General features: G+C 47.3%; 51 protein-coding genes and 1 other annotated feature (2 of these 52 cut by a window edge). Of the genes, 17 read left to right on the forward strand and 34 right to left on the reverse strand.

Annotation, left to right across the window (positions count from 1 at the left end; translation table 11 throughout):
• From nlpI to rpsO, 3 genes are all read right to left on the reverse strand, one after another.
• Positions 1–171, reverse strand: the 5' end (the start) of a protein-coding gene (gene nlpI, locus F0265_RS19830) for a lipoprotein NlpI (protein WP_171750107.1). The gene continues 747 nt to the left of window position 1, outside the view; only the first 171 of its 918 coding nucleotides appear in the window; its start codon is at positions 169–171; the stop codon falls past the left edge of the window.
• 134 nt (positions 172–305) lie between these two features.
• Positions 306–2,438, reverse strand: coding sequence for a polyribonucleotide nucleotidyltransferase (pnp, locus tag F0265_RS19835; protein ID WP_038163683.1), 2,133 nt, complete (start codon positions 2,436–2,438; stop codon positions 306–308).
• 316 nt (positions 2,439–2,754) lie between these two features.
• Positions 2,755–3,024, reverse strand: a complete 270-nt coding sequence (rpsO, locus tag F0265_RS19840) for a 30S ribosomal protein S15 (protein WP_006957756.1) — start codon at positions 3,022–3,024, stop codon at positions 2,755–2,757.
• A 215-nt stretch (positions 3,025–3,239) separates the two neighbouring features.
• Here rpsO and mtnN point away from each other — a divergent pair, with 215 nt between their 5' ends.
• The 4 genes from mtnN to F0265_RS19860 all read left to right on the forward strand — a co-directional run bounded on the left by mtnN (position 3,240) and on the right by F0265_RS19860 (position 6,444).
• Positions 3,240–3,938 (forward strand): 5'-methylthioadenosine/S-adenosylhomocysteine nucleosidase, encoded by a 699-nt coding sequence (mtnN, locus tag F0265_RS19845; RefSeq protein ID WP_171750108.1) that lies wholly within the window; start codon positions 3,240–3,242, stop codon positions 3,936–3,938.
• A gap of 23 nt (positions 3,939–3,961) precedes the next feature.
• Positions 3,962–4,915 carry a cobalamin biosynthesis family protein gene (locus F0265_RS19850; RefSeq protein ID WP_171750109.1) on the forward strand — a complete coding sequence of 318 codons (954 nt, stop codon included), beginning with the start codon at positions 3,962–3,964 and terminating at the stop codon, positions 4,913–4,915.
• Positions 4,916–5,740 carry a vitamin B12 ABC transporter substrate-binding protein BtuF gene (gene btuF / locus F0265_RS19855; RefSeq protein ID WP_171750110.1) on the forward strand — a complete coding sequence of 275 codons (825 nt, stop codon included), beginning with the start codon at positions 4,916–4,918 and terminating at the stop codon, positions 5,738–5,740.
• 83 nt (positions 5,741–5,823) lie between these two features.
• Positions 5,824–6,444 (forward strand): TRIC cation channel family protein, encoded by a 621-nt coding sequence (locus F0265_RS19860; RefSeq protein WP_171750111.1) that lies wholly within the window; start codon positions 5,824–5,826, stop codon positions 6,442–6,444.
• Between the two features lie 63 nt (positions 6,445–6,507).
• On the opposite strand, the gene thrC is transcribed toward F0265_RS19860, so the two are convergent.
• The 3 genes from thrC to thrA are packed head-to-tail and all read right to left on the reverse strand — an operon-like array spanning position 6,508 to position 11,221.
• Entirely contained in the window at positions 6,508–7,791 is a 1,284-nt protein-coding gene (thrC, locus tag F0265_RS19865) for a threonine synthase (RefSeq protein ID WP_171750112.1), read from the reverse strand.
• Entirely contained in the window at positions 7,788–8,744 is a 957-nt protein-coding gene (gene thrB / locus F0265_RS19870) for a homoserine kinase (protein ID WP_171750151.1), read from the reverse strand. The genes thrC and thrB overlap by 4 nt, the downstream gene beginning before the upstream one ends.
• A 17-nt stretch (positions 8,745–8,761) precedes the next feature.
• Positions 8,762–11,221, reverse strand: coding sequence for a bifunctional aspartate kinase/homoserine dehydrogenase I (gene thrA / locus F0265_RS19875; protein WP_171750113.1), 2,460 nt, complete (start codon positions 11,219–11,221; stop codon positions 8,762–8,764).
• Positions 11,222–11,252: 31 nt separating this feature from the next.
• Positions 11,253–11,372: a sequence feature (Thr leader region), on the reverse strand.
• A gap of 283 nt (positions 11,373–11,655) precedes the next feature.
• Between thrA and F0265_RS19885 the strand changes: the two genes are divergently transcribed.
• Positions 11,656–12,117 (forward strand): hypothetical protein, encoded by a 462-nt coding sequence (locus F0265_RS19885; protein ID WP_006957766.1) that lies wholly within the window; start codon positions 11,656–11,658, stop codon positions 12,115–12,117.
• On the opposite strand, the gene F0265_RS19890 is transcribed toward F0265_RS19885, so the two are convergent.
• Together F0265_RS19890 and F0265_RS19895 are read right to left on the reverse strand one after the other, a co-directional pair.
• The gene (locus tag F0265_RS19890) at positions 12,114–12,599 is read right to left on the reverse strand and encodes a putative 4-hydroxy-4-methyl-2-oxoglutarate aldolase (protein ID WP_019278037.1); all 486 of its coding nucleotides are present in this window, start codon (positions 12,597–12,599) and stop codon (positions 12,114–12,116) included. The two genes, F0265_RS19885 and F0265_RS19890, sit on opposite strands and share 4 nt — an antisense overlap.
• A 29-nt stretch (positions 12,600–12,628) precedes the next feature.
• Entirely contained in the window at positions 12,629–13,018 is a 390-nt protein-coding gene (locus F0265_RS19895) for a DUF3293 domain-containing protein (RefSeq protein WP_171750114.1), read from the reverse strand.
• Between the two features lie 325 nt (positions 13,019–13,343).
• Between F0265_RS19895 and arcA the strand changes: the two genes are divergently transcribed.
• A complete protein-coding gene (gene arcA, locus F0265_RS19900) occupies positions 13,344–14,060 on the forward strand; it encodes a two-component system response regulator ArcA (protein WP_006957769.1) in 717 nt (238 codons plus the stop codon).
• A gap of 140 nt (positions 14,061–14,200) precedes the next feature.
• Here arcA and hldE read toward each other — a convergent pair whose 3' ends face one another.
• The 3 genes from hldE to F0265_RS19915 form a co-directional block, all read right to left on the reverse strand.
• Complete coding sequence (hldE, locus tag F0265_RS19905) at positions 14,201–15,631, reverse strand: bifunctional D-glycero-beta-D-manno-heptose-7-phosphate kinase/D-glycero-beta-D-manno-heptose 1-phosphate adenylyltransferase HldE (protein WP_095562005.1); 1,431 nt, start codon at positions 15,629–15,631, stop codon at positions 14,201–14,203.
• Between the two features lie 60 nt (positions 15,632–15,691).
• Complete coding sequence (glnE, locus tag F0265_RS19910) at positions 15,692–18,532, reverse strand: bifunctional [glutamate--ammonia ligase]-adenylyl-L-tyrosine phosphorylase/[glutamate--ammonia-ligase] adenylyltransferase (RefSeq protein WP_171750115.1); 2,841 nt, start codon at positions 18,530–18,532, stop codon at positions 15,692–15,694.
• Between the two features lie 99 nt (positions 18,533–18,631).
• Entirely contained in the window at positions 18,632–19,888 is a 1,257-nt protein-coding gene (locus tag F0265_RS19915) for a methyl-accepting chemotaxis protein (RefSeq protein ID WP_171750116.1), read from the reverse strand.
• 119 nt (positions 19,889–20,007) lie between these two features.
• Between F0265_RS19915 and F0265_RS19920 the strand changes: the two genes are divergently transcribed.
• Positions 20,008–20,772, forward strand: coding sequence for a potassium channel family protein (locus tag F0265_RS19920; protein ID WP_171750117.1), 765 nt, complete (start codon positions 20,008–20,010; stop codon positions 20,770–20,772).
• 31 nt (positions 20,773–20,803) lie between these two features.
• Here the strand turns inward: F0265_RS19920 and F0265_RS19925 are convergent, their stop codons facing one another.
• A complete protein-coding gene (locus F0265_RS19925; protein WP_171750118.1) occupies positions 20,804–22,321 on the reverse strand; it encodes an inorganic triphosphatase in 1,518 nt (505 codons plus the stop codon).
• Between the two features lie 204 nt (positions 22,322–22,525).
• On the opposite strand from F0265_RS19925, the gene F0265_RS19930 reads away from it, so the two are divergent.
• From F0265_RS19930 to F0265_RS19940, 3 genes are all read left to right on the forward strand, one after another.
• Positions 22,526–23,206, forward strand: coding sequence for a TIGR00153 family protein (locus tag F0265_RS19930; RefSeq protein ID WP_038163663.1), 681 nt, complete (start codon positions 22,526–22,528; stop codon positions 23,204–23,206).
• Between the two features lie 130 nt (positions 23,207–23,336).
• Complete coding sequence (locus F0265_RS19935; protein WP_171750119.1) at positions 23,337–24,596, forward strand: inorganic phosphate transporter; 1,260 nt, start codon at positions 23,337–23,339, stop codon at positions 24,594–24,596.
• Between the two features lie 154 nt (positions 24,597–24,750).
• Positions 24,751–25,362: a TIGR04211 family SH3 domain-containing protein gene (locus tag F0265_RS19940; protein WP_171750120.1), complete on the forward strand. Its 612-nt coding sequence runs from the start codon at positions 24,751–24,753 to the stop codon at positions 25,360–25,362.
• A 41-nt stretch (positions 25,363–25,403) separates the two neighbouring features.
• On the opposite strand, the gene F0265_RS19945 is transcribed toward F0265_RS19940, so the two are convergent.
• Together F0265_RS19945 and F0265_RS19950 are read right to left on the reverse strand one after the other, a co-directional pair.
• Positions 25,404–26,165 (reverse strand): general secretion pathway protein GspB, encoded by a 762-nt coding sequence (locus F0265_RS19945; protein WP_171750121.1) that lies wholly within the window; start codon positions 26,163–26,165, stop codon positions 25,404–25,406.
• Positions 26,165–27,775, reverse strand: coding sequence for an ExeA family protein (locus tag F0265_RS19950; protein ID WP_171750122.1), 1,611 nt, complete (start codon positions 27,773–27,775; stop codon positions 26,165–26,167). The genes F0265_RS19945 and F0265_RS19950 overlap by 1 nt, the downstream gene beginning before the upstream one ends.
• A gap of 90 nt (positions 27,776–27,865) precedes the next feature.
• On the opposite strand from F0265_RS19950, the gene F0265_RS19955 reads away from it, so the two are divergent.
• Positions 27,866–29,083, forward strand: coding sequence for a multifunctional CCA addition/repair protein (locus tag F0265_RS19955; protein WP_171750123.1), 1,218 nt, complete (start codon positions 27,866–27,868; stop codon positions 29,081–29,083).
• 145 nt (positions 29,084–29,228) lie between these two features.
• Here the strand turns inward: F0265_RS19955 and eno are convergent, their stop codons facing one another.
• From eno to rlmD, 5 genes are all read right to left on the reverse strand, one after another.
• Positions 29,229–30,527, reverse strand: a complete 1,299-nt coding sequence (gene eno, locus F0265_RS19960; RefSeq protein ID WP_038513517.1) for a phosphopyruvate hydratase — start codon at positions 30,525–30,527, stop codon at positions 29,229–29,231.
• A 78-nt stretch (positions 30,528–30,605) separates the two neighbouring features.
• Positions 30,606–32,246, reverse strand: a complete 1,641-nt coding sequence (locus F0265_RS19965) for a CTP synthase (RefSeq protein WP_038163652.1) — start codon at positions 32,244–32,246, stop codon at positions 30,606–30,608.
• A gap of 156 nt (positions 32,247–32,402) precedes the next feature.
• Positions 32,403–33,203, reverse strand: a complete 801-nt coding sequence (mazG, locus tag F0265_RS19970; RefSeq protein ID WP_171750124.1) for a nucleoside triphosphate pyrophosphohydrolase — start codon at positions 33,201–33,203, stop codon at positions 32,403–32,405.
• Between the two features lie 243 nt (positions 33,204–33,446).
• Positions 33,447–35,666: a GTP diphosphokinase gene (gene relA, locus F0265_RS19975; protein WP_038163647.1), complete on the reverse strand. Its 2,220-nt coding sequence runs from the start codon at positions 35,664–35,666 to the stop codon at positions 33,447–33,449.
• A gap of 74 nt (positions 35,667–35,740) precedes the next feature.
• Positions 35,741–37,060 carry a 23S rRNA (uracil(1939)-C(5))-methyltransferase RlmD gene (gene rlmD / locus F0265_RS19980; RefSeq protein WP_171750125.1) on the reverse strand — a complete coding sequence of 440 codons (1,320 nt, stop codon included), beginning with the start codon at positions 37,058–37,060 and terminating at the stop codon, positions 35,741–35,743.
• 170 nt (positions 37,061–37,230) lie between these two features.
• Here rlmD and barA point away from each other — a divergent pair, with 170 nt between their 5' ends.
• On the forward strand, positions 37,231–40,014 hold the full coding sequence (gene barA, locus F0265_RS19985) for a two-component sensor histidine kinase BarA (RefSeq protein ID WP_171750126.1): 2,784 nt from the start codon (positions 37,231–37,233) through the stop codon (positions 40,012–40,014).
• Here barA and acpS read toward each other — a convergent pair.
• The 11 genes from acpS to rpoE all read right to left on the reverse strand — a co-directional run bounded on the left by acpS (position 39,999) and on the right by rpoE (position 49,212).
• Positions 39,999–40,382: a holo-ACP synthase gene (acpS, locus tag F0265_RS19990; RefSeq protein WP_171750127.1), complete on the reverse strand. Its 384-nt coding sequence runs from the start codon at positions 40,380–40,382 to the stop codon at positions 39,999–40,001. The two genes, barA and acpS, sit on opposite strands and share 16 nt — an antisense overlap.
• A gap of 5 nt (positions 40,383–40,387) precedes the next feature.
• Positions 40,388–41,119: a pyridoxine 5'-phosphate synthase gene (gene pdxJ, locus F0265_RS19995; protein WP_171750128.1), complete on the reverse strand. Its 732-nt coding sequence runs from the start codon at positions 41,117–41,119 to the stop codon at positions 40,388–40,390.
• A complete protein-coding gene (gene recO / locus F0265_RS20000; protein ID WP_006957790.1) occupies positions 41,116–41,844 on the reverse strand; it encodes a DNA repair protein RecO in 729 nt (242 codons plus the stop codon). The genes pdxJ and recO overlap by 4 nt, the downstream gene beginning before the upstream one ends.
• A 93-nt stretch (positions 41,845–41,937) precedes the next feature.
• Positions 41,938–42,912, reverse strand: coding sequence for a GTPase Era (gene era / locus F0265_RS20005; RefSeq protein WP_171750129.1), 975 nt, complete (start codon positions 42,910–42,912; stop codon positions 41,938–41,940).
• A complete protein-coding gene (gene rnc / locus F0265_RS20010; RefSeq protein WP_006957792.1) occupies positions 42,905–43,582 on the reverse strand; it encodes a ribonuclease III in 678 nt (225 codons plus the stop codon). Before rnc ends, era begins: the two co-directional genes overlap by 8 nt.
• 82 nt (positions 43,583–43,664) lie before the next feature.
• Entirely contained in the window at positions 43,665–44,561 is an 897-nt protein-coding gene (gene lepB / locus F0265_RS20015; RefSeq protein ID WP_171750130.1) for a signal peptidase I, read from the reverse strand.
• An 88-nt stretch (positions 44,562–44,649) separates the two neighbouring features.
• Entirely contained in the window at positions 44,650–46,443 is a 1,794-nt protein-coding gene (gene lepA, locus F0265_RS20020; protein WP_171750131.1) for a translation elongation factor 4, read from the reverse strand.
• 105 nt (positions 46,444–46,548) lie between these two features.
• Positions 46,549–47,019: a SoxR reducing system RseC family protein gene (locus tag F0265_RS20025; protein ID WP_171750132.1), complete on the reverse strand. Its 471-nt coding sequence runs from the start codon at positions 47,017–47,019 to the stop codon at positions 46,549–46,551.
• A complete protein-coding gene (gene rseB, locus F0265_RS20030) occupies positions 47,016–47,981 on the reverse strand; it encodes a sigma-E factor regulatory protein RseB (protein WP_019274409.1) in 966 nt (321 codons plus the stop codon). The genes F0265_RS20025 and rseB overlap by 4 nt, the downstream gene beginning before the upstream one ends.
• Complete coding sequence (locus F0265_RS20035) at positions 47,978–48,607, reverse strand: RseA family anti-sigma factor (protein ID WP_171750133.1); 630 nt, start codon at positions 48,605–48,607, stop codon at positions 47,978–47,980. The genes rseB and F0265_RS20035 overlap by 4 nt, the downstream gene beginning before the upstream one ends.
• 26 nt (positions 48,608–48,633) lie before the next feature.
• Entirely contained in the window at positions 48,634–49,212 is a 579-nt protein-coding gene (rpoE, locus tag F0265_RS20040; RefSeq protein ID WP_006957798.1) for an RNA polymerase sigma factor RpoE, read from the reverse strand.
• Positions 49,213–49,595: 383 nt separating this feature from the next.
• Between rpoE and nadB the strand changes: the two genes are divergently transcribed.
• On the forward strand, positions 49,596–51,212 hold the full coding sequence (gene nadB / locus F0265_RS20045) for an L-aspartate oxidase (RefSeq protein ID WP_006957799.1): 1,617 nt from the start codon (positions 49,596–49,598) through the stop codon (positions 51,210–51,212).
• Positions 51,213–51,593: 381 nt separating this feature from the next.
• On the opposite strand, the gene F0265_RS20050 is transcribed toward nadB, so the two are convergent.
• Positions 51,594–51,854 (reverse strand): succinate dehydrogenase assembly factor 2, encoded by a 261-nt coding sequence (locus F0265_RS20050; protein ID WP_006957800.1) that lies wholly within the window; start codon positions 51,852–51,854, stop codon positions 51,594–51,596.
• Between the two features lie 187 nt (positions 51,855–52,041).
• On the opposite strand from F0265_RS20050, the gene ygfZ reads away from it, so the two are divergent.
• The 3 genes from ygfZ (at position 52,042) to F0265_RS20065 (ending at position 54,307) form a co-directional block, all read left to right on the forward strand.
• Positions 52,042–53,010: a tRNA-modifying protein YgfZ gene (gene ygfZ / locus F0265_RS20055; protein ID WP_171750134.1), complete on the forward strand. Its 969-nt coding sequence runs from the start codon at positions 52,042–52,044 to the stop codon at positions 53,008–53,010.
• Positions 53,000–53,473: a YbaK/EbsC family protein gene (locus F0265_RS20060; RefSeq protein ID WP_171750135.1), complete on the forward strand. Its 474-nt coding sequence runs from the start codon at positions 53,000–53,002 to the stop codon at positions 53,471–53,473. The genes ygfZ and F0265_RS20060 overlap by 11 nt, the downstream gene beginning before the upstream one ends.
• A 627-nt stretch (positions 53,474–54,100) precedes the next feature.
• A complete protein-coding gene (locus tag F0265_RS20065) occupies positions 54,101–54,307 on the forward strand; it encodes a DUF1107 domain-containing protein (protein WP_006957803.1) in 207 nt (68 codons plus the stop codon).
• A gap of 53 nt (positions 54,308–54,360) precedes the next feature.
• Here F0265_RS20065 and F0265_RS20070 read toward each other — a convergent pair whose 3' ends face one another.
• Genes F0265_RS20070 through F0265_RS20080 form a run of 3 tightly spaced genes read right to left on the reverse strand, consistent with a single transcriptional unit; the run spans position 54,361 to position 57,379 of the window.
• The gene (locus tag F0265_RS20070) at positions 54,361–55,587 is read right to left on the reverse strand and encodes an FAD-dependent 2-octaprenylphenol hydroxylase (RefSeq protein WP_171750136.1); all 1,227 of its coding nucleotides are present in this window, start codon (positions 55,585–55,587) and stop codon (positions 54,361–54,363) included.
• A 25-nt stretch (positions 55,588–55,612) separates the two neighbouring features.
• Positions 55,613–56,791, reverse strand: a complete 1,179-nt coding sequence (ubiH, locus tag F0265_RS20075; protein WP_171750137.1) for a 2-octaprenyl-6-methoxyphenyl hydroxylase — start codon at positions 56,789–56,791, stop codon at positions 55,613–55,615.
• Between the two features lie 12 nt (positions 56,792–56,803).
• On the reverse strand, positions 56,804–57,379 hold the full coding sequence (locus tag F0265_RS20080) for a YecA family protein (RefSeq protein ID WP_171750138.1): 576 nt from the start codon (positions 57,377–57,379) through the stop codon (positions 56,804–56,806).
• A gap of 235 nt (positions 57,380–57,614) precedes the next feature.
• Between F0265_RS20080 and zapA the strand changes: the two genes are divergently transcribed.
• A protein-coding gene (gene zapA / locus F0265_RS20085; protein WP_006957807.1) for a cell division protein ZapA crosses the window boundary here: on the forward strand, positions 57,615–57,671 show its 5' portion. It continues 252 nt past the right edge of the window; the window shows 57 of its 309 coding nt (coding positions 1–57); its start codon is at positions 57,615–57,617; the stop codon falls past the right edge of the window.

The raw sequence follows: 57,671 nt of genomic DNA on the forward strand, positions 1-57,671 counted from the left end.
ACGTTGAAGTAACTGACTCAAACGAGCGATCTGCACTTCTTGCTGAACGCTTGCTTGCAACGGCACAGCCATTGGTGGGTAAAGCCACTCAGCGCTGTTATTTGATGTAGTGGCACAACCTGCCGTCACCAATAACGCTAAACTAAGTGTTGCGGTTTGAAACCATTTCACAAATAAGTACTCCTGTTGCTGAGCACGCTGCTCAGTATCGGCCGCATTAAAAAAGGGAGCGTAATGCTCCCTTTATAACATGCTTTTAGCAAAATAGGCTAATTCACCGAACCAGCCCATTTACCAGTATCGCATTATGCGTCTGTTGCTGGTTTCTCTTCAGCAGATGCTTCTTCAGTCTTTTCAACTGCTTCTTTCATGCTTAGACGTACACGGCCCTGACGGTCGATTTCAAGTACTTTAACTTGAACTTCTTGACCTTCAGCTAGGTAGTCAGACACTTTCTCAACACGCTTGTCAGCGATTTGAGAGATGTGTACTAGACCGTCTTTACCTGGCAGGATAGTTACGAATGCACCGAAGTCTGCTAGACGCGCTACTTTACCTGTGTAGATGCGGCCAACTTCAACTTCTGCCGTGATCTCTTCGATACGACGGATTGCTTCTTTCGCAGCTGTACCTTCAGTTGCAGCAATCTTGATTGTACCGTCGTCTTCGATTTCGATAGTTGTGCCAGTCTCTTCAGTTAGAGCACGGATAACTGCACCACCTTTACCGATAACGTCTTTGATCTTCTCAGCGCTGATCTTCATTGTGTGAATACGCGGAGCGAACTCAGAGATATCGTCACGAGCACCAGAGATAGCTTCATCCATTACAGATAGGATGTGCTTACGTGCACCTTGCGCTTGGTTAAGAGCAATTTGCATAATCTCTTTAGTGATACCTTCGATCTTGATGTCCATCTGAAGTGCAGTGATACCAGTGTTAGTACCTGCTACTTTAAAGTCCATGTCACCTAGGTGGTCTTCGTCACCAAGGATGTCAGAAAGGACAACGAAATCGTCGCCTTCTTTAACAAGACCCATTGCGATACCCGCAACAGAAGACTTGATTGGAACACCAGCATCCATAAGCGCTAGAGACGTACCACATACAGAAGCCATTGAAGAAGAACCGTTAGATTCTGTGATTTCTGATACTACACGTACTGTGTATGGGAACTCGTCTACAGATGGCATTACTGCAGCAATACCACGCTTAGCTAGTTTACCGTGGCCGATTTCACGACGCTTAGGAGAACCTACAAAACCAGTCTCACCTACACAGTATGGAGGGAAGTTGTAGTGTAGTAGGAAGTGATCTTTACGCTCACCCGTTAGCTCGTCGATGATTTGAGCATCGCGCTGCGTACCTAGAGTCGCAGTTACTAGCGCCTGAGTTTCACCACGAGTGAATAGTGATGAACCGTGAGTACGTGGAAGAACACCAGTACGTACGTCTAGCGCACGAACCATGTCTTTTTCACGACCGTCGATACGTGGGTTACCAGCGATGATGCTGCGACGTACCACTGTCTTCTCTAGATCGTGGAAGATAGTGTGGATTTCTTTTGTGTTTGCTTCTGGATCTTCAGCAAGAAGAACTTCGTTTACTTCACCAGCAATCTCGTGGATGCGGTCGTAACGAGCCATCTTCTCAGTGATTTGGTAAGCTTCAACTAGCTTAGCTTCAGCAAGTTCAGCGATCTTGTTTACAAGCGTTGTGTTCTCTTCTGGAGCAACCCAATCCCAAGCAGGAGTAGCAACTTCAGCTTTGAATTCGTTGATCGCATTGATTACAACTTGCTGTTGATCGTGACCGTAAACCACTGCTGATAGCATCTCTTCTTCAGTTAGGTTGTCAGCTTCTGACTCAACCATAAGAACAGCGCCTTCAGTACCCGCAACAACTAGGTCTAGCTTAGACGTTTCTAGTTCAGTGTTGCTTGGGTTAAGCACAAGTTGACCGTCGATGTGACCAACACGTGCCGCACCGATAGGACCGTTGAACGGGATACCAGAGATAGCAAGTGCCGCTGACGTACCGATCATTGTTACGATGTCAGGTTGAACGTCTGGATTTACAGACACAACTGTCGCGATAACTTGAACTTCGTTTTTGAATGCATCTGGGAAAAGTGGACGGATTGGACGGTCGATTAGACGAGCCGTTAGCGTTTCACCTTCAGAAGGGCGACCTTCACGTTTGAAGAAACCACCAGGGATTTTGCCCGCAGCGTAAGTACGCTCTTGATAGTTAACCGTTAGAGGGAAGAAGTCTTGACCTTCTACCGCTTCTTTTTTACCTACAACAGATACGAATACCGCAGTATCGTCCATTGTCACCATAACTGCTGCTGTAGCTTGACGTGCAATAACGCCAGTTTCTAGAGTAACCGTGTGGTTACCGTACTGGAACGTTTTAACAACTGGTTTTTCGAACATTGTTATTCCTTGTTTCTGAGGCATCCAAATGGGGCTCAGATAGTGTTAATTGACACTCAAGGCACTACAAATCGCGACTAGTAAAAACGCACTGTTGCTATCCGAAACTTAAGGAGAGGCAATGTCATTTTTAATAGTCGCGACCTTTTGGTCGACGAGGTTGACTGTAATGCAATGAGTTTTTGCTTTTAATACTCAAACAACATGAGTATGGGCGTGCGTATTATAACGGGATAAAACGGATTTGGCTAAATTTAGGCAACAAAAAAGGGGCAAAAAGCCCCTTTTCCGACAAACTGCTCTATGCAGTCGCTAATTAGCGACGTAGGCCTAGACGCTTGATTAGGTCGTGGTAACGATCTAGATCTTTACCTTTTAGGTAATCTAGAAGTTTACGACGACGAGAAACCATACGTAGAAGACCACGACGGCTGTGGTGATCGCCTTTATGCGCTTTGAAGTGACCTTGTAGGTGGTTGATAGAAGCTGTAAGTAGAGCTACTTGTACTTCTGGTGAACCAGTGTCGCCTTCGCCACGTGCGTAATCTGCAACGATTGCTGCTTTAGTTTCTGCATTCAGAGACATAATTCTCTCCTAATAAGAGTAGGTTAAACGTTGTGCCAGCCAATCTCTGATTCAGCCGACACGAGGAGCGAGAATTATAGGGGATGCTCGTTGCTTAAGCAATAGGTATTTACGCACTTCGCACGGGAGGCGGAGACGAAGGCCGTTCCGTTATTGCCCTTTTCTGTTACACTTAGCGGATTAAAAGCTACCTATTTGAAATAACAGGATTCCTTATGAAAATCGGCATCATCGGTGCAATGGAGCAAGAAGTCTCTATTCTTAAGCAAGCTATTGAAAACTGCAAAGAAGTATCAAAAGCGGGTTGCACTTTCTTCTCTGGTCAACTGAACGGCGTGGACGTCGTCCTACTTCAATCTGGTATCGGTAAAGTTGCAGCAGCAATCGGTACCACTGTCTTGCTTGATGAATACCAACCAGATGTTGTCATCAATACAGGTTCTGCGGGTGGTTTTGATTCAACACTGAATTTGGGCGATGTGGTTATTTCGACAGAAGTTCGTCACCACGATGCAGATGTAACAGCGTTTGGCTATGAAATGGGGCAAATGGCCGGGCAACCTGCGGCTTTCACTGCGGATGCGAAGCTGATGGACATTGCGGAAAAAGCACTGTCACAAATGGAAGACAAACACGCTGTACGTGGCCTGATTTGTACTGGTGATACGTTTGTCTGCACCGCTGAGCGTCAGGCGTTTATCCGCCAACATTTCCCATCGGTGATTGCCGTTGAGATGGAAGCTTCTGCAATTGCTCAGGCTTGTCACCAATTTAAAGTGCCGTTTGTTGTAGTGCGTGCCATTTCAGACGTGGCTGACAAAGAGTCACCAATGAGTTTCGAAGAGTTTCTACCGCTAGCTGCAAAGAGCTCTTCTGAAATGGTCTTCAAAATGGTTGAGTTGCTTAAAGCATAATCAATAGCGAGTGGCTGATACTCATGGAAGAACTTTTTAATCAGTTATACTCAAACGGAGCGCTCCTAGTGTTATGGGGCGCTTTGTTGTTTCACCTTATACTCCCTTTTCCCCGTGAAGCGCACCCTGCTATTTTATGGCACAAATTTGCTGAGCAACTGGCCGACAAGGTCAATACCAATTCCAGTTATTCACAAAGCATGATCTCAGGCACTCTGGCTTGGTTGCTGATGATCGTCCCTATGCTCACCGTATTAATCGCGTTAAAGCCGTTGGTGTGGCAAGCCCAGTTGTTTGAGCTTGCGCTGTTATTACTCGCCATAGACTGGCGCAATACCGATAAATTCACCGTCCACTTTGTCGAAGCATTGGCCAGAGAAGATAAAGAGCACGCTAAAATGCTCCTCAAGCCAATGGTGAATCGCTCCACCGAGTCGTTGTCTCTTCTCGGCTTAGGAAAAGCGGGCACAGAAACCCTCATCATGTCATACGGTCGCAATGTGGTCGCAGTGCTATTTTGGTACGCCATTACAGGAGGGATTGGCGCCTTCATTTATCGTATGACGGTAGAACTCGCCCGAGCCTGGTCACCCTCACGCGAGAAGTTTTCACCTTTTGGCCTCCCTGTCATTCGAACTGTCGCCGTTTTGGATTACATCCCATTACGCTTATTCGCCGTTATGATTGCATTGGGAAACAGAACCAGCGAAGTGTGGGCTCTGCTTAAGCAACAAGCAGCGACTTGGCCGCTACCGGGACCATCATGGTTGATCATCGCCGTCGGCGCGAAACAAGAGCTTTCTCTCGGTGGACCTGCTATTTATGACGGCAAAAAATCAGTTCGCAGTAAGCTCGGTGGCCGAATTGCGCCGTCTGCCATACATATCGCTCAAGTGCAGCGCCTGCTGGCATGGCGAATGTTCGCCTGGATCATGGTACAAAGCGCTATCATGGGCCTCATTTATCAAGGAATCTAAATGCAGATACGGCTGCTTACCTTCATTACATTACTGGTTTCCGCGCTGGTTAACGCAGCTCCCGTGGAACGCGTTATTAGCTTGGCCCCTCACGCGACCGAAATGGCATTTGCTGCGGGGTTGGGTGACAAACTGATCGCAGTCAGTGAACACAGCGATTACCCTGAACAGGCAACAAAGCTTGAAAAAGTCTCCAACTACCAAGGTATAAAGCTCGAACGCATTATTGCGCTCCAGCCTGATCTGGTGATCGCATGGCCTGCCGGTAACCCTGCTAGAGAATTGGAAAAGCTGAAGCAATTTGGTATCAACATTTACTACTCGACAACCAGCTCGCTGGATGACATTGCCAACAACATCGAACAATTAAGCCAATATTCTCAAGATCCATCCGTCGGACTCAATACAGCCAAGCATTATAGGAATCAGCTGGCGAAGTTTAAGCAACGCTATCAAACGGATATCCCAGTAAGGTATTTCTATCAGCTGAGCGAACAGCCGATAATTACCGTTGCAAAAGGGAATTGGCCAAGCGAAGTATTTTCGTTTTGTGGTGGTGAGAATGTGTTTGAACAAAGTGCCGCACCCTACCCACAAGTTGGCACTGAACAAGTGGTATTAAGTAACCCAGAAGTCATCTTTACCTCAGAGCATGCCATCGCAAAAGGGAACCCTTGGCTGGACTGGAAAAAACAGTTGTCTGCGGTTGAAAACGGATACGTCTGGTCACTGAATTCAGACTGGCTCAACCGACCGACCCCCAGAACGCTGAATGCAATCGAAGAAGTTTGTGAGCACTTCGAAATCGTCAGGCAAAATCGCTAACACTGCTTAGCTCTGATACCATACAATCCGCCGTCGTTTTTATTCCTCAGGATCACTGAGCATTTGTAAGAGATATTAATCCCGTGGATTCCATGCTGCTATACAGTGTCGATTTATTCGGCACCGCCATTTTCGCTGTCTCAGGAGTGCTGCTTGCCGGCCGACTCAAAATGGACCCTTTTGGTGTTGCCGTACTTGGCAGCGTTACCGCTATTGGAGGCGGTACGATTCGTGACATGGCATTAGGTGCCACCCCAGTATTCTGGATTACTGACACAAACTATTTGTGGACCATCTTGATCACCTGCCTGCTAACGATGATCATTGTTCGCCGTCCTAAACGTCTAGCTTGGTGGATTTTGCCCGTATGTGATGCCATTGGACTCGCGGTGTTCGTTGGTATTGGTGTCGATAAAACCATGGCTTATCAGGGTTCAGCACTGGTTGCGATCATCATGGGGGTGATTACCGGTTGTGGCGGCGGCATCATCCGTGATGTGCTCGCTCGGGAAGTCCCAATGGTACTGAGAAGTGAAGTTTATGCCACGGCGTGTATTATCGGCGGGGTATTTCACACCACAGCGCTGGCGATGGGACATGATCCTGACACTGCATTCTTAGCCGGTGTCTTTTCTACTTTGTTGATTCGCCTAGGCGCCATTCGCTGGCACTTGTCTCTGCCAACATTTGCGCTCAATCGTTAATTAAAACGGGTCAGGCACATAAAAAAAGGTCACCGAGGTGACCTTTTTACTTTCAGCAACCAATTACTTTTGTACTCGACGCAGAACGTCTTTCAGCAAGTCAAAGTCATTGGCAAGATCTTCAGAAAGCAGTTCCATCGCGGCATGTTTTGCCAGCGGACCTGGCAAATCAATGTCGGAGTCCAAAATCTCATCCACGACTTCTTTGAATTTCGCAGGGTGAGCCGTACAAAGGAATAGACCCGTTTCGCCTTCTTGTAATTGCTCTTCCAGGACGCGGTATGCAATGGCACCGTGTGGCTCACATAGGTAACCGAGCGAGTGCAAATCTTTCACTGACTGCGCACTTTGCTCATCAGAAACCGCACCTTTACCTAATGTCTCCAAGCCCCACTCTTTCACGCGGCATAGCTCTTCGATGCGCGGCCAGTTGTTTGGCTGGCTTACATCCATCGCATTCGATGTCGTCGCAACTGTTGGTTTTGGCTCCCAATTACCTGTCTCTAGGTAACGTGGCACAGTATCGTTGGCGTTCGTTGCAGCAATAAAGCGTTTAATTGGCAGACCCAGCGCTTTCGCCAATAGACCAGCGGTTAAGTTACCGAAGTTACCACTTGGCACTGACACAACAAGATTCTCACGCTGCTCTTTACTCATTTGCGCTGCAGCTTCAAAGTAATAACAGATTTGCGCCATCAAACGACTGATGTTGATTGAGTTTGCAGAGTTTAGACCAATTTCTTCACGCAATGCCGCGTCATCGAAAGCTTGCTTAACAAGTGCCTGACAAGCATCGAAGTCACCATCGATCGCTACGGTGTGAATATTGTTACCAAGCGTACAGAATAGCTTCTCTTGTAGTGGGCTGATCTTGCCTTTCGGGTAAAGAATCACAACATTGATGTCTTCCATACCGTAGAAAGCGTGTGCCACGGCTGCACCAGTGTCGCCAGAGGTTGCGGTCAGAATAGTAATCTTGCCGCCGTCTGATACCGCCGCAAGAGATTGCGCCATAAAGCGCCCACCGAAGTCTTTAAACGCTAGAGTTGGACCATGGAACAATTCTAAAGCATAAACACCATCTTTAACCTGATTGATTGGTGCTGGGAATTGAAACGCCGCGTCAACCATAGAGTTAACTTGCTCTTCACTCAGCTCATCACCAATCAACGCTGACAAAATTTTAGTGCTACGAGAGACTAAGTCTTCTGATAGCAGCGCATCAACATCATCAAATTTCGGCAATTCCGATGGAAAAAACAGACCTTGATTACGGCCTAACCCTTGGCGAACGGCTTGGCCAAAGGAAACTTGTTCATCATTTTCTTTTATATTGTAAAGCTTCATAGCTCACTTCCTGTTACTTTCGAGCCCTGTTTGTCTAAACGACAAACATGGACGAATCCTTCTTGGTTTTGTACGTAATTTTGTTCTAACCTGCGAGCAACTCGCTCAGCGACATCTTTATCTTTGCAAATACTAAACAGCGTCGGGCCACTTCCTGAAATGCCCGTCGCCAGAGCGCCTGCTGTTGCCGCATATTTACGTGCATCAGCAAAGCCCGGTAGCAGTTTCTCACGATACGGTTCAGCGATCTCGTCTTTGATCATCTTAGCCGCCAGCTCTGGCTGGTTCGAATGGCAAGCATGGATAAAGCCAGCCAAGTGTCGACCATGAGCAATGATATCCTGACGACGATATTGAGATGGTAGGATCTCGCGTGCTTCCGCCGTTGATACCTTGATGCCTGGATACGCCATGACCCAGTACCAGTCATCAAAACATGGCACTTCCTGACTGATGATGCCAAGCTCTTCAAGCATTAGTTGAACACCACCTAGGTAACATGGTGCGACATTGTCGTAATGTATACCACCAGATATCTGCCCTTCCATCTCACCCATCAATGCCAATAGCTCAGTTTTATCCAACGGATTACCATGGAACTGGTTTAACGCATCCAGAGCCGCGACAATAGAGCAGGCACTGGAGCCTAACCCAGAACCGATCGGCATGTTCTTCTCAAGCGTCATTTCAAGAGGTAACAGAGTCACACCTTTCTTATCTAACTCTCGGGCAAACACTTGCCAACAATCATAAACGATATTTTCTTTAGGGTTTTCCGGTAACTTGGAAACAAAATCGCCCGCCGTTTTGAGGCTAAAAGACTCGTTTCCAGCTTTCACCATCACTCGGTCACCAAGTAAGGTGCCATCAATAGGCGACACCGCAGCACCGAGCACATCAAAACCAACACTCACGTTACCAATTGACGCTGGGGCGTAAACCACCACATCCATACCACTACTCATTCGTTTTAAACCCCTAGTTTCCATCCTAAAGTACGCATCACATCTGAGAATACCCCAGCCGCGGTAACTTCTGTACCCGCACCATAACCACGTAATACCAGTGGAATTGGCTGATAGTAACGGCTGTAGAAGGCCAATGCGTTCTCACCATCCTTGATCTTGAACATAGGATCATTTTCATCAACGGCGGCAATGCTCACACGACATTGGCCATCATTGATTTCTCCAACATAACGTAACACTTTGCCATCTTCCGCGGCCTTGGCGGACCACTCTTGGAAGTACGCATCCGCTTCAGGCAATCGTGCCATGAACTCATCTACGCTGCCTGAATCATCAAAGCCTGGTGGTAATGCTTGATCAACAATCACATCTTCCAGCTCTAAATTCATGCCGGCTTCACGCGCAAGAATTAGTAGCTTACGAGCGACATCCATACCAGACAGATCATCACGAGGATCCGGCTCGGTAAAGCCATTGTCTTTAGCAATATTGGTCGCCTGACTTAGCGTCATACCTTCATCAAGCTTACCGAAGATGTAGGACAGAGAACCAGAAAGAATTCCGCTAAAGCGCTCAAGTTCATCCCCTGCGGAGATAAGATTTTGCAGGTTTTCGATTACTGGTAGACCAGCGCCAACTGTTGTTTCGTACATCAACTTACGACGTGAACTACGGGCGACATCACGCAGCTGATGATAATACGCCATACTCGCTGTGTTGGCTTTTTTGTTTGGAGTGACAACGTGGAAGCCCGCGGCCAAGAAATCCGCATATTGGTTAGCGATAGACTCTGAAGAAGTACAATCCACCAACACTGGGTTGATAATGTGGTTGCGCTGAACCAGAGAAATCAATCGCGCGAGGCTAAATTCTTCAGTTGCGTCGTTCATGCGGTCACGCCAGTGCTCTAATGGCAGACCTTCACTATCGAGCAACAGCCCCTTGCTGTTCGCCAAACCACAGACTCTTAGAATGATGCCTTTTTCCGCCAATTTCGCTTGCTGACGCTGAATTTGATCCACCAGCTCGCCACCAACGCCGCCGACACCGACCACAAATACATCCAAAAAGTGTTTAGAGTTAAACAGGTTCTCATGACACGCTTTAATCGCTTCAGAAATCTTATCTTCAGGAATCACAGCTGAAATCGCACGTTCCGATGAACCTTGCGCGATAGCCACGATATTAACGTTCACTTCTGCCAAAGATGAGAAGAATTGAGAGGCGACGCCGCGAGAAGTGCGCATACCATCACCAACCAAAGTCACAATGGCGACATCATCCATAAACTCAACAGGCTCAAGCAGGCCGTCTTTGAGCTCCAACTCGAACGAGTCGCTGAGCGCTTGCTGAGCGATGGCTTTATCTTCCGCCTCAATACAGAAACTGATGCTGTACTCAGAAGAAGACTGAGTGATGAGTACAATAGAGACACCCGATGAAGACATGGCACCAAATACGCGGCTCGCCATTCCGACCATGCCTTTCATTCCCGGACCTGAAACATTGACCATGGTCAGATCGCTTAGCGTGGTAATGCCTTTAATGGAAAGTTTGTCTTCCCCAGTGTCTTGGCCGATTAACGTGCCCGCACCTTGTGGGTTAAAGCTGTTTTTGATCAGACATGGGATATGGAATTGGGCAATTGGAGCGATAGTTTTAGGGTGAAGCACAGAAGCGCCAAAGTAAGAAAGCTCCATCGCTTCCTGATAGCTAAGTGATTTCAGTAGACGCGCATCATCAACCAAGCGTGGGTCACAGTTGTAGACGCCATCGACATCTGTCCAAATTTCGCAACAATCAGCGCGTAGACACGCTGCTAATACCGCAGCCGAGTAGTCAGAGCCGTTGCGACCTAGAGTGACGAGTTCGCCCTCTTCATTACCTGCAGTAAAACCAGGCATGATATTGACGTGACCTTTAGGCAGTGGATTTTGGCGGAAATTCTGAGTCGAAACCTCAACGTCAACCATCGCCTCCAAGTGTTCACCGTTCGCATAAAGGTATTTAACCGGATCAATCAGGCTAGCTGGTTGACCTTTTGCTTCCAATACCGCTTTCATGAGCTGAATGGAAACACGTTCACCTTTACTAATGATACGAGCATTGACGTTATCTGGGCACATACCCAACAGGTTAATACCGTGCACAAACTGACGCAGTTGAGTCAGAGAGGTTTTTACTTGGTTGTCATAGCCGGAACCATCAATGTTAGGCAAGACTTGTTTGATATCCTGATACAGATCGCGGAAAGAGTCTTCCAACTCAGCGATTTGCAGCTCGGCCTCGCCATTTTTCAACGCCCCATCAATCACGGCAACCAGTTTATTGGTTGTTTTACCTGGTGCTGAGAGAACAACAGCGACCTCTTCCTGCTGAGCATTATTAGCAATGATATCCGCAGCTCGTAAAAAACGATCAGCATCTGCTAATGATGAGCCTCCAAACTTTAAAACACGCATCCCTTCCTCCAAATATCTGTAAATTTAGTTATAAAAAAAGGCCTGTATCTTGTGGGATACAGGCCTTTTTTTTGAATTTCTTTCGCTTAGCAGCCTGCCCCAACATGTGTAATGTCGGTAATAATAATGGTTGTGGTCATTACTAGGTGGCTGTGGTTTTGCATAGTTTAATTTTGTTGCGATTGTGTGTTTGCTTACCCATACGTTTAACCTATTTGTTTAGCATGAGTCAACGAAAAGTTTTTATTTTTTGTTTACACTTCGGTCTAATTGGCTTCTGTGAGCCAGTTCAATAAGTTATCTCATCACAAAACAAAATGAATCAGAATGCATATTGGTTGGATCCAGTTTTAGCTGAAAAAGATTCTCCCAGTGCTTTTGTTTTATGCTTTAATTGATCTTGCAGTGGATAAATAACGACCAAGGAGTGGCAAATGAAAAAAACACTAAGCCTTTTGCTTACTCTTGTTGCGTGCTCGTCAGTGGCTACAGAGCTCCCTGCTTTACCATCACAGCAAAAAGCATCCCCACATAAGCTATTCCTCTCCAGTGAGACCGATCAACACGACTTTGATACTTGGAAGATTGATGGCGGTTATTCTTATAATGTGTTTGATAACATTGATTTGTATGTAGGAGCCCGTGTTAATCAAGGGAGTAATACCAACGAAAGTGGATTTTTAAGTGGTGTAAGCTATCAGATAACGCCAAGAGTCTCGGTAAAAAGTACCCTGCATTCTTACAACGAAGAAAACACGGCTGAGGGGACAGATAAAGTCATTGCCGCAGAAGTTTCAAGTCGCATGAGATTGACTGAAAATCTCGATCTCCATGCCACTCTCGAACATCAAGAGTGGCAACAAGAGCTGGAAGTCGGTATCGGCTTTCGCTTCTAACTCCAATCCAACAATTCTGTAGAGGTTAACACACCATTCCAGTCGGCGTAGACGTAGTCGCCGGGCTGGATCATTTGGTTGTGTATCGTCAAAGTCACATTCGTGTCACCCGCCCCACGCTTTTCCGTTTTAAATGGGCTGGTCCCGAGCGCCTTGACTCCCAGTTCCATCTCCGCCATTGCAGCCGCATCACGGATAGCACCATAAACAATCACGCCCTCCCAGTTATTATCAATCGCTAGGATCGCCAATTGATCACCAAGCAAGGCTTTTTGACAGGAACCATGTCCATCGACGATCAGCACTTTGCCCTTGCCGTCCTGACTCAAGGTTTCTCTCACTTTGGAGTTATCGTGGTAGCAGCGAACCGTGACAATTTCTCCCCAGAACGCACTTTTGTTACCAAAAGTGTGTAAGGGCAAATCCAACGACGTTACTTTATCTTCATGTTTATCACATATATCCGGTGTTATATCTTTCATTTTTCCTCCATGAATATGGCTTTAATTTCTTATCTGCATCGATATTCCCACTCACCTAAACTGACTTTCGCTCCGTCAGCCAAACAGGAGAGTAAAAACAGCTCATTACCATCAACATAGTAAATGGCGTTCTGCTGATATTTACGCCCTAGCTCTAGTGCCTGTAACTCATCAATATCGACAGCGAAACTCTCTTCAGCCCAACCGAAACTTTCATCTCCCACTAGCACTTCAACAAAGTAAGTATGGCTAAATTCTTGAACTAAGTAGTGATTATTTCGCTGATTTTGTTGTTTGGACTGGCACTGACTGGCGGGGTTCCACGCCGTGATAATGGCAAACTGATGACAGCTCAGCGAGCGAATGAATTTGAAGTAAGGGTCTGAATATTCTTGCCAAAGTTGTGCATCAACCATCATATAAACCACAGTTTTACATTTGTTTTAGACTATTAATATTTGTTACATTCGAACTCTTGATATAAATCAACAAAGTGCATGGAATTAACATTCTGACGTTGTTAGCATGCTGTTAACATTATAGAATCCGCCTCAAAGACTAATAGAACGTGTGAGGAAAAGGGACCTCAAAAAGCGAATTGGGACCAAGGAAGGCGGGCAACCAAAGAAACAATGTATTTTTACAGTCTTTGGTTTATTATCAACATCACATTACCTGTATGTTAGGTTTTTGCCTAGAATTTATTCTATTAGCACAATTTTTTCACAAGTTTAGGTACCGCCAATGCAAACCCCGCACATTCTTATTGTTGAAGATGAGCAAGTAACTCGTAACACTCTAAAGAGTATTTTTGAAGCAGAGGGATACGCTGTTTTCGAGGCCAGTGACGGTGAAGAGATGCACCAGGTGCTGTCTGACAACCAGGTAAATCTGGTTATTATGGACATCAACCTTCCAGGTAAAAATGGCCTTCTGCTTGCACGTGAACTGCGTGAGCAAGCAAATGTGGCATTAATGTTCCTGACTGGTCGTGACAACGAAGTCGACAAGATCCTTGGTCTTGAGATCGGTGCAGACGACTACATTACTAAGCCGTTCAACCCACGTGAACTCACTATCCGTGCTCGTAACCTGCTGAACCGCTCAATGAGCACCAGTGTAGTAACGGAAGAGAAACGTAGCGTTGAGAAATACGAATTCAACGGCTGGGTATTGGATATCAATAGCCGCTCACTGGTTAGCCCAAGTGGCGATGGCTACAAGCTACCACGTTCTGAGTTCCGTGCCCTGCTTCACTTCTGTGAAAATCCAGGCAAGATCCAGACACGTGCTGACCTGCTTAAGAAAATGACTGGTCGTGAGCTTAAGCCACATGACCGTACTGTCGATGTGACTATCCGTCGTATCCGTAAGCACTTTGAGTCAGTCTCTGGTACGCCAGAAATCATCGCGACTATTCACGGTGAAGGTTACCGATTCTGTGGTGATTTAGAAGAATAATCACCAGAATGAAGATAGAAAAATGGAGCCAATTGGCTCCATTTTTTTGTTTTTCACTATCGGCTGCGACTCAAATGGTAACAACTTATGAGCAAGCTGTGATTCAGGCAGAGCGTAATAACGCTCTACCTAATATGTCTTTAGCCTTTGCCGCCCTTGATGGCGTCAATGATCTCAGTCGTTGAGCAACCATCTTCAAAGTTGAGTACTTTAACTTCACCGCCATTGGCAATCACTTCTTTACCACCCGCAATCTCTTCAGGCTTGTAATCACCACCTTTCACAAGCATGTCTGGCAAGACTTCGGAAATCAAGCGTTGAGGCGTTTCTTCGCCAAATGGGACAACCCAATCTACCGCACCAAGGCCAGCCAGAACCGCCATACGGCGATCTGTCGGGTTAACTGGGCGACCAGGGCCTTTCAAGCGCTTAACAGATTCATCCGTGTTCACAGCAACAATCAGGCGGTCACCCAATTCAGCAGCATGGTTCAGGTAAGAAACGTGTCCAGCGTGCAGAATGTCGAAACAACCATTGGTCATCACCACCTTCTCGCCCTTCGACTGTGCGTTCTTCACCGCTTCAATCAGCGCCAGCTCAGTGATGACGCCGAAATCAGTGTCTTGGCTGCCATGAACCGCTTCCGCCAGTTCAATGGTTGATACCGTTGATGTACCCAGTTTACCAACCACGACGCCTGCTGCTGCATTTGCCAATGCACAAGCTTCATCCAGCGGTTTACCCGCAGCAACGGACGCAGCAAGGACAGAAATCACGGTATCGCCTGCACCTGTCACGTCATACACCTCTTTAGCAAGAGTTGGCAGGTGGAATGGCTCCTGACCACGACGCAGTAATGTCATACCGTGTTCACTGCGCGTTACCAACAGTGCTTCAAAGTCGAATTCTTCAATCAGCGCTAAGCCTTTCTCGACCAGTTCTTCTTCAGACTTTACCTTACCCACAACCAGCTCAAATTCTGCCATGTTTGGAGTCAGTAATGTCGCACCGCGGTAGCGTTCAAAGTCCGCGCCTTTAGGGTCAATAAACACAGGAACCTTGGCTGCGCGTGCTTTCTGAATGAATTGCTGAACGTGCTCCAATGCTCCTTTCGCATAATCAGACAGAACAACCGATTTCACTTTTGGTAGAGCCTGTTCCATACGATCTAAAATCAGCTCGGCATCGGTATTTTCAAATTTGTCTTCGAAATCTAGGCGGATCAGCTGCTGACCACGGCTCAAAACGCGAAGTTTAGTAATGGTTGGATAGTTTGGCAGAGCAACAAAGTCACACTTTACTTTCAGTGCAGACAGCGTCTCATTGAGCACTTTGGCTGGCTCATCAATCCCAGTTAAACCTACGATATGCGCATGGCCGCCCAAAGAAGCAATGTTCATTGCTACGTTAGCTGCACCGCCTGGACGCTCTTCGTTATTTTCTACTTTTACTACAGGAACTGGGGCTTCTGGGGAGATGCGTCCAGTCGGGCCATACCAGTAACGATCAAGCATGACGTCACCGATGATCAATACACCAGAATCACTATAGTTCGGTAGGATTGGTTTCATTATGGGTCTCCAGATTCTAATTCGGGCAAGAGTTTAACACAGGGGATAAGGACCCTAAACCTATTCTAGCCACTCATGCCAAAGCGCTTTAACCAGCTCTCGCTCTTTGGTCAGTTTTTCTTCAGCCACATCCGCATCGAGATTGAGCAAATTGCGATGATGAATTTGATCGCGCATCGTTGTGTATGCCTGAGTCAATGCCATCGCAGGAGCTTCATCCAGAATGCCTTGTGCCATCATGGATTCAAAGATTCTGACGTTATCACTCCATCGAGTCAGCTTAGGCTTTTCGTGACTAAACCTTAAGACCAGATACTGCGCAAGAAATTCCACATCGGTAATACCACCAGGGTCTTGTTTGAGCATAAAACGACCTGACTTTTTCCCACCAAGATGTTCACGCATTTTCACCCGCATCTCAGCCACATCCGTTTTGAGCTTTGACTCTTCTCGCGCCAAACTCAAGATATCGTGCCTTGTTTGAGAAAATGCCTGTTGTAGTGGTTGATCGCCGTAGATCATCCGGGCTCTCACTAACGCTTGATGTTCCCATGTCCAAGCTTCATTGTGCTGGTATTCATCAAAGGCATCTGCCGGACTCACTAGCAAGCCTGAAGCCCCTGAAGGGCGTAAGCGAGTATCCGCTTCGTACAAGATGCCTGATGCCGTTCTTGTTGAGAATATATGGATGATGCGCTGCGCCAAACGTAAGTAAAATTGGCGGCCATCAATCTCTTTTTTGCCGTCGGTATAAGCATGAACTGGGCAGTCATGCATAAAGACGATATCCAGATCCGAGTTGTACCCCAGCTCCCAGCCGCCCACTTTGCCGTAACCAATCACAGCAAAGCCTCGACCCTCTCTGTCTTTTAGGTGCGTCGGCTCACCATATTTCTCCGCCATTTGCAGCCACGCTTGGTTCACCACAGACTCAACAATCGCTTCAGCGAGGTAAGTTAGGTGGTCACTGACTTTCATGACAGGCAGCACTCCTGCAATGTCTGCAGCAGCAATGCGCAAAATACAGATCTGCTTGAACTGACGCAGTGCTTCCATTTGTTGCTCCATATCATCTTCTGGGATACGAGCAAGGAAATCACGCAGTTCAGTACGGTAGCTTTCCAATGGTACGGGGTTGTACAACTGCTGAGGATCAATCAGCTCATCAAGCAGAATCGGATAACGCCCAAGTTGCTCTGAAATCATTGGGCTGGCCGTACAAAGGCGGACCAGTTGCGTCAGCGCCGCAGGGTGCTCATCTAACAACTCCAGATACGTTGTTCGGGTCACAATCTTATGCAGCAAATGCAGGACGCGAGGTAAACCGAATTTGGCATCCTGATGAGAATATATGGCAGCGAACATCTTCGGCATTAAGCGATTGAGCACTTCCCGGCCTCTTGGACCCAGCGTTTTCTTGGCTAAGTCCTTCTTAAACTGAATGATGGTCGACGCCATCTCAGCGGCCTCAGTAGTGCCAATATCCTGTTCAAGAACTGCTTCGATCACGTCGGGCTTTTCTGCCATGTCCCACAGTTCATGGAAATGCTTGGCGACTTCTGAACACTCTTCTTCCTCATCGCCGATAAGATTGTTGAATACCTGATGGACGTTGTGCATATGTTGACGCACTTGTTCGATGAGTGAAGCCCAGTCTGCATACCCCATTGCAACGGCAAGTTGCAGTTGTTCATTCTCACATTCAGGCAGCGTTTGCGTTTGCTTGTCGGCCATTGCCTGCAACAGATTCTCAAGCCGGCGGAGGAATTTATACGACGACTTAAGGTTGTTAACTTCTTCACTGCTCAGCTGCTCCAACTCTTCAATCGCGTCAAGAGTCACCAACAACCCGCGCTGACGCAAATTCGGCTCGCGACCGCCACGAATCAGCTGAAATACCTGAGCGATAAACTCAATTTCACGAATGCCGCCCGCGCCGAGTTTAATGTTGTTGCTTAAACCCCGTCGACGCACTTCGCTGCTGATCATCGACTTCATACGCCTCAGGGACTGAATCGCACTGAAGTCGATGTAGCGACGGAACACAAACGGGCGCAGCATCTGACGCAGCTCTTGATACTGCGGGTACATTTCACGCCCCATCACTCGCGCTTTAATCATCGCGTAGCGTTCCCAGTCTCGCCCCTGCTCTTGATAATAATCCTCGAGCGCAGCGTAGCTCATCACCAATGGGCCACTGTCGCCAAAAGGACGTAGGCGCATATCAACGCGATAGCAGAAACCGTCGAAGGTCTGCTGGTCGAGCGCTTTGATGATGCGTTGCCCTAGGCGAGTAAAAAACTGAGCATTGGCAATGCTACGACGAGCACCTTGAGTCTCACCGTTCTCTGGATAAGTGAAGATCAGATCGATATCCGAAGAGAAGTTCAGCTCACCACCGCCCAGTTTGCCCATGCCAATAACCAACATAGGCTGCGCCTCGCCTGCCTCATTGCATGGCGTGCCCCACAGCTCGCAACACGCTTTGTACTGCCACTGATAGGTTTCGAAAATCATTGCTTCCGCCAGCTGAGACAAGTGCTCTAGGCTTTGTTCAAGCTCCCAATTGCCTATGAAATCTCGCCATGCGATGTATGTCATCTCGCGATTACGAAACTGTCTGAGTACTCTGTGTCCCTGCATTTCATCGCTACATCCGGCCAATAATTCTGCCAGACGCTGTCGATATGCTTCGTGTCGAGACTCTGCCTCCAACATCTCAGGCAAGTGTTGATGCAAATACTCATCTTGCTGCAAGGTGTCGACAATAAACTGACTCAATCCGGCCACATAACCGAGCTCCTTACGGTAAGACTCTGGCCATTCCTGAATAGCCTGATGTTGCAGTAGGGACTCCAGAGCAGTCTGGGAAACAGAAGCAAGACTCGCGGGCAATTGCATGGTTCTTCCTTGGATCGATAAATTCGTTGATAGGGATTTTATACCAATAAAAAACGCCCACTAACAATGAGTGGGCGCTTATTCGTACTATTCTGGCGATCAGACTTTAAAGGATGTGATCTTGGCATCCAGAGCTTCAGCATTTTTCTGCATGATTTCCGAGGTTTCGAGTAATTCAGACACCACAGTCACCGATGCTTCCACCAGCTCACGTACATTCGTCAGATTCTGGTTCATCTCTTCTGCAACGCTGCTTTGCTGACCCGCTGCCGTTGCAATCTGGAAGTTCATGTCGTTGATTTGATTTACCTGAGTCACAATGCCGTCCAGCTCGCTCCCGGCGTTGGTGACCAAATCAACACCTTCCGCCGCCTCGACAACACTCTTCTCCATCAATTCCACTGCAGAGCTCGCACTGGATTGCAGCTGAGTGATCATTTCTTGGATTTCGACCGTCGCTCCTTGAGTACGCTGCGCAAGGTTTCTTACTTCATCAGCCACGACGGCAAAACCGCGACCCGCTTCCCCTGCTCGGGCCGCTTCGATCGCCGCATTCAGTGCCAGTAAGTTGGTTTGCTCTGATATGCCCTGAATCGTACCAACCACACTGCCAATCGACTCGACGCTCTCTTCAACCTGATTAACAGCTTGCGCAGAGGCGGAAATGTCTTTCGATAATTCACTGATTTTTTGCACTGTTCCTTGCACAAAGCGCTGACCGCTTTCTGCTTGCCCAGAGGCATTTTCCGTTAACGAAGAGGCATTTTGTGCGTGATCAGCGACAGTCTGTACCGTGGACGACATTTCACTCATCGCCGTTGCCAGTTGGTCAATCTCGTTAAACTCTTCTTGCGCTGACTCTTTCGTTTCTGACATGCTCATCGTCATGACTTCAGTCAGCCCTGCCAGCTCTTGTGAGGCGTCAATTTGCAGTTTGATCATTTCCTGCAGTTGCATCCGCGTCTTTTCCAGCTCGCGTGCCACATCACCGTATTCGTCTTTACAGTCCATCTCAATCGGTACCGATAGATTGCGGTCCGCCATTAACTTGATCGAGTCACTAAGATATTGTGTCTGACGCAGCATGATACGTGCGGCAAACAAGAGTAAAACGACAAACACCACGATCATGGCTGCTGTCTGCCACGCCACCTGCACCATATAAGCTTCGTAGTGTTCCTGAGCAATCTGAGCGTTTTGAGTAGCGGCGAGAAGAGAATCGTAGAAGGTGCTCGCATCCCATAATTGCTTGCCGATGATCAGAATGGTACTGAATACCATCAACATCACCATCTTGGGAACCAGACGAATATCCGTGATCACTCGCTCCCATGGCTTAAATGCCATTTTGGTCATTGTTAGTTCTCCACTAAGTCTTATATATTGTTTTTATTCCTGATAACCGTCAGGACACTGTTAACTACCGCTCGTTACCATCATCCAGATAGCGAATATGTATTTATTTTGAGCCTCGTATGAATAGAAATGATATCAAATCTGATACAAAACCAATGAGCTTGCTGTCACTAATCCTGTCTTTCATGGCGCTATTTGTGATCTCTGGCCTGCTGTTTTTTCCACTCAGCAGTCAAACACGCCAAGTTCTTATCGGCTTGGACTTTATTATCTGTAGCGTGTTTCTTCTCCAACTGAGCGTAGATTTGATCCGCGCAACAGATCGCGTGCAATTTATGAAACGGCACTGGATCGACTTCCTAGCCAGTATCCCTATGATTGAGCCGCTGCGCTTTGCGCGCCTGTTCCACATCTTGCGCGTGATTTTGGTCATCCGCTCAAGTAAGTTCCTCATCAAGCAATTGCTGGTAAATCGCCGAGAAACGACCCTCGCATCAATTCTGTTATTGATGGTGGTCTTGCTGACTATTGGTTCGAGTATGATGTTGTTTGTTGAGGGCAAATCACCGGATGCGAATATTCAAACCGGCGGCGATGCGATGTGGTGGGCGCTGGTAACCATCTCAACGGTGGGCTATGGGGATCACTTTCCTGTCACGGACGCTGGTAAAATCTTAGCCTCTGGCTTAATCATTTGTGGCGTTGGCATTTTCGGTATGATTTCAGGTTTGATCACTTCACTGATCACCTCACCAACAGAAGTTCAAGCAAGACGTTCGGAAAACAAAGAGCGACTGTTATTAGAACTGGTACAGAAGCAAGATGAAATTTTGCGCCGTCTCGACCAATTAGAGCAGCAGGAAGAAAAAAAACGGGAGCCGTAAAGCTCCCGTTTCACACATCACTATTATCGACTTAGTCTTGCCAATAAGGCTCAGCTTCAATACAGATAATCCGAGTCTGCTCCATGGCATGAAGAATGGAGCTCTCTTGGCGAGACAACCAGCGCTGAAGCTGTTCTTGCTCATCACCTTCCAGCTTATCGACCATATTGTCTAACGTGCGGAGTTTAAGTAAATCATCAATGCCATGGAGTAAGTCGCTCCATGGTAGTCGGAAACTATTGCGCTCTTCAAAATCGAACAAACTCGCAAAGCTCACCCCCGTATAAAGGTTACGCATCAGGCGATACTGTTGGTCAATATAGTCCTGGCTGTTCAGTGCACGCTCAGGCGGAAAGGCTTCCATTAACTCAGCCCAAGTGCGATCCAACTGCTTCACAGAAAACGGCTCAACCGTTAGTGCCATCTTGTCACGCGCTTTATCATCAAGGAATGGCTGCCAGCCCCGCGTCAGGATCCAACGACTTAGATCAAGCAAAAGACCCGTGTATCTGGCGGAATTAAGTAGCGTCAGCATCTCTTCACGATCAGGCAAGGCTTCCTGAACCATTTTCAGTTCACCCACTAAAAACTTACGCGCATCGAGCTTACGTAATGCATGGCCTTTATCGTCGAGTAACGCTTCTAAATAGTCATAGTCATTTAACCACTCCAGCTCTTGTTCAAGCCACTTCAGCTCCTGACGCACCAAAGCACTCGCACGACGAGGCACCACGCCTCCGTATACCGTCAGCAACTGACGAATAAAGCTGATGGAGTTTTTAATTTCATTCAAGGCTTCTACCGACTCACGCTCAGCATAAATTTGCTCGTGATAATGCCAGTGTGACAAACCATGCTCTAAAGAGTTGATAAAGCAAGACTCAACTGTGTCATGTTTGTCCGTGCTGACTAAAGCCAGTGTTTTAACATCGTCGCCAGTGTAACCACTTGCCAAACGATAACCTTTCGCCGCTTTACTCAGGTTACCAAGACGCATGCCTCCTTCTTCAGAGAAGATACGTGCGAGCGAAAACAGAGCGTCAGTTTGGCCTGATTTCAACTCCAGCTCCACTTCACAAATAGGGTCTTCCTTATCGCCTGCTTCTACCTTGCCTTGATCGAAAGCGACTTCGATTTGGCTGCCGTCTGGCATGGCGATCAACCATTGCTCACGAGTGAAGTTGGTCGAAAAAAGCGGGATAAGTTCGGATTGCAGCGTTTCAGTGTCTTTGCCAGTCGGCCAGATATCTGATGGGTGAAGAGAAAGAAGCGGATCATTGCTGTCATGCTCGGCGTTGAATTCAGGTCGTTGGTGTAAACCTGCCACCACACGTCCGGACGTCTTGACCGTCTGGACATACACATCGTCAAAACGGCGGATTCTTAAGCCAATGTCATGCTGACGTAACCAATTGTCGGGAGTATCAAAGTAGGTATTTCCTAGCTCACGACAACTGTGCTGAAGTACTTTGGTCTGGGAGATTTTATCTCGTAAAGTATTTGAAAAATCAGGAGAAACAAAAAACTTCAGTTCTATCTCGGTTTCCATAGTTATACCTTTTAAAGCAGATACAAACAGGATATTGCCAATTTTCGTACTGGGCAAGAAAGAAATATCGCAGCAATGATGATCTAAAACAGTTTTAATGATGGATTTAATGCGTTAACATGCGCGCCTTTATAGCCATCGTTCAACATTTCACCACGAATGGTGTATGTTATTTTTAGGTTATATTAATTAGGTTGAATGACCATGCCAGTAAATACAATTATGGGGTTATTTGCAAAGTCCCCTATTAAGCCTTTGCAGCGCCACGTAGTGTGTGTCAACGAATGTTGTTCTCACCTAGTGAATTTCTTTGAAGTCAGTTCAAAGGGTGACTGGGAAAAAGCATCAGAAATTCGTGCACAGATTTCTCACCTAGAGAAAGAAGCTGACGTACTTAAGCGCGAAATTCGCCTTAAACTTCCTCGCGGTTTGTTTATGCCAGTAGATCGTAGCGACATGCTTGAACTACTGACTCAGCAAGACAAACTGGCAAACCTAGCAAAAGATATTGCTGGCCGTGTATACGGTCGTCAATTGACTTTCCCAGAGCCTCTCCAAGAAAACTTCATTGCGTATGTTAAACGTTGTCTCGATGCAGCGAATCAGGCGCAAAAAGTCATCAATGAGCTCGATGAGTTATTGGAAACTGGATTTAAAGGCCGCGAAGTAACGCTTGTGGCTGAAATGATCCATCAACTGGATGTGATTGAGGACGATACTGACGCGATGCAGATTCAACTTCGCCAACAACTGATGGCGGTTGAAAACGATCTGAATCCGATCGATGTAATGTTCCTTTATAAGATTCTTGAATGGGTAGGTGGCATAGCTGATCAGGCGCAACGTGTTGGTGCGCGTCTAGAGCTAATGTTGTCTCGCTCATAAACAAATAAGTTAACCAAATAACGAAGAGCATCTTAATAGCACTCCCCTGATAGGCGTTAAATAATGAGACGCCGAAGGGGTTTTGTCGTGCCTAATTTGCTCCGCTTGTTATCAACAACTAGGTATTACGATGGATATCCTTGCGAACTACGGCACTGTCCTGATTATTATTGCAGCAGCTTTCGGCTTTATGATGGCGATTGGTATTGGCGCGAATGATGTAGCCAATGCGATGGGTACATCGGTAGGCTCTAAAGCGCTAACCGTAAAACAAGCGATCATTATCGCGATGATCTTTGAATTTGCGGGGGCATACCTTGCAGGCGGTGAAGTAACCGACACTATCCGTAAAGGCGTCATCGAAACGTCACTCTTTGCTAGCCAGCCGGACGTTCTTGTCTTTGGTATGATGTCAGCCCTTCTTGCGGCGGGTACATGGCTCCTTCTTGCTTCTTACATGGGTTGGCCTGTATCAACCACTCACTCGATCATTGGTGCCATCATCGGTTTTGCCTGTGTGTCTGTGGGTACCGAAGCGGTCGATTGGGGCTCAGTTCAAGGCATCGTAGGTAGCTGGATCATTACTCCAGTCATCTCAGGTTTCTTTGCGTACGTGATTTTTGTCAGCGCCCAGCGCCTGATCTTTGATACCGAGAAGCCACTCTTCAACGCTAAACGTTTCGTTCCAGTCTACATGTTCATCACTACCATGGTGATTGCTCTAGTAACGATCAAGAAAGGCCTAAAGCACGTTGGTCTGCACCTTTCTGATGGCGAAGCGTGGATGTGGGCGGCTGCGGTATCTGCACTGGTTATGGCGGGCGGTTACTTCTACATTCAGAAGAAATTCTCAAGCCGCGAAGATGACCACGGTTTCGCTGGCGTTGAAGGTATCTTCAGCGTACTTATGGTGATCACGGCGTGTGCGATGGCATTCGCTCACGGTTCAAACGACGTTGCTAACGCGATTGGCCCTCTGTCTGCAGTGGTATCTACCATCGAACACATGGGCGAAATCACAACCAAGAGCTCTATCGCTTGGTGGATTCTACCTCTTGGCGGTTTCGGTATCGTTGTTGGTCTAGCGACACTTGGCCACAAGGTAATGGCAACTGTTGGTACAGGTATCACTGAACTGACACCAAGCCGCGGCTTCGCAGCTCAGCTAGCAACTGCATGTACTGTTGTTCTGGCATCAGGTACTGGTCTTCCTATCTCAACCACCCAAACACTGGTTGGTGCGGTATTAGGTGTTGGTTTTGCTCGCGGTATCGCAGCATTGAACCTAGGTGTTGTACGTAACATTGTTGCATCTTGGATTGTGACACTGCCAGCAGGTGCACTACTTGCGGTTGTGTTCTTCTACGCAATTCAAGCGATGTTCATCTGATGAGCAAGTCAATGATGTGTTAATACACTGTCATTATTGACTCAAATCCACAGAAAGGGAGGCTCAGCCTCCCTTCTTTGTTGCAGTGACTGGGGAAACTACTTACTATTTGGCACTAGCAAGTTATAGACAAAAGACTGTTAAAGGATTTACCGTGAAAAAACTGGTTTGCTTCGTTCTAGCATCACTGCTCGCTGTTCCAGCAGCAATGGCTCAAGACCGATACATTTCTGATAAGCTATTTACCTACATGCACTCTGGTCCTAGCAACCAATTCCGCATTATCGGCAGTGTCGATGCCGGTGACAAAGTGAAGCAACTTTCGACCAACCGCGATACTGGCTACACTCAGATTGAAGATGCCAAGGGTCGTAAGGGCTGGGTCGAGAGCCGTTTCGTCACACGACAAGAAAGTATGGCGCTTCGTCTGCCTAAGCTAGAAAAAGAACTGGCAGATGTTAAAGGAAAACTTGCCAATGCACGCTCTAGCGCTGACCAAGAAAAAGCAGGTTTAGCGGACTCACTAGAAAATCGTAATAGTCAGATTGCTGAACTTGAGAAGAGCTACGGTGAAATCAGTCAACAGCTGACAGCTTCACAAGAAGAAGTCCGTAATCTACGTGCCAAGCTGGATACACAAAAAGATGACCTATTACTGAAGTACTTTATGTACGGCGGTGGTGTAGCAGGTATTGGATTGCTGTTTGGCCTGCTCTTGCCACACATTATTCCACGCAGAAAGCGTTCTCCATCTGGCTGGGCGTAAATACGGAACATCAAAAAAGGTCGCCTTGGCGACCTTTTTTATTATCCTTTCCAATCATACAAAGCTGGCACTTCAATCACTGAGCCTTTAAATGAAATCGCACTGCGCTGCGGTTCAATATGCTGCAATTGAATGTCATTGCTGATCCAGTCGCCTTCGCGATATTCAGTCCCATTGACTTTCACCCAACGTTTGTCTGGGTTGCTTGAGTAAACGTGTGTCTGGAAATTCAGCGGTGGCAGCTTCCCTTGCCACTGTCGGCTGTGTATCGCTAAATCGGATGCCTCACTGTCATCATATTTTGGCTCTGGGTTTGCACTCGACTCCAGTGCTGATTCAACCCGCATAGCCAGCTCAGGTGATAAGCCAGATAAATCTAAACCATCGAGTAGTGTACTGTTTTCTGACTGAGAAGGCGGCTGAACAGGTACCTGAGGTTGAACCACTGGAGGTGGAGTTTCTTGGCTTGCCACTTCTATATGACCAGTATCAGTCTGAGCATATTCGTAAGTTTCACGAAGCTCGCTAAATGATGGGTAAGGCAAAGTCTGATACGCAAATGGAACTTCTAACACTTGAGGTGTCGCTTGATGGCTTGCTTGCCATTGCTCTCGTTGCTCGAGGTAACTCTGATATGTACTTAGAGCTCCCGTCACCAACGCAGGGGCAACAATAACCGTAGCTAACAACCAGCCTGATACCGCCTGTCGAGGTCGCGCATCATTGGCGGATTGGTAATGATTCATGCTAAACGTCTGATGGTGTTGCTCAGAGTGTTCTAAAGCCTGCAGTACTTTTGACATTATGCTTTCTCCTCTGAGGCAGTTAACGAAGGGGCATGCTCTTGAGAAAGCTTCTCAAGGCGTTGCAAGGTTCTTCGCCCAGCAATGCCATCCACATGGAGCCCTTGCCATTGCTGGAAGAGCTCAACCTTGCGCATCAGTTCCTGATCATAAACATCGGACTCTCTTTCCGGTTCACCCAGAATTTTAGATAAACGATCATCCAACTCAGCGATCGCTTGTCCTGACATGTTAGGTTTCAGAGTCTGATGCCAGTAACCTTGCCAGATCTGGTGATACTGCCCCTGCCATAACTCGTTGAGTTTGGTGAGCGGCAATTCAATTCGCTCCGTTCCTAATAATAGCTGAGCGGAATCCTGTGTGAGCTTATATAGCACAGCATAACTTTGCAGGCCGTCTTTGCTGAGGGACAAAAGGACGGGAACATTAGCTTGTCTGAGCGTATTCAGCGTGCCACGAGATTGAGTACAACGGAACGCACTTTGATCACTTTGCTGGCAAAGGCGCTCAGCCACAGAGGCATTCAGCCCCCACACATGGTACAACTCCGTAATACCTTGCTGGAAATCCGTTGCACGAGCAAGAGTAGATTGTAATTCAACAGGAAAGATTTCCTTTTCTACCGCTTCCACATTTGATGCTGGATACGCTTCACTTAGGTGCGCTTCAATCGACGTACTGAAAAGCATTGGAGTCAGCCAATAACTACTGACAGCCAGTACAGCACCAACGGCAGCGGCAATACCGAGTGGTGAACGCTGTGACAATGAAGGCACTGGTTGAGCGGGCTGATGATACGAGGTTTGAAAACTCATCACCTCTTCGCAAGCCGCTTCAACACTAGAATGGCTCGGTACCGCTTCTCCGATGCTGTAAGCTCGTTTTAAAGCCGCATCGCAAATCAGATTAATCAGGCGTGGAATACCCAGCGACTGCTGCGCAATATGCTTGAGTGACTTTGCTGAGAACAAACTCGCTTCGCCACCCGCCAATTCAAGACGATACTGAATATAACTGGCGGTTTCTTTGCTATCCAATGGCAACAGGTGGTATCGCCCCGTAATACGCTGCGCTAACTGGCGCAACTGAGGCATCTGTAATTTCTGCTGCAATTCTGGTTGACCCACCAGTAGTACTTTAAGTAGCTTCTGGTTGTCCGTCTCTAGATTGGTCAATAAACGCAACTGCTCTAGCACTTCAGCGGACAAATGCTGTGCTTCGTCGATGACCAGCAAAGTCTGAATACCATTGGCATATGTGCTAAGCAGAAATTCATGAATCTTCTGATTCAGTTGTTTGAGCGTTGCACCAGATTGATACTCAATCGAAAATTCATCGCAGATTGCTTCAAGCAACTCTATGCTTGAAAAGGTAGGGTTGAGGATTAAACCCGGCTGAGTATCCGTGCCGAGTGATTTCAGCAATGCACGTGCAACGGTTGTCTTACCGGTACCAACTTCACCAGACAGCATCGCAAACCCCCCACCCTCACCAAGGCCCGCTTGTAAGCGAAACAGCGCTTCTTTATGCCTTTGGCTTTGGAACAGGAAACGAGAATTCGGCACAATCGAAAACGGCAGCTCTGTGAATCCAAAATGTTGTTTATACATACTTCTCGTCTCTGGGAATTTACCGATAAGAAAAGTACCATTGCTGGCATGAATAGCCAATTCTAAAATCCGAATTTAAGAGAGACATCTGTGCAAATATTTCTGGTTGGTGGTGCAGTCCGCGATAAACTGCTGAAAATCGACGTTTACGACCAAGACTGGGTAGTGGTTGGCGCATCACCTCAGGTATTACTCGACCAAGGTTTTGTTGCTGTTGGCAAGGACTTCCCTGTATTCCTACACCCTAAAACCAAGCAAGAACACGCCCTCGCAAGAACCGAGCGAAAAACTGGTTCGGGCTACAAAGGCTTTGATTGTTATTTTGCTCCTGATGTCACTCTTGAAGAGGACTTGATTCGCCGAGATTTAACCATCAATGCAATGGCAGAAGACGCTCAAGGTCAGATTGTCGACCCTTACGGTGGCCAAAAAGATCTCAATGATCGTATTCTTCGCCACGTTTCAGATGCGTTTACAGAAGATCCTCTTCGCGTACTCCGAGTCGCACGATTTGCGGCGAAATTGCATCACCTTGGTTTTACCATCGCCCCAGAAACTCAACAGTTAATGGCTCAGATTGTCCAGTCTGGAGAGCTTGAGCATTTAACGGCTGAACGTGTATGGCAGGAATGGCACAAATCGCTCTCAACCCAAGATCCGCAGATTTTTCTATCGGTACTGCGTGACTGCGGCGCCCTCAAAGTGATTCTTCCTGAATTAGATCGCCTGTTTGGTGTACCTCAACCAGAAAAGTGGCACCCGGAAATCGATACCGGTATTCATAACCTTTTAGTGGCGAAACAGGCTGCCCTACTCAGCCCCTCTCACAGAGTACGCTTTGCCGCGCAGATGCACGATTTAGGCAAAGGAGTGACACCAAAAGATGAGTGGCCTAGCCACAAGAAGCACTGTCACACGGGCCTCAGCATCATCAAAAAACTGTGTGAGCGGGTTCGTATTCCGAATGAATATCGCGATCTTGCGTTAATGGTGTGTGAGCAACACTCCAATATCCACCGAGCCGCTGAGCTTAGAGCCGATACCATTATTAAAATCCTCAATGGCTTTGATGTATGGCGTAAACCCGAACGTTTAGAAGAAATCTTGCTGTCTTGCATGGCTGACAGCCGCGGTCGTACTGGCTTCGAAGATATCGAGTACCCTCAAAAAGCTATTTTTGAGCAGGCATACCAAGCAGCACTGGCGGTTAACGTTCAAGACATCATACAGGATGGGTTCAAAGGCGCCGCGATCAGAAAAGAAATGGAGAATCGCCGAATTGAAGCCGTTCAGGCAACAAAAGTTTAAGCATTGCACTCAAAGAGAAGTAGGTCATGTAAAACTGAGCATTAGTGCCTTCAGACTTATCACTGCCTGGTCTCTTCCCTAAAAACAAAAACGCCCCCGAAATCGGAGGCATTTTTAAAACTTTAAGCTAATAATTCACTTGGAATTACTGACCTTTAACTTCTTTAAGACCGTTGTAAGGAGCTTTAGAGCCTAGAGCTTCTTCGATACGGATTAGCTGGTTGTACTTAGCAACACGGTCAGAACGGCTCATAGAACCAGTCTTGATTTGACCTGCAGCTGTACCTACCGCTAGGTCAGCGATAGTTGCATCTTCAGTTTCGCCAGAACGGTGAGAGATTACTGCTGTGTAACCTGCGTCTTTAGCCATCTTGATTGCAGCTAGAGTCTCAGTTAGAGAACCGATTTGGTTGAACTTGATTAGGATAGAGTTAGCTACGCCTTTCTCGATACCTTCAGCAAGGATCTTAGTATTAGTAACGAATAGGTCGTCACCAACTAGTTGAAGCTTGCTACCTAGTAGTTCAGTTTGGTGCTTGAAGCCATCCCAGTCAGATTCGTCTAGACCATCTTCGATAGAAACGATTGGGAATTGGTTAGCTAGCTCAGCTAGGTAGTGGTTGAACTCTTCAGAAGAGAAAGTCTTACCTTCGCCTTTCATGTTGTAGATGCCAGCTTCTTTGTCGAAGAACTCAGATGCCGCACAGTCCATCGCTAGAGTAACGTCTTTACCTAGTTCGTAACCTGCAGCTGCAACAGCTTCTGCGATAACTTCTAGAGCTTCAGCGTTAGACTTAAGGTTAGGAGCGAAACCACCTTCGTCACCAACTGCAGTACTGTAGCCTTTAGACTTAAGAACTTTAGCTAGGTTGTGGAATACTTCTGCACCGATACGTAGACCTTCTTTAAGAGTCTTAGCGCCAACTGGTTGGATCATGAACTCTTGGATGTCAACGTTGTTGTCTGCGTGCTCACCACCGTTGATGATGTTCATCATTGGTAGAGGCATAGAGAACTGACCAGCAGTACCGTTTAGCTCAGCGATGTGCTCGTATAGAGGCATGCCTTTAGCCGCAGCAGCAGCTTTAGCGTTAGCTAGAGAAACAGCTAGGATTGCGTTAGCACCGAACTTAGATTTGTTCTCAGTACCGTCTAGCTCGATCATTACTGCGTCGATTGCAGCTTGGTCTTTAGCGTCTTTACCAACTAGAGCTTCAGCGATTTCACCGTTTACCGCTTCAACAGCTTTAAGAACACCTTTACCTAGGAAACGAGCTTTGTCGCCGTCACGTAGCTCAAGAGCTTCACGTGAACCAGTTGATGCGCCAGATGGAGCAGCAGCCATACCTACGAAACCGCCTTCTAGGTGTACTTCAGCTTCTACAGTTGGGTTACCACGTGAGTCGATGATTTCACGACCTAGAACTTTAACGATCTTAGACATTAATGTTTCCTCTCGTTCAAATATAAATGTCAAATTTAAAAGGCAGCAGCACAACCTTCGCCACTGCCCGTATCCTTTTTACTTCTCTAATTCGCTGCGTTGGAATTCACCAGCCGCTTTTACGAACCCTGCGAATAGTGGGTGACCATCGCGAGGTGTCGAAGTGAACTCTGGGTGGAACTGAGCCGCTACAAACCATGGGTGAGCTGGATTCTCAATCACTTCCACAAGTTTCTTATCTGCTGACAGGCCTGACACTTTTAGGCCAGCTTTTTCAATTTTTGGACGCAGATTGTTGTTCACTTCGTAACGGTGGCGGTGACGTTCATGAATCGTCGCGCTACCGTAGAGTTCACGAGCTTTAGTCCCTTTCTCTAGGTGACATAGCTGCGAACCAAGACGCATAGTACCGCCTAGGTCAGACTTTTCGGTACGTTCTTCAACTTTACCTTCACCGTCTACCCACTCTGTGATCAAACCTACCACAGGGTACTTTGTCTCTTTGTTAAATTCTGTTGAATGTGCACCTTCCATACCCGCAACGTTACGCGCGTATTCAATCAGTGCCACTTGCATACCCAAACAAATACCTAGGTAAGGAACCTTGTTTTCACGAGCGTATTGCGCCGCACGGATTTTGCCTTCCACACCACGATCACCGAAACCACCAGGAACTAGGATAGCATCTAGACCTTCCAGCGCTTCTTCGCCTTTGGTTTCTACGTCTTGTGAGTCAACGTACTTAATCTTAACGCTCAAACGGTTCTTCAGACCTGCGTGTTTCAGCGCTTCGTTGACCGACTTGTAAGCATCCGGCAGTTCGATGTACTTACCGACCATACCAATGGTCACTTCTGCCGTTGGGTTTGCTTCTTCATAGATAACCTGTTCCCACTCAGTCAGATCAGCTTCAGGAGCAGAAATACCGAAACGAGAACAAACCAGGTCGTCAAGACCTTGAGATTTGATCAATTGAGGGATCTTGTAGATTGAATCTACGTCCTTCATAGAGATAACCGCTTTTTCTTGTACGTTACAGAAAAGAGCGATCTTCTTACGCTCGTTCGCTGGGATCATGCGATCAGAGCGACAAACAAGAATATCTGGTTGGATACCGATAGACAGCAGCTCTTTCACTGAGTGCTGAGTCGGCTTAGTTTTCACTTCACCTGCTGCGGCAAGGTAAGGAACCAGTGTCAGGTGCATGAACATAGCACGCTCACGGCCCAGCTCGACTGCTAGCTGACGAATGGCTTCCATAAATGGTAGTGATTCGATATCACCCACTGTACCGCCGACTTCAACGATAGCAACGTCATGGCCTTCAGAACCTGCGATTACGCGGTCTTTGATGGCGTTAGTGATATGAGGGATAACCTGAATCGTTGCACCTAGGTAATCACCGCGACGTTCTTTGCGTAGAACATCTGCGTAAACACGACCGGCAGTGAAGTTGTTGCGCTTAGTCATCTTGGTGCGAATGAAACGCTCGTAGTGACCAAGGTCTAGGTCAGTTTCTGCGCCATCTTCCGTAACGAACACTTCACCGTGCTGAGTTGGGCTCATTGTGCCCGGGTCAACGTTGATGTAAGGGTCAAGCTTCATCATAGTCACTTTAAGACCACGAGCTTCAAGAATAGCGGCAAGAGATGCTGCTGCAATACCTTTACCTAGAGAGGATACAACCCCGCCAGTAACAAAAATGTAATTTGTCGTCATGTTTAACCTGAAATTGGTTGAATGAGGGAAATGGATTTCTTCTGGACGGGAGATAAATATACCAGAAGACCCTTATCGCCACAACGTGAAATCTATCACACTGTAATTTTTTATTTTTTGCTTCAAATCAAATTCGAGCAGCTCGACACATTGGGTTTATTGTCTCAACTCTCGCCGTTTCACCTCATCCCACATGTTATCAAGTTGCTGTAAATTGAAGTCCGTCAACTGCTTACTTTGCTCAGCTACCATCTTCTCAACACCTTTAAATCGACGAGAAAACTTGAGGTTTGCTTTGCTAAGTGCCGATTCAGGGTTTTGCCCAAGGTGACGGCTTAAGTTGACGACCGCAAACAACAAATCCCCCAGCTCAAGCTCTACTTTTTCATCATCGGGGGCCACTTGCAGCGCCTCATCCATGACTTCATCGACCTCTTCGCGCACCTTGTCGACAACCGGACCAAGCGAGTCCCAATCAAAACCAAATTTAGCGCACTTTTTCTGAATTTTGGTGGCTCGTGAAAGGGCCGGGAGCGAATTCGGTATTGAGTCTAGGATACTTTGTTCTTGTTTGCCGACTTCGGCTTTTTCTTTGGCTTTTTCCGCTTCCCAGTTGGCGTTGATTTCTTCGTCTGATTCAAATTCAACATCAGAAAAGACGTGGGGATGACGGCGAGTCAGCTTCTCATTCACTGTGTCAACAACATCTGAAAATTCAAACAACCCTTGCTCTTTTGCCAGCTGGCTGTAGAAAATCACCTGAAACAACAAATCCCCCAGCTCTTCCTGCAAATTTGGCCAGTCACGATTATGAATCGCATCCACCACTTCGTACGTTTCCTCAATGGTATGCGGAACAATAGTGTCAAAGCTTTGTTTTAGATCCCACGGACAACCATTCTCAGGGTCACGAAGCTGCGCCATAATCGCTTCTAATCGTTCAATCGGGTGATTCATAATCTTTGTTCCTTTAAACCTATCTAAAGAAAAAGGTGAGCGGTACAACCACTCACCTTTAAAAATTTATTGTCATCCCCAGTCGCTCGTTTCACTCTAGGGAATGACCACTCTTTTTTTACTAAGTAGTTGGCTCTTCTAACAAGGCAACAAACTTACGAGACTCCTGAACATAGCTTGCCTATGTGATGGAGCGAGTATAGTGAAGTTAACGCAGTTAGAAAGCCAAATACGACGTAAAAACTAGCCTAGGCGTTTTACCGACATAACATCTTTAATCTGTTCAACTCGCTTCGACACACGCTGCAGAATCTCGATGTTAGTGACCTCTAGATCAAAGTCCATAATCGATAGCTGTTTACGGTAATCAACACGGCTCTTCATGCTGGTTACTTTGATCTTCTCGTTGGCAAACAAGGTGGTGATGTCTTTGAGTAGACCACCACGCTCCATCGCTTCCACACGGACGGTCAGGATGTAAGAACCGACAAAACCACTGCCCCACACGGTGTCGATGATACGCTCTGGTGCGTGATGACGCAGTTCTTCAAGCTGTTCACAGTCGGCGCGGTGAACCGAAATACCTCGACCTTGAGTGATGTAACCTGCAATCTCATCCCCTGGAATCGGCTGGCAACAGCGTGCAAGGTGCGTCATCAGGTTATCGACCCCTTCCACAACCACTGCATCTTTTTTAGGACGGCTTTGCGCAGGCGCTTTGGTCTCGGCTTCCTGTAGCTTCTCTAGCGCTTGCTGATCTTCTTCCTCTGCCGTTGGCTTGTTCACCAAAGCATTAATGTGGTTAATGATCTGGTTGATACGCAAGTCACCACTGCCGACACCAACATACAATTCATCGGCACTGTTGACGTTAAAGCGCTTCAACGCGTACTGCTCGGCGTCTTTCAGTGTCGCGTTGATTTTGGCCAGTTCTGCTTCAAGAATCTCTCGACCCGCTTCAAGGTTCTTTTCACGCGATTGCTTACGGAACCAGGCATTGATCTTAGCGCGCGCTCGACCCGATGTGACAAATCCCATTGATGGATTCAGCCAGTCACGAGACGGGTTAGGCTCTTTAGCCGTGATGATTTCGACCTGATCACCCATCGTCAGTTTATGGGTAAACGGCACAATACGGCCTGCAACTTTGGCGCCGATACAACGGTGCCCCACTTCTGAGTGAATGTGGTAAGCAAAATCAAGCGGTGTCGCGCCCATTGGTAAGTCGACCACATCACCACGAGGCGTAAACGCGTACACTCGATCATCAAATACCTGACTACGCACTTCATCAAGCATCTCGCCCGAATCTGACATTTCCTCTTGCCAATCAAGCAGTTTACGCAGCCAAGTAATTTTCTCGTCGTAGCCACTTCGGCCGCCGCCACCTTCTTTGTATTTCCAGTGCGCTGCAACGCCAAGCTCCGAGTCTTCGTGCATGTCTTTAGTACGAATCTGGATCTCGATGGTTTTCCCTTCCGGGCCGAGAATCACAGTGTGGATTGACTGATACCCGTTCGGTTTTGGGTTCGCAACGTAATCATCAAACTCACTTGGCAGGTGTTTGTATTTGGTATGCACTGCGCCTAGCGCGGCGTAACAGTCCTGAAGTTTGTCGGCGATAATACGAACGGCGCGAACATCAAACAGCTCATCAAATGCCAGACTCTTCTTCTGCATTTTGCGCCAGATACTGTAGATGTGCTTAGGACGCCCACTCACTTCCGCATTGATGCCTGAAGAGGTAATTTCATTAGAGAGATCATCCACAAAGTCCGTGATGTATTGTTCACGCACGATGCGGCGCTCAGAAAGCTGTTTCGCGATCTGTTTATAGGTGTCAGGCTGCTGATAACGGAAAGCGTAATCCTCAATTTCCCATTTCAACTGACCAATACCAAGGCGGTTTGCCAGAGGTGCGTAGATGTTTGAACACTCTTTCGCCGCGGCTTGGCGAACTTCGTCTGGCGCTTTCTTTACCTCGATCAGATTACAGATACGTTCAGCAAGCTTAATGACCACGCAGCGAAAGTCATCGACCATCGCTAATAGCATGCGGCGGACATTATCTACCTGAGCCGAGGCAGCGCTGCCTTCCATAGTGACATTGAGTTGCCCCAGTGCCGCCATTTCCTCAACGCCATCAATCAATTTGATCGTTTCTTTACCGAAATCCTCTTCCAGCGCTTCACGTTCATAAGCCCCGCTGGACACTACTGGAAACAACAAAGCAGCCACTAAGGTGGCTTTGTCCATGGAGAGAGTGATGAGAATTTCGATCATTTCACGCCCACGCCATAACAGCAGTGGACCTTGATCGTTATCTTGTAGAATGGTTTCACAGTGGCGATACACTTCTTTAAGGCGTTTCGACACTTTATTGTCTTGCTCTAGGCTCGCAATCCAATTATCTAGTTCAAACTGTTCGTCTTGATTCAAATGTGCGCTTCTTACCGCAACCATCGTCTTCGTCCTGTTATACTTTTTATCTTCGACCTACCCCGTGTTGAGACTGCTCACCACTGGCTAAGTTCGCATTAATCCTTCACAAAAAGCGCCATTGATTCTAAGTGACTGGTATGGGGGAACATATCTAACATCCCCAGTTTCTTTAACTCGAATCCCTGACTTAGCAAGCTCTGAGAATCTCGGGCTAGAGTAGCAGGATTGCAAGAAACATAAACGACTCTTGTCGCACCTAGCGCAGAAACTTGCTCGACAATTCCACTGGCGCCAGCTCGTGCTGGATCGAGCAGTATTTTATCAAATTTTTCTCTCGCCCAGAGCTGACCAGACATATCTTGTTCCAAATTTGCCTGATAAAACTGGGCATTCTCAATCTGGTTAACTTGAGCATTATGAGTGGCTTTCTTCACCATCTCATCAACCCCTTCCACACCGGTAACGCTTTTTACCTGCTTAGCGATGGGGAGGCTGAAGTTCCCTAGCCCACAAAACAAATCTAACACTCGGTCTTGCTCAGATAACGCCAACCAATCCAACGCCTGAGTAACCATCTGTGCATTCACTTGTTGATTAACTTGAATGAAATTATTTGGCTCGAACGGGATGGTGACGCCCGTTTCCTGATAAACACCCGCTTCACCGGCTTCAAGCACCAGCTGTTCGTTGTTTGGCATCAGATAAAGCGTAATCTGATTGAGCGTGGCAAATTCAAACAGCGCAGCATGATCTTTATCTTTCAGAGGCTTGAGATGACGTAAAACCAGAATGCGCGTGTTGTCAGCTTTCACCAACTCGACATGACCAATGTTCTCTTGTTGAGAAAAGCGCGTTAGCAACGCATATAACTCAGGCAATAACTCATCCAATTCCGGCGCCAAAACGGGGCAGTGAGTCAGAGTGACGATGTCTTTACTCTGCTTTTTACGGAAACCAAACTTCAGATTACGCGTTTTTTTATCCACCATGACACTGATGCGAGCGCGGCGACGGTAGCCTTGCGGTTCGCCCACTATCGGGGCCTCTAAACTGAGGCTCTGCCCAGCAAACTTGCTCATCAATTGGCTCAGCGTTTGCTGTTTGTGCATCTGCTGGTGCTCACTACTCAGGTGCTGCATATTACAGCCCCCACATTGCTGATAATGTGGGCAGAAAGGCTCAACTCGTTGTTCACTCGGCGTTTGCACCTTAATCAGCGTCGCTCGTGAGAACTTACTCTTGCTTTCGGTCAACTGAGCTAACACTTGCTCTCCCGGCAGTGCCCCTTCAATAAAAATTGGCTTCTTGTTTTGATAGGCAATGCCTGCACCATGATGATCGAGTTTTTCGATTTTCAACGATTGATGCTTAGTGTTGAGTTGAGTTTTCTTTTTCGGTTGGAAGAAACGCGCCATGCTTTGCTCTGTGCCTTTTAACTATTGCTCTGTATTGCTGTCCAGGCGTCACCTTTTCAGGCCTGAATCATTGTCTGAGCCGAACGAGTTTATTATGCTTAAGGATTCGACGGCTTCTTTTATTTGTGGAAGTTATTTTCCCATATCCACACCACGATGTTTAGACAATAATGACAAGATATGGCTTACGCGCCCGCGTTATTACCCTCACACTCGCGCCGACGTTGATCATTGGCCTGTTACTGAGTGCGTTTTTCTCCTTTAATCGCTACCACGACTTGGAAAAGCAGGTCATCAATTCAGGCTTAAGTATTATTGAACCTCTGGCGATTGCCAGCGAAGAGGGGCTGAAAAACAACAGCCGCGAATCTGTCCGTCGAATTATCAGTTATGCGCACCGGAAAAACTCAAAGTTTGTTCGCAGTATCGCCGTTTTCGATTACAACCACGATTTATTCGTTACTTCCAACTTTCATCCGAACTTTGAATCCCTAACCTTTCCACGCAATGAACCTATTCCTCTGCTGGTGACGTCTGATCTTCAGGAAAACACACTGATTTTGCGCGCGCCGATCATTGCTGAGTCCGGCTTGATATCGACGCCTAAAGGGCAAGACACCAATCCAGCCCTTGGCTACATTGCCGTAGAGCTCGATCTCTCTTCCCTGCGCCTGCAACAATATCAAGAGATTTTCTCAGCGTTTCTGGTACTGCTCTCCGGATTGGGGCTGTCCGCGGTGTTTGCCTATCGTCTGATGCATGACGTCACCCGACCGATTTCTCATATGAAGAACATGGTCGACAGAATTCGTCGCGGTCATCTCGATGTGCGGATTGAAGGCAAGATGCATGGTGAGCTTGATTCTCTTAAAAATGGTATCAACGCCATGGCGGTTTCACTGTCGGAATACCATGTGGAGATGCAACACAGTATCGATCAGGCGACTTCTGACTTACGGGAAACACTCGAACAGCTCGAGATCCAGAACGTCGAATTGGATATTGCGAAGAAACGCGCACAGGAGGCGGCGCGCGTGAAATCCGAGTTCCTTGCCAATATGTCTCATGAGCTTCGCACACCGTTGAATGGCGTGATTGGCTTTACTCGTCAGATGCTCAAAACCAAATTGACCAACAGCCAAGCGGACTATTTGCAGACCATCGAAAAGTCAGCCAATAACCTGCTCAATATCATAAATGACATTCTGGACTTCTCTAAACTGGAAGCAGGCAAGTTGGCACTGGAGAATATTCCGTTTGAGTTCCAGGAAACCCTCGAGGAAGTAGTGAGCTTGCAAGCCACCAGCGCCCATGAAAAAGGCCTAGAACTAACCCTTAAAGTCGATCCTAAGATCCCGGCAGGATTAGTTGGTGACCCGCTGCGGATCCAGCAGGTACTCACTAACCTAGTAGGTAACTCGATCAAATTTACCGAGCGGGGCAACATCGACATCAGTGTCGAGCTGCGTTCTCAGAAAGAAGATGCGGTTGAATTACAGTTTATGGTGCGCGATACCGGTATTGGTATTTCCGAGCGCCAGCAAGCTCAACTGTTCCAAGCATTCAGTCAAGCAGACGCTAGCATTTCTCGCCGTTACGGCGGGACAGGGCTTGGTCTGGTCATCACCCAAAAACTCGTGAGTCAGATGGGGGGAGAAATCAGCTTAACCAGTCGCCTGCACCAAGGCTCAACTTTCTGGTTTACGCTCAGGCTCAACTCAACAGACATGCCAGTGAGCGACTTACTGGAAACTCAAGTACTGCGACAACGTACTTTGCTACTCGTCGAGCCGAACATGCAAGCAGCCTCGGTGACGCAACAAACCCTGGTACAAGAAGGACTGATTGTCACCTACCGCTCATCAATCCCGGAAGAAGCTAGCCAGTTCGATTATGTGCTACTTAATCTCGCGCCGAACAAAACCAACGAAGCTGAGCTGGTTGAACAGTGGGTGAAACAGGCCCAGCAATGTGCACCTCAAGTGGTGGTGGGTATCCCAAGTACTGCTCTGGCGTTGTCAGATCACCTTATCCAGACACACCATGTTCATTGCATCACTAAGCCGTTGTCCCGTCGAAAACTGCTACAAACGTTAGCCGCCAATCAAGAAAGCTTGCCAATGATTGAGATTGAGCCGGCTTACAACGAGACGCTACCTTTAACGGTTATGGCCGTCGATGACAACCCAGCCAACCTGAAACTGATCAGCGCCCTCCTTCAGGAGCGGGTCGAAAAAGTGGTGACTTGCACCAACGGCCTCGATGCGGTGGCTCAAGCGGAAACTCAGCATTTCGATATCATCCTGATGGACATTCAAATGCCACATATGGATGGCGTAACCGCTTGTGGCAAAATCAAGCAGACTGAGCTTAATGCCAACACGCCTGTGATCGCGGTTACCGCACACGCGATGAGCGGAGAGCGCGACAGACTCCTCGGCGCGGGCATGGATGATTATCTCACCAAGCCAATTGAGGAACATGTACTGCAGCAAGTATTAATGCACTGGAACCCGAATACTACGGAATCTGAAATGGAGAAGCTCGACTTACCGCCCGACGTTGAGCCTTCAGAGCTATCTTCGTCTGCCGTAATAGAACATGACAACATCATCATCGACTGGCAAGCGGCGCTAAAACAATCCGCCAACAAAGAAGATCTTGCCCGTGATATGTTGCAAATGCTGATCGACTTTATTCCGGAGGTTAGCAATGTGGTAGAAGCTGCACTGGAGGACGATGACTTTGACAGCGAAACGCTGATTCATCACGTACACAAGCTCCACGGCAGCAGCTCATATTGCGGTGTCCCAAGGCTGAAAAAAGTCTGTGCCACCATCGAGAAAGCTCTGCGCTCAGGCGCAAGCTTTGAAGATATCGAGCCCGAGTTGTTTGAACTGCAAGATGAAATGGAGAAGGTCACCGCGAGTGCGGCGCCTTATTTAGATTCGTAAATAACGGTAGCAACTGCGTAGTGCCGTTCATCTGAAATGGACAGGTGGATATTCTCCACCTGTTTTTTTTGGGCAAATTCTAGGGCTTTACCAGACAAAGACAGAAGTGGCGCGCCGTGTTCATCATTGGTAATGGTGAAGTCATGGAAAGTCACCCCCAATGCAATGCCAGTTCCCAATGCCTTCGACGCCGCTTCTTTAGCTGCAAAGCGCTTGGCTAAAAACCGCCCCTGCTGCTTAAGCGATTGGAAGCGTTGTAGCTCGACATCAGTTAAAATACGTCGGGCGAACGCTTCACCACTGCGGGACAGTGCCTTTTCAACACGTTCAATTTCCGCAATATCTGTCCCTAAACCAACGATCGCCATTGCGGTTACTTACGCGCTTCGACCATCAGTGCTTTCATGTCTGCCACCGCTTTATGCAAGCCATCAAATGCTGCACGACCGATGATAGAGTGACCGATGTTCAGTTCATAGATTTCAGGGATAGCAGCAATCGGAGCTACGTTATGGTAAGTCAGACCATGGCCTGCATTCACGGTGATACCTAAGTCAGCCGCATAGCTTGCGCCAGCTGCAATTTTCTTCAGCTCATCTTGCTGATCTTCATCGTTCTCAGCATCCGCATAATGACCAGTGTGCAGCTCGATGTAAGGCGCGCCACACGCTTTTGCTGCATCAATCTGTTCACGATCAGCATCAATAAATAATGAGACTTTAATACCCGCTTCCGTCAGTACTTTGGTCGCTGCTTTGATCTTTTCTACGTGGCCAGCCACATCCAAACCACCTTCGGTAGTCAATTCTTCGCGCTTTTCTGGTACCAAACACACGTATTCAGGTTGGGTTTGCAGAGCAATTTCAACCATCTCATCCGTCACAGCCATTTCAAGATTCATGCGAGTTTGGATCGTTTCACTTAGGATACGCACATCACGATCAACAATATGACGACGGTCTTCTCTGAGGTGAATGGTAATACCATCTGCTCCAGCACGCTCGGCGACTTCTGCTGCATGAATAGGATCTGGGTACTTAGTACCGCGCGCGTTACGTAATGTGGCAATGTGATCGATGTTAACACCCAGATAGATTGAGCTCATTTTCCAATACTCCGTGATTTGGGCGCTAAGATTTGCATAAATAGCTCCCGACTCTTTAATGGTTTGCCGCCAAGATACGGCTTTAATGCTATACGTGTAAAGCGTTTTGCCGCTTTAAGTTGTTCTTTTGTGGTGAACCTTCGCTCACTAATCGCGATCAGCTCATTACCAACGAAGGTCAGATTGTCACGTCGGACTGAAGCGATAAACCCCTTTTGCTCTCGATAGCGATAGGTCATCTCAGGTTCAATCGGCTCTCCAGTACCCGCGCAATGCAGAAAGTCGACGCCATACCCCATTGCAGACAGCAGTGCCAGTTCAAAACGGCGCAATGCCGGTTCCGGATTTTCACACTGAGCCAGTTCAGTAAGAGCATGCAGGTAATCATGAAATAGGGCCGGCATTGACACTTCAGCCATCAGCACTCGCCCAATCAACTCGTTGACATACATGGCGGAGTAAAGGTTGATACCCGTCAGTGGCAAGCCCAGACTGATCGGCTCCGCCTGACGCAGTGTCTTCATCGATCCTTTACCCGACCACTTAAGTAATAGAGGCGTAAAAGGCTGCAACGCGCCTTTGAGGTTTGAGCGTTTACTGCGCGCGCCTTTAGACATTAAAGTGACACGACCGAACTCCTCACTGAAGACATCGAGAATTAAACTCGACTCACTGTAAGGACGACGATGAAGAACGAAACAACGCTGTAAGCCTTCTGAGGTCATAGAGATTGCCAGATGAATGTTACATAAAAAATAAGGAGCCTGATGGCTCCTTATTCTAACTCATGTTGGAGCGAAGTGAATTCGCTGCCAAGCTTATAAATCGTCGATGTAGCCCAATGAACGCAATGCACGTTCATCATCAGCCCAGCCAGATTTCACTTTAACCCACGTTTCCAGGTACACTTTACGACCGAAAAGTTCTTCCATGTCCAGACGTGCTTCACGGCCTATGGTCTTGATTTTCTCACCGCCTTTACCAATCACCATTTTCTTCTGGCCATTACGTTCAACCAGAATCAGTGCATTGATATGGAAGCCATCGGTTTCAGGGTTGTAATCAAAACGTTCAATTTCTACCGTCACCGAATATGGCAACTCTTCACCTGTGAAGCGCATGAGCTTCTCACGTACAATTTCCGACGCCATAAAGCGCTGAGAACGGTCAGTAACATACTCTTCTGGGAAGTGATGGGCCGCTTGAGGTAAGTGTTCACGTACATGCTTACGCAGAACATCGATATTTTTGCCCTGCTTCGCGGAGATAGGCACCACATCAACGAATTCCATCTTCTTCGACATGTCCATCATGTGCAGCATAACGTCGTTACGATCTTGTACGTTATCGACTTTGTTGACACACAATACCACTGGGAAGTTCGACTTCTGCAGCTTAGTCAGCACCATTTCATCGTCTTTGGTCCAGTGAGTACCGTCAACAAGGAAAAACACTAGGTTCACATCACTCAATGATGAGTTGGCAGCGCGGTTCATTAAGCGGTTGATCGCACGCTTCTCTTCAATGTGAAGACCTGGAGTATCGACATAAATCGCCTGATAATCACCTTCTGTGTCGACACCCATAATGCGGTGACGTGTTGTTTGGGGCTTACGAGAAGTGATCGAAATTTTTTGCCCAAGAATTCGGTTCAGTAGCGTTGATTTGCCCACGTTTGGACGACCAACAATAGCAACAAAGCCACAATGTTGGTTTTCCGGTGAACTCACTTCTCCACTCGATGAGAAAAACGCATCGATGTCGAATTCGTTGTTATCTGTTGAATCAGTCATTGCTCAGTTGCTCTAGTGCTAGTTCCGCAGCCGCTTGTTCTGCCTTGCGGCGGCTGGTGCCTTTACCTATTACAGGCGATCCGACACCTGCGACTTCACACGACACAGTAAACTGCTGGTTGTGTGCTTCACCTTTAATATTAGTCACTGTATAGACAGGCAGTGGTTTTCTTCGTCCCTGCAGGAACTCTTGAAGACGCGTTTTAGGGTCTTTCTGAGAAACACCCGGTTGGATCGCTTCAAGGCGTTGCTTATACCAGCTAAGGATAATGCCACGCACCACTTCAATATCACTGTCTAGGTAGATTGCACCTATGATAGCTTCAACAGCGTCAGCCAGAATTGAGTCACGACGGAAGCCGCCACTCTTCAATTCACCTGGACCTAATTTTAAGTGATCTCCTAGTTCGAATTCTCGACCTAGCTCCGCCAGCGTATTACCACGAACAAGTGTCGCGCGCATACGGCTCATGTCCCCTTCATTCACTTTCGGGAAACGGTGATAAAGATCGTCAGCAATGACAAAACTTAAAATTGAATCGCCCAGAAACTCAAGACGCTCATTATGTTTTCCATGAGCACTGCGGTGAGTCAGCGCTAAGTTAATAAGCTCTGCATCATTGAACTGATAGCCGAGCTTTTTCTCTAGTTTGGCAATAGGAGAATTCATGCTCTCTCAATAAATTATTTTTCATTCTCTATAGTTGAGTTGACGCAGCCAATACGGCTGCGACATCAAATATAACGAGAAATTAGTTAATACCACCGATGCGGTTAAACCTAACACCAGTTGGAATCCATGATGGTAAGAAGCTATCTGCACTGCGTTCGAACTCGAAGCTGATCCAAATACCAACCGCTTTACCAACCAGATTCGCCTCTGGAACAAAGCCCCAGTAGCGGCTGTCTGCACTATTGTCACGGTTATCCCCCATCACAAAGTACTGACCTTCTGGCACAACCCACTCATTAACACCACCACGCGGCTGATAAGCCGACACGCGATCGCGGCGTAATGGGTTCACCAAAATTTGGTGTTCAACTTCACCCAGTTTTTCATTCAGTTGAACCAGTGGCACGCCATCTTGAATAAATGGACTTTCTTCCACATTCGACAACGGCACCTGAATACATTGGCTTTCGCCTTTAGGTTGAACACACACTTCTTTCTTGCTGCTGTAACGCACCGTATCACCCGGTAGGCCAACAACGCGCTTGATGTAGTCAATGTTTGGCTGAGGTGGATATTTGAATACCACGATGTCACCACGCTCTGGCTTACCCGTTTCAACCAGTTGTGTACGCCACACTGGGTCTTTCAGACCGTATGCGTATTTCTCAACCAGAATAAAATCTCCAACCAGTAATGTCGGCATCATTGAGCCTGAAGGGATTTGGAACGGTTCGTAGATAAACGAGCGCAATACCAAAACAGCCGCAATGACAGGGAAAATTGAAACACTGTTTTCAATCCACCACGGTTGCTTTTCCACTTGTTCGGCAGTCGCAGTATCCAGTCCGTTTGTCTGAGCCTCAACTGCAGCGAGTTTAGTCTGACGTTTCTTCGCAAACACCAGCTTTTCCAGCACCCAAACAATACCAGTGACCAGAGTGATAATAACCAAGATCAGTGAAAATGCATTTGCCATTGACTTCCCTTACCTCAAAAATACGAAAGTGAAAGAGCCGAAACCCTTTCACTTAACAAGTTCTTATATTGAGTCGTTACCCAACAAATTAATCTTTACCTACGTGTAAGATCGCTAAGAAGGCTTCTTGAGGCAGCTCTACATTACCGATCTGCTTCATACGTTTCTTACCTTCTTTCTGCTTCTTCAGTAGCTTCTTCTTACGGCTCACGTCACCGCCATAACATTTTGCGATTACGTTCTTACGTAGCTGTTTAACCGTTGAGCGCGCAATAATATGGTTACCAATCGCAGCTTGAATCGCAATATCAAACATCTGACGTGGAATGAATTCTTTCATTTTCTCTACGAGCTGACGACCACGAGTCTGAGATTGATCTTTGTGCGTAATCAATGCCAGTGCGTCCACTTTGTCACCGTTGAGAAGTACATCAACACGAACCATGTTAGACGCTTCAAAACGCTGGAAGTTGTAATCCAGAGACGCATAACCACGAGACGTTGATTTCAAACGGTCAAAGAAATCGAGTACCACTTCCGCCATCGGAATATCGTAAGTCACAGCAACTTGGTTACCGTGATACACCATATCAACCTGAACGCCACGCTTCTCAACACACAGAGTAATCACATTACCTAAGTAATCTGAAGGTACAAGGATGTTACAACGCGCAATCGGCTCACGAATTTCTTCGATATCATTCACTGCTGGTAACTTAGCAGGGCTATCAACGTAAAGAGTTTCGCCATCCGTTTGCTCTACTTCGTACACTACCGTTGGCGCAGTGGTAATCAGGTCGAGATCGTATTCACGCTCCAGACGCTCTTGGATGATTTCCATGTGCAGCATGCCGAGGAAACCACAGCGGAAACCAAAGCCTAGAGCGGCTGAGTTTTCTGGTTCATAGAACAGAGACGCATCGTTTAGGCTCAGTTTACCTAGTGCATCACGGAAGTTTTCGTAGTCATCCGAAGAGACTGGGAATAATCCGGCGTATACCTGAGGCTTCACTTTCTTAAACCCTGGTAACGGTTCTTCACAACCGTGCTTAGCTAGCGTTAGCGTATCACCAACAGGCGCACCTAGGATATCTTTGATACCACAGACAACCCAACCTACTTCACCCGTTTGCAGTTCTGTCGTGTCTTCCTGCTTAGGTGTGAAGATACCAAGACGATCCACACCCCAAACTTGGCCAGTGCTCATCACCTTAATCTTATCGTTCTTCTTCAGGACGCCATTTTTAATACGGACCAGAGAAACAACACCTAGGTAGTTATCAAACCAAGAGTCAATGATCAAAGCTTGCAGTGGCGCTTCTGGATCACCTTCTGGTGCCGGAATCGCAGAGACGATGTTTTCTAGTACGTCTTCAATACCTAGGCCCGTTTTAGCCGAACAGCGCGTGGCTTCCATCGCATCGATGCCAACAATTTCTTCGATCTCTTCTGCTACTCGCTCAGGATCTGCAGCGGGTAGATCGATCTTGTTCAGAATTGGCACCACTTCCAGATCCATTTCGATCGCGGTATAGCAGTTAGCCAACGTCTGAGCTTCAACACCCTGACCAGCATCAACCACCAGCAACGCACCTTCACATGCTGCTAGAGAGCGAGAAACTTCGTAGGCGAAGTCAACGTGCCCTGGAGTATCGATGAAGTTCAATTGGTAGGTTTCACCGTCTTTAGCGGTATAGTTGAGTGTCACACTTTGAGATTTAATAGTGATGCCACGCTCACGTTCAAGGTCCATGGAGTCCAGAACCTGAGCTGCCATTTCACGGTCACTCAATCCACCACAGTCTTGGATCAAACGGTCTGATAGGGTCGACTTACCATGGTCGATGTGGGCGATAATCGAAAAGTTACGAATGTGCTTCATGATTTGGTGTGACTAAACTCTTTAAAATAGGGACATAAGAAAGCCGTCTTGTGACGGCGTTTCAATCAAGTTGGCAGATTCTACCCAATTTCTGTGCACTTCGCACTAGCTAATTGGATCTCCCAAAACCCGAAGTAATATGACTTCTCGCAGCGACTGGCGTTCAAAATTAACGGCCAGACTTTTTGCGCCATAAATGCCTGCCACAGTAAAGATAGCAGATGTCAGGATAGCAATACCCTCGCCAAGACCAAACGCAGGCGCTAATAGCCACTGTCCAACCACAGCGCCTAGGATCATGGCAAACAACGGGACTAAATAAACCACCGCGGCCGATTGCAGCAGGCTTTTTTCCGGTAAGCCGATTTCCACCACCTGGCCTTCTTTAACCCGTTTGCTGGTCACTAGGTGCCAGTGCAGAGACTTGTTCCCCACCGCTTTCGAGACAATGCCGGTACCACAGCTTTTTTGCGACGAGCAACTGCTGCAGCTGGTTTGCTGTTCACAACTCAGCTCCACATCATAGCCCTTAGACCCTGATTTCACTGCAGATACTGTCGCTAAAGCGGTCATCATTGCGTGGCACTCGCTTGTTTATTGATGGTGACCGATTGAGCAATTCGCTTAGCGGTTGCAGGCGGAATATCTCCGATCACAGAGATCTCTTTGTCACCTTTTACGAAGCTGTGAAGTGTACGGCGCCCTTGACGAACCAGCTGACCTTTAAGTGAGTAATTGTCACTCTCAGACACATAGATGGAAAAACTAAACAGACCATCAGTGTACATCTGGGTTTCGACCATGCGGTTAGTATTCGCCATTCGATAACGGTTCAACTCTTTGGATTCAAACCCTTTCGGAATCCAGCCGACCGTCCAAAAGCTTTTCTCTAGTTCGCCTTTTGGCAGAGACAGTACATCGGGCAATTTAACGGTGTTCAAACCGCTAAGAATATCGGAAATCTGATCGTTGACGCTATAGGAAATGGTGCGGAACTGTTCCAACACTTCGCCATCACGATCAACCAGATCAGCTCTTAGTGGAAGCTTAGTTTGCTCATCGATCCACAGGATATAGGAATAGCGTAACCCGTCTTTCGGAGCAATTCTCAATACTTGACAAGCCGCGCCCGCTTCACGCGCTCGACCGACTTGAATAAAGTCGTAAATCTCACTCAGCTCATCAACATTAGAATTTAGAAGCGGGATAGTCGGAGCAACCATGTTACCGGACTCAATGGTAAACGGCTCAACACCAGGCTCAATGTAACTGACCTCATCACCTCGGCGAATCACTTCACGTACAGGTCCACTTAGGTAAACAAGGTGAGCGAGTTGCTGATCTTCGCTGCGAGCGTGGCGATACAGCAAAGGTTCGATGCTGTTTTTCTTAATCAGGATATAAGACAGTTCATAATTGAGATGCTGACTGGCTTCGTTCATTTGATGCAACAAAGCCTCTGCAGGTTTTTCTTCTGCAAAGGCTAGTGGCGAACTCAAACTGAACAGTGTCAGCGCACTGATCAGAAATTTTCTCATTCAACTACCGTTTCTGGGTTGTCATTATGCTCTACAGCGTTATCGCTATTGAGGCGAAGCTGTAATTCATAGTCTTGAAGCATGGCGTTAATTCGACGGCGCTGCTCCTGCACGTTAGTCTCACTTGACGCTGTTGGCTGTTCCACCGAAGAACGTGTCAAGCTCACTGGTTCAGCACTGCCAGCAAATGGAATCGTCTGCAGAACAGGCAATTGCTCCGTTTCCGGTTGGCTAGGGTCGCTACCACCATATTGTTGTACGCCTAAGATCACAGCGAGTGACACACACGCGGCAACCGCCACCTGACCAAATTGGCTGAGCCAAGCTGGCAACTGACGACGCGCTTGAGAAGGCGTCGGCTGCGCTTCTATGCGTTGTTCATTAATGTCGGCAATCTTGCCAGAGGTGAACGTTGAATGCGCGGGCTCATCTTCTAGCGCAAGTGCAACGCTGTCTGCAATGTTCCACTCCGGTTTCTCCGGTGCTTCACCTCGCATCACATCACCAATTAAATGGTAATTTTTCCAGGTTTGTAGGCTAGCTTGGTCTTGCTCTAATTCACCGATTAAAGCCTTATCGACCATCTCTCCATCCATGAGTGCTGAAAGTTTCTCTTTGTCAGCCATTCTTTTCACCATTAACGTTACTGGTACTAGCGTTGCAAAAGGGGTTGAATCTTTTTCTCAACCGCTTCACGAGCTCGGAAGATACGCGAGCGCACCGTTCCAACAGGACAATCCATCACCGCAGCGATTTCTTCGTAACTCAAGCCATCAAGCTCGCGCAACGTCATTGCGGTTTTTAAGTCATCAGGTAGTGCTTCGATCGCACTAAAAACTACTTGCTTCAATTCCTTGGACAACGTTAAGTTCTCAGGGTTCGAAATTTCTTTTAATGCACTACCAGTTTCGTAATATTCAGCTTCTTCAGTATCCACATCTTGCGCAGGCGGTCTACGACCCTGAGCGACGATGTGGTTTTTCGCAGTATTAACAGCGATTCGATATAACCAAGTATAGAAGGCACTTTCGCCACGAAAACTTGGTATAGCGCGATACGCTTTAATAAATGCTTCTTGTGCTACGTCAGGTACATCCCCCGGATTATTGACGTAGCGAGAAATAAGATTACATACTTTATTTTGGTATTTAGTGACCAACAAATTAAATGCTTGCTTATCTCCATTCTGAACTCGCTCAATTAACACTTGATCGGTCAGCTGCTCGTTCATTCGAGCGGGTACTCCTATTGTTATTAACCCCTATCTTGTCAGATATGAGCATTAATTATGCAAAATGTAGTATTGACACCACTGCTTACTTGAGCACTATTGTGACTCAGTAATGAATATAAAGTTCAAACTTTCTTCGAATTTTATTTGAGAAGTGATGGACCAGTAACTTCTGTTCCAGATTGTGGGGACGAAAGAGTTCAAAAGCAATGTTATTTACGAAGAATTGCATTCACTCCAGTGCTACTATAGTGAGCTAACTCTGGTATTTTCAGAGTCCATATTGCAATTTTAAATTGATTTAAGAGCGGGAACGCTCTGTAGCTGACGCTAAAAAGTTGGATTGGCGCCAGTACAACTTAACTCGGGAATTTAAAAGTTTTATGAACGCAAACCGTGAACATCAATGTGATGTGTTAGTGGTGGGTAGTGGCGCAGCCGGTCTGTCGTTAGCGTTACGTGTCGCGGAATATGGCAAAGTCATTGTATTGAGTAAGGGGCCGAGAAGCGAAGGCGCTACATATTACGCTCAAGGTGGTATTGCCGCTGTTTTTGACGAGTCAGACAGTATTGAATCGCATGTAGAAGACACACTAATAGCTGGCGCTGGCCTGTGCGAGCAAGAAACCGTTGAGTTTATCGCTGAAAATGCCAAAGAGTGTGTCCAGTGGCTGATCGATGGTGGGGTCCCATTTGATCGTGAAGATGGTGACAGTGACGAAAAACCTCGTTACCACCTGACGCGTGAAGGGGGTCATAGCCACCGTCGAATTTTGCATGCCGCGGATGCTACCGGTATGGCCATGCAAACGTCCTTGCAAGATAACGCTCACAACCACCCAAATATCACGGTACTAGAGCGACACAACGCACTCGATCTAATCTGCGAAGATAAAGTCGGTGGCGACAGCAAGAAAATTGTCGGCGCTTATATCTGGAACCGAAACCAAGAACACGTTGAAACGGTTCGAGCCAAGTTTGTGGTACTGGCAACAGGTGGCGCGTCTAAGGTTTATCAGTACACCTCTAACCCTGACGTTTCCTCTGGTGATGGTATTGCAATTGCGTGGCGAGCGGGCTGCCGAGTCGCGAATATGGAGTTCAACCAATTTCATCCAACTTGCCTGTATCACCCTGAAGCGAGAAACTTCCTGCTCACCGAAGCTCTGCGTGGTGAAGGCGCTTACCTGCGTCGTCCGGATGGCACTCGCTTTATGCCAGACTTTGATGAGAGAGAAGAATTGGCTCCTCGTGATGTCGTCGCACGTGCGATTGACTTTGAAATGAAACGCCTTGGGGCTGACTGTATGTATTTGGACATCAGCCACAAGCCAGCAGATTTCATCGAGAAGCACTTCCCGACCATCTACACACGCCTGATGGACCTTGGCATCGACATGACCAAGGAGCCAATTCCGGTTGTACCTGCGGCCCACTACACCTGCGGTGGCGTAATGGTCAATAAGCAAGGTGAAACGGATCTGTCTCAACTCTATGCCATTGGCGAAGTGAGTTATACCGGGTTGCATGGCGCCAACCGAATGGCATCGAACTCATTACTAGAGTGTGTTGTTTATGCGTGGTCAGCGGCCAATGATATTATCCGTCGAATGGATACTGCCGAACTTCCTCCTTCTCTTCCAGCATGGGACGAAAGTCAGGTTAGCTGTTCTGATGAAGAGGTTGTGATTCAGCACAACTGGCACGAATTGCGTCTGTTCATGTGGGACTACATGGGAATTGTTCGTACCGATAAGCGCCTAGAACGCGCGCTACGTCGTATTCAGTTGCTACAACAGGAAACGCACGAGTACTACAGTAACTTCAAGGTTTCGAATAACTTACTTGAGCTACGTAACCTACTTCAAGTCGCGGAACTGATGGTGCGTTGTGCAATGGAACGCAAGGAAAGCCGCGGTTTACACTACACACTCGATTATCCGGAGCTCGCCCCAGACAGCGGCCCCACCATCCTTGAACCAGAGAAAATCGATTCTTAATAATTAAAGGGAGCTTAATGCTCCCTTTTTAACATCACCAATAACTGCCGATAGTGCTCTTCCTTAACACTGTCTCGCCAAATCACTCTCTTACGGCCGCCTTTAGGCCAGATCAATATTCCGAACCCGGCTAAGCTCAAAACACTTCTTTGTATCTCGATGGGTTCACCATCCATTTCGCAGGAATCCGCAGAAGAGAAAACTAAGCCCCCTTGCATCGGCTCAGCAAGCCAGTTTGTTTGGCTGTGGTATTTAAGGAGTAACGCCACTGTAAAAACAGTCGCCGTTAGAGGGAGTTCGGAAGTAATCAAAAAACAACAGGCCAACATCAGGAAACTGATGTTGGCCTGTTGTGAAACGAATGAAGTTGAGGCGAAAAGCCTAACGCACTTTACTGAGGTTGTGGGCAACAATCTTGTCAACCATAGAAGCGTGACCTAAGTTTTCACTGCGACCGTGGCCCATAATCCAAGTAAACAAGTCTGGGTCATCACATTCAAGCAGAGACACAAAGTCACGCTGCTCATTGTCTTTCAATTCTTCAAAGCACTCTTCAAAGAAAGGCATAATGACAACATCCAGTTCCAGCATTCCGCGGCGACACGCCCATTTAATTCGCGCTTTTTCTTCGGTGGTGTACATTCTAATTCCTCACCTGTTCGGTTGTTTGCGCCGAGTGTAACAATCAAAATTGCCCACAACTACTAACTCAGTCACACTCCCGAGCTAGCTAACACATTTACGGCATAAATCCATACAGCTGAAAGGTTGTTTCCGTTAGTGCTTAAGCGCTAACATAGCGCTATTCGATAGCATTCAGGTAAACATCATGGAATGGCAACACGACTTTGCTCCACTTTCTCTTTCTAGCAATGACTCTCTTCCCGAACTTGTACTCACCCACCTCACGTCGTGGGGAATGATCACCGCACAAGGCGATGATAAAAAGTCTTACCTACAAGGTCAGGTGACCTGTGATGTTGTTCAACTGGCTGAAGATAGCGCCACGTTTGGCGCGCATTGTGATGCAAAAGGAAAAGTGTGGAGCGTATTCCGCTTGTTCCACCACCGAGGCGGTTACGCGATGCTACAGCCAAGCTCCGCGATTGAGACTGAACTCGCTGAACTCAAAAAATACGCTATTTTCTCCAAAATAGAATTTGCACAAAGTACCGATGTACTGTTGGGCTTAATTGGCGATAAAGCGAATCATGTCGTTGAAGAGCTCTCACAACAACGCGGTGATGTGCGAACTATCGAAGGTGGTACCGCGATTAAAATTGATCAGCAACGCTGGTTGCTGGCCATTGATGGCACTACTGCGGAACAACTATGCCAATCGATAAATGCGACCAAAGCTTGTGAAGACATCTGGACTCGACTGGATATTGAAGCAGCTATACCTGCAGTCACACAAGAGCAGCAAAGCGAGCATATTCCTCAAGCGCTTAACGTCCAAGCTCTGGGTGGAATTAGCTTCAGCAAAGGTTGTTACACGGGCCAAGAAACCGTCGCTCGTGCCAAGTACCGTGGTATGAATAAGCGCGCATTACAAATCGTCAGAGGTCACTCTGAATCCGAGATCAAAGCCAGAGCGGAAATAGAACGCTCTGTGGGTGATAATTGGCGTAGCGCAGGCCAGTTGATGAGTAGCTACCGCTTCAATGATGGCGTAAGCATCGGTCTCATCGTGTTACCCAATAACCTTGACTCTGATACCCACTTCCGTTTGAAAGATGCGCCAGATTCGATCTGGACTATGCAAGCACTGCCGTATTCTCTTGAAGATGACGAATAAGTTTGAGACAAAACTAACCCGCTACTTGACCGAGCAGCGGGTTTCTTTCCATATCCTGCCACACCAATCCCCAGCCATCACCATTGAAGACGCGGCTCAGCAGCGAGGGGTTAGACCGGCGCAAATGGTCAAATCCATGCTATTACGCGATATGGGTGATTTGTATGCGTTGGCTTGCGCGCCGGGTGACCGATCTGTTGATCCCAAAAAAGTGCGAGCATTACTCGGTTGCCGCCGAATGACCTGCGTTGATCTCTCCATGGTTGAAGAACTGACTGGCTACCAGATTGGCACAGTAACGCCTCTGCTGTTGCCGACAGAGATGCCGATTGTCTTTGATCGCCAGCTCCTGAACGAAGAGACGGTAACCATAAGCAGCGGCTCCAACATGGCAGGGATAGCATTAGCACGAGATGACCTCATTCGTCTCTGCAATCCAGTACTCGCAGACATCTGCCGTTGATAAGCCTTTCAAATCCTCTTGTATCACGTCATACAACTTGCACTTCAATGTGACAAAGATCTCAATAATAAACATATTCAATTTAAATTATTATTCAAATCGAAAGCATATATAGTCAAAAATAATATTTTAGTTTATGCTTATTTTCGTTGGTTAAAGTGCGAGCGAATTATGATGTATTGCTTGGTGTGTTTAGCTGCTGAGCGTTTGAATAGTAATAAACACACAAATCCTTCTCCAACGAAAAAGTGAATCCACTGATTGTTTCAGGACATCCACTTTTTGTGTAATGCATCTGTGACTATTCGCCCGCAATTATGCGGGCTTTTTTTATGCAAAAAATTTACCGTAAGCTGGCATATTATAAAAAAGTTAAACTATTCTTAGAAATGTCATAAATCTCGGGGTTAACTATTGCGCTGAATGATTAACCAAGACGAGTTCCCATCTCAGAACATAAGTGAGGTAATTGTCACAATAAAATGGATATTTATCGGGCGTTTTGCCTACAACGACACAAATATCCAAACAAACTCATTTTACTGCATATTCCTCCACCATAATCACATAAATAACAGGCGGAAAATCGTATACTTTGCAGTGCTTGCTAAACATAAGGATTACTCTATGAGACTGTTTAAGCGCTATACACCAGGTATGATTGCTAAACACGTAAGTCGGCTATTTAAGGGAAGAATTTATATCTACGGTATTGGTAAGTTTGAATTTGATAACGGTAAGCTGGTCTTACCGGAAAAAGCCGAACGGCGACATTTCCAAACGGTCAAGGAAGTGAATCAGGAAATTATGAGACTACGCTGTGCATACGCGTAGGCAAGAATTAAAAAGGGTTGGCAATCGCCAACCCTTTGTCATTTAAAATACCATCAAGGTAAGGTCGCTTCATGATATTGCGCTAGTGCAGGAAGATTCCCTTTTAAGCCAAGGGCGCGTTTCATGATTTCATCTTTCGCTCCTGGCAATTGTCCTACCAAAGCCATACCAATGCCTCGCGCTAGCTTCTTCGCAGGGTTATCACCAGCAAACAGATCTTTAAAGCCTTGCATCGCGGCAATCATCTTCGCAGCTTCAGATTTACGCCAGCGTTCATAACTGCGCAGGTTACGCTTAGTGCCGATATCCTCACCTTTACGCCATAAAGTCATCACCTCTTGCGCTAGACTCGCGGCATCAAGCAAACCAAGGTTAACGCCCTGCCCGGCTAATGGATGAATAGTATGTGCGGCATCCCCCACTAAGGCGACCCGTTCAACCGCAAAATCACGCGCATAACGCATTTTGAGCGGGAAGGCGAAACGTTGCCCAACGACTTCACATAACCCCAGTCGAGCGTCAAATTCTGCCGTCAGTGACTTGTTGAACTCTTCATCGGACATCGCGACTAAACTCTCTGCTCGATTCGGTTCTGTAGACCAAACAATCGAACTCATATTACTTTCTCCCATAGGTAAGAAAGCCAGAGGTCCTTGTGGGGTAAAGATCTGACGTGCCACTTTGTCATGCGTTTCTGCTGTCCAGATATTCGCAACCACAGCGCTATGTCCATAGTCCCAGTGCGTTAACGGAATATCCTGTTGTTTGCGCACCCAAGAGTTGGCACCATCCGCGCCGACCACCAGTTTAGCCGTCAATGCGTGACCATTGTCCAAAGTGAGCCAAGCTTCACTTTCACCGACCGCCATAGAGCTACACTGTGCAGGCATAAACAAACTGACATTCGACTGCTTCTTCACCTGCTCAAGTAGTGATAGTTGAATCACACGATTTTCAACAATATGTCCGAGATCGGGTTGAGCGAGCTTTTGCGCATCAAATTCTATCCGAGCAAAGCTGTCTTGTTCCCAGACTTCCATCGCCGAGTATGGCGCAGCACGGCGCTCTACAATACCACTCCAAGCCCCTAAATTACGCAATATGTTTTCACTTGAACGACTCAAGGCTGACACGCGAACATCTGGTAAGTCCGCCAATTCGCTATCAGGTACTCGGCTTTCTATCACCGCAATACGCAAATCGGTATCTTTAAATGCTGCGGCCAAAGCCAGGCCAACCATGCCACCACCGACAATTGCAATATCAACGCTTTGCATCATCTGAATTCAATCCTCATTTAAGCTGCTATCGAGCAACTAAGCCTAAAGTTCTTGCTAATAAAGGCGCTTTCAACACCGGAATGTTGTCCATCGCGGCCAAGCTGAGATTTCGACCAATACGTAGTGTGAGATAATCATTAGAAAAAATATGAACCAGAGACGATGTCAGTGAAATCGTCGCACTGCGATCATTTTCGCGGCGGCGTTTAAATTGGCTCAATACCGAATAATCTCCAGGATCGCCGCTATGACTGGCTATCGCCTCAGCCAGTGTCGCTACGTCACGAACCCCAAGGTTAAACCCTTGGCCAGCAATCGGGTGCAATGTTTGCGCTGCATTGCCAACAATGGCAAATCGATGTGAGGTGTTCTGCTCTCGATAGCGCAACAATAATGGATACGCAGCCCGCTGGCCGACTTTTTCCAATTTCCCCAATCGCCAGCCAAATGCGTGCTGGAGCTCTTTTAGAAAGGCATCATCATCGAGCGACATAACGCGCTGTGCATCATCTGGTCTTAAACACCAAACCAGAGACATGCGATGTTCGCTCATTGGCAATAGAGCCACAGGTCCAGAAGAGGTAAAACGTTCGAAAGCGCGACCTTGGTGATGCTCTGCCGTCTTAATGTTAGCAATGACCGCGACTTGCTCGAAGTCGTGCTCGTTAAAATCGAGTCCGATTTGCTGACAACAGGTCGAAATCGCACCGTCCGCCGCCACCAGCAGCTTCCCACTGATGGTTTGGCCATCATCTAGGTTAATGTGAACGCATTGCTGCTGTCGCTCGATCTGATTAACCGAGGCTGGGCACAGTAAAGTGATATTAGGGTCCTGAGCGACCTTCTCATGATAGAGACGGCCAACATCCGCTAATTCGACAACATAGCCCAAAGCTTCAACGCCAACTTCGAGGTTATCAATCTCAGTCATACCTGCATGAGAACGGTCAGAAACATGTATATGGCGGATAGCAGTCGCGAAGGTTGAAATGTCTTCCCACAACCCGAATTGCTTAAGAATATTGACGGTACCGTACGACAGGGCAATGGAACGCGAGTCAAAGCCAGGGTGAGCCTGATGGTCGACTTGGTAAGGCTCGACAACCGCGATAGACAGCGGCTGCTGAGAAAGTTTATTGATCGCCAGTGCCAGCGTCATGCCCGCCATTGCGCCACCAGCAATTACAACATCAAACTGCTTCATGGAGAGTCCTGATTAGTGGATGGTCGGAGCCTTTTTCTCTACCGGCTTTTGGCCAAATTCAGCGTGGATCGTCAGCGCACACGCTTTAACGTGTTCAATCACCTGCTCTAGCAGCTGCGCTTGCTCTTGCATATCGTCATCTTCATCGATACCCAGCTTGGCAATCTCTTCTAAATCCGCCAACGCTTCTTTAACATCCGTCGAAGCCTTTTTCAGATCGGCATTCACAAGGCCTAGGCCAGAAATGTAGTGATTCACCCATTCCGCGACACCGTCAGCGGTATCAAACAGGCTTGCACTGGCATCTTCATCAGGGATCAACATTGAAATATCCATGCCTGAACCGGTAAATTCGACGATGGTTGCATCCAATGTCGCCTGAGCCAATTGCAGTGACTTAGCAGGCCAACCCATACCATCATTGGTGTAATCAAAGATTAGCGGTTGCCAGCTTTTGTCTGTCAGACTTAAACCACCGCTTAGCATTCCCGCTAACAGGCCATGCAGTTCCGCAGGGTTCACCGCCAGACCAGCAGACTGAAGTTCACTTGCTAATGTCAGGTATTCTGGAAGATTGCGTTCGCTCATGAAAGAGACCTAAATTTGCTAAATAAGGCCAATCCTACCATTTACCAAGACCAGCGAAAACGAGCGATTGCGCAATTGTGGATAGCTTTTACACAATTTGCCCAATTACTGTGTTATTGCGTCATGATTTGTGCACCTTGATTGGGAAAAGCTTGAATCTTAACAAGCCTTTTCCTATAGTTTCCTCCTCGGTGATTGTCTGCATATCACCCCTACTAACGCATTTAGAGTCGGTATGAGTAATCAAGCAGTTGAAGTCGAAATTTTAGGCAAACTAACCCGGGTTAACTGC

Origin of the sequence: Vibrio sp. RE88 (assembly GCF_013113835.1) — a bacterium.
Taxonomy (GTDB): Bacteria; Pseudomonadota; Gammaproteobacteria; order Enterobacterales; family Vibrionaceae; genus Vibrio.

What these genes read in the sequence shown, in the direction of transcription:
- F0265_RS19935 (WP_171750119.1), top strand. Translation starts at nt 23,337, where the DNA reads ATGGATATCCTTGCGAACTACGGCACTGTCCTGATTATTATTGCAGCA.
- F0265_RS20070 (WP_171750136.1), bottom strand. Translation starts at nt 55,587, where the DNA reads ATGATGCAAAGCGTTGATATTGCAATTGTCGGTGGTGGCATGGTTGGC.
- rlmD (WP_171750125.1), bottom strand. Translation starts at nt 37,060, where the DNA reads ATGGCGCGTTTCTTCCAACCGAAAAAGAAAACTCAACTCAACACTAAG.
- F0265_RS20025 (WP_171750132.1), bottom strand. Translation starts at nt 47,019, where the DNA reads ATGATGACCGCTTTAGCGACAGTATCTGCAGTGAAATCAGGGTCTAAG.
- relA (WP_038163647.1), bottom strand. Translation starts at nt 35,666, where the DNA reads ATGGTTGCGGTAAGAAGCGCACATTTGAATCAAGACGAACAGTTTGAA.
- pdxJ (WP_171750128.1), bottom strand. Translation starts at nt 41,119, where the DNA reads ATGAGCTCAATCTATCTGGGTGTTAACATCGATCACATTGCCACATTA.
- F0265_RS19965 (WP_038163652.1), bottom strand. Translation starts at nt 32,246, where the DNA reads ATGACGACAAATTACATTTTTGTTACTGGCGGGGTTGTATCCTCTCTA.
- thrA (WP_171750113.1), bottom strand. Translation starts at nt 11,221, where the DNA reads ATGCGTGTTTTAAAGTTTGGAGGCTCATCATTAGCAGATGCTGATCGT.
- glnE (WP_171750115.1), bottom strand. Translation starts at nt 18,532, where the DNA reads ATGCAATTGCCCGCGAGTCTTGCTTCTGTTTCCCAGACTGCTCTGGAG.
- lepB (WP_171750130.1), bottom strand. Translation starts at nt 44,561, where the DNA reads ATGGCAAATGCATTTTCACTGATCTTGGTTATTATCACTCTGGTCACT.
- F0265_RS20050 (WP_006957800.1), bottom strand. Translation starts at nt 51,854, where the DNA reads ATGTACACCACCGAAGAAAAAGCGCGAATTAAATGGGCGTGTCGCCGC.
- F0265_RS19890 (WP_019278037.1), bottom strand. Translation starts at nt 12,599, where the DNA reads ATGAAAGATATAACACCGGATATATGTGATAAACATGAAGATAAAGTA.
- acpS (WP_171750127.1), bottom strand. Translation starts at nt 40,382, where the DNA reads ATGGCGATCGTTGGTTTAGGGACAGATATTGCGGAAATTGAACGTGTT.
- mazG (WP_171750124.1), bottom strand. Translation starts at nt 33,203, where the DNA reads ATGAATCACCCGATTGAACGATTAGAAGCGATTATGGCGCAGCTTCGT.
- btuF (WP_171750110.1), top strand. Translation starts at nt 4,916, where the DNA reads ATGCAGATACGGCTGCTTACCTTCATTACATTACTGGTTTCCGCGCTG.
- F0265_RS19915 (WP_171750116.1), bottom strand. Translation starts at nt 19,888, where the DNA reads ATGACCAAAATGGCATTTAAGCCATGGGAGCGAGTGATCACGGATATT.
- rpoE (WP_006957798.1), bottom strand. Translation starts at nt 49,212, where the DNA reads ATGAACGAGCAGCTGACCGATCAAGTGTTAATTGAGCGAGTTCAGAAT.
- nadB (WP_006957799.1), top strand. Translation starts at nt 49,596, where the DNA reads ATGAACGCAAACCGTGAACATCAATGTGATGTGTTAGTGGTGGGTAGT.
- F0265_RS20065 (WP_006957803.1), top strand. Translation starts at nt 54,101, where the DNA reads ATGAGACTGTTTAAGCGCTATACACCAGGTATGATTGCTAAACACGTA.
- barA (WP_171750126.1), top strand. Translation starts at nt 37,231, where the DNA reads ATGACAAGATATGGCTTACGCGCCCGCGTTATTACCCTCACACTCGCG.
- F0265_RS20080 (WP_171750138.1), bottom strand. Translation starts at nt 57,379, where the DNA reads ATGAGCGAACGCAATCTTCCAGAATACCTGACATTAGCAAGTGAACTT.
- mtnN (WP_171750108.1), top strand. Translation starts at nt 3,240, where the DNA reads ATGAAAATCGGCATCATCGGTGCAATGGAGCAAGAAGTCTCTATTCTT.
- thrC (WP_171750112.1), bottom strand. Translation starts at nt 7,791, where the DNA reads ATGAAGCTTTACAATATAAAAGAAAATGATGAACAAGTTTCCTTTGGC.
- thrB (WP_171750151.1), bottom strand. Translation starts at nt 8,744, where the DNA reads ATGGATGTGGTGGTTTACGCCCCAGCGTCAATTGGTAACGTGAGTGTT.
- ygfZ (WP_171750134.1), top strand. Translation starts at nt 52,042, where the DNA reads ATGGAATGGCAACACGACTTTGCTCCACTTTCTCTTTCTAGCAATGAC.
- F0265_RS20035 (WP_171750133.1), bottom strand. Translation starts at nt 48,607, where the DNA reads ATGGCTGACAAAGAGAAACTTTCAGCACTCATGGATGGAGAGATGGTC.
- F0265_RS19850 (WP_171750109.1), top strand. Translation starts at nt 3,962, where the DNA reads ATGGAAGAACTTTTTAATCAGTTATACTCAAACGGAGCGCTCCTAGTG.
- ubiH (WP_171750137.1), bottom strand. Translation starts at nt 56,791, where the DNA reads ATGAAGCAGTTTGATGTTGTAATTGCTGGTGGCGCAATGGCGGGCATG.
- hldE (WP_095562005.1), bottom strand. Translation starts at nt 15,631, where the DNA reads ATGAAACCAATCCTACCGAACTATAGTGATTCTGGTGTATTGATCATC.
- eno (WP_038513517.1), bottom strand. Translation starts at nt 30,527, where the DNA reads ATGTCTAAGATCGTTAAAGTTCTAGGTCGTGAAATCATCGACTCACGT.
- era (WP_171750129.1), bottom strand. Translation starts at nt 42,912, where the DNA reads ATGACTGATTCAACAGATAACAACGAATTCGACATCGATGCGTTTTTC.
- pnp (WP_038163683.1), bottom strand. Translation starts at nt 2,438, where the DNA reads ATGTTCGAAAAACCAGTTGTTAAAACGTTCCAGTACGGTAACCACACG.
- arcA (WP_006957769.1), top strand. Translation starts at nt 13,344, where the DNA reads ATGCAAACCCCGCACATTCTTATTGTTGAAGATGAGCAAGTAACTCGT.
- lepA (WP_171750131.1), bottom strand. Translation starts at nt 46,443, where the DNA reads ATGAAGCACATTCGTAACTTTTCGATTATCGCCCACATCGACCATGGT.
- rpsO (WP_006957756.1), bottom strand. Translation starts at nt 3,024, where the DNA reads ATGTCTCTGAATGCAGAAACTAAAGCAGCAATCGTTGCAGATTACGCA.
- F0265_RS20060 (WP_171750135.1), top strand. Translation starts at nt 53,000, where the DNA reads ATGACGAATAAGTTTGAGACAAAACTAACCCGCTACTTGACCGAGCAG.
- F0265_RS19925 (WP_171750118.1), bottom strand. Translation starts at nt 22,321, where the DNA reads ATGGAAACCGAGATAGAACTGAAGTTTTTTGTTTCTCCTGATTTTTCA.
- F0265_RS19950 (WP_171750122.1), bottom strand. Translation starts at nt 27,775, where the DNA reads ATGTATAAACAACATTTTGGATTCACAGAGCTGCCGTTTTCGATTGTG.
- F0265_RS19920 (WP_171750117.1), top strand. Translation starts at nt 20,008, where the DNA reads ATGAATAGAAATGATATCAAATCTGATACAAAACCAATGAGCTTGCTG.
- F0265_RS19885 (WP_006957766.1), top strand. Translation starts at nt 11,656, where the DNA reads ATGAAAAAAACACTAAGCCTTTTGCTTACTCTTGTTGCGTGCTCGTCA.
- F0265_RS19945 (WP_171750121.1), bottom strand. Translation starts at nt 26,165, where the DNA reads ATGTCAAAAGTACTGCAGGCTTTAGAACACTCTGAGCAACACCATCAG.
- rseB (WP_019274409.1), bottom strand. Translation starts at nt 47,981, where the DNA reads ATGAGAAAATTTCTGATCAGTGCGCTGACACTGTTCAGTTTGAGTTCG.
- recO (WP_006957790.1), bottom strand. Translation starts at nt 41,844, where the DNA reads ATGACCTCAGAAGGCTTACAGCGTTGTTTCGTTCTTCATCGTCGTCCT.
- F0265_RS19930 (WP_038163663.1), top strand. Translation starts at nt 22,526, where the DNA reads ATGCCAGTAAATACAATTATGGGGTTATTTGCAAAGTCCCCTATTAAG.
- rnc (WP_006957792.1), bottom strand. Translation starts at nt 43,582, where the DNA reads ATGAATTCTCCTATTGCCAAACTAGAGAAAAAGCTCGGCTATCAGTTC.
- F0265_RS19895 (WP_171750114.1), bottom strand. Translation starts at nt 13,018, where the DNA reads ATGATGGTTGATGCACAACTTTGGCAAGAATATTCAGACCCTTACTTC.